Annotated in this window: 34 protein-coding genes and 1 other annotated feature; of the genes, 12 read left to right on the top strand and 22 right to left on the bottom strand. The window is 27.2% G+C overall.

Features of this window, described 5'->3' with window-relative positions; translation table 11 throughout:
* Nucleotides 1-479 precede the first annotated feature (479 nt).
* Nucleotides 480-1,280 (top strand): CAP domain-containing protein, encoded by an 801-nt coding sequence (locus ABDZ60_RS00170; protein WP_343774943.1) that lies wholly within the window; start codon nucleotides 480-482, stop codon nucleotides 1,278-1,280.
* 45 nt (nucleotides 1,281-1,325) lie between these two features.
* Here ABDZ60_RS00170 and ABDZ60_RS00165 read toward each other — a convergent pair whose 3' ends face one another.
* The 4 genes from ABDZ60_RS00165 to modA all read right to left on the bottom strand — a co-directional run bounded on the left by ABDZ60_RS00165 (nucleotide 1,326) and on the right by modA (nucleotide 5,821).
* Nucleotides 1,326-3,125, bottom strand: a complete 1,800-nt coding sequence (locus ABDZ60_RS00165) for a WG repeat-containing protein (protein ID WP_343774941.1) — start codon at nucleotides 3,123-3,125, stop codon at nucleotides 1,326-1,328.
* Nucleotides 3,126-3,272: 147 nt separating this feature from the next.
* Nucleotides 3,273-4,328 (bottom strand): sulfate/molybdate ABC transporter ATP-binding protein, encoded by a 1,056-nt coding sequence (locus tag ABDZ60_RS00160; protein ID WP_047002241.1) that lies wholly within the window; start codon nucleotides 4,326-4,328, stop codon nucleotides 3,273-3,275.
* A gap of 11 nt (nucleotides 4,329-4,339) precedes the next feature.
* Nucleotides 4,340-5,011 (bottom strand): molybdate ABC transporter permease subunit, encoded by a 672-nt coding sequence (gene modB / locus ABDZ60_RS00155; protein WP_047002242.1) that lies wholly within the window; start codon nucleotides 5,009-5,011, stop codon nucleotides 4,340-4,342.
* Between the two features lie 9 nt (nucleotides 5,012-5,020).
* Nucleotides 5,021-5,821: a molybdate ABC transporter substrate-binding protein gene (gene modA / locus ABDZ60_RS00150; RefSeq protein WP_047002243.1), complete on the bottom strand. Its 801-nt coding sequence runs from the start codon at nucleotides 5,819-5,821 to the stop codon at nucleotides 5,021-5,023.
* A 291-nt stretch (nucleotides 5,822-6,112) separates the two neighbouring features.
* Here modA and ABDZ60_RS00145 point away from each other — a divergent pair, with 291 nt between their 5' ends.
* Nucleotides 6,113-6,634 (top strand): excisionase family DNA-binding protein, encoded by a 522-nt coding sequence (locus ABDZ60_RS00145; RefSeq protein WP_047002244.1) that lies wholly within the window; start codon nucleotides 6,113-6,115, stop codon nucleotides 6,632-6,634.
* A gap of 45 nt (nucleotides 6,635-6,679) precedes the next feature.
* On the opposite strand, the gene ABDZ60_RS00140 is transcribed toward ABDZ60_RS00145, so the two are convergent.
* From ABDZ60_RS00140 to ABDZ60_RS00120, 5 genes are all read right to left on the bottom strand, one after another.
* Nucleotides 6,680-7,576, bottom strand: a complete 897-nt coding sequence (locus ABDZ60_RS00140) for a Cof-type HAD-IIB family hydrolase (RefSeq protein WP_016208952.1) — start codon at nucleotides 7,574-7,576, stop codon at nucleotides 6,680-6,682.
* Nucleotides 7,577-7,686: 110 nt separating this feature from the next.
* Nucleotides 7,687-8,349 carry a hypothetical protein gene (locus ABDZ60_RS00135; RefSeq protein ID WP_343774934.1) on the bottom strand — a complete coding sequence of 221 codons (663 nt, stop codon included), beginning with the start codon at nucleotides 8,347-8,349 and terminating at the stop codon, nucleotides 7,687-7,689.
* Between the two features lie 15 nt (nucleotides 8,350-8,364).
* Entirely contained in the window at nucleotides 8,365-8,853 is a 489-nt protein-coding gene (locus tag ABDZ60_RS00130; RefSeq protein WP_343774932.1) for a hypothetical protein, read from the bottom strand.
* Between the two features lie 15 nt (nucleotides 8,854-8,868).
* Entirely contained in the window at nucleotides 8,869-12,588 is a 3,720-nt protein-coding gene (locus ABDZ60_RS00125; protein WP_343774930.1) for an AAA family ATPase, read from the bottom strand.
* A 289-nt stretch (nucleotides 12,589-12,877) separates the two neighbouring features.
* On the bottom strand, nucleotides 12,878-13,081 hold the full coding sequence (locus ABDZ60_RS00120) for a DUF1657 domain-containing protein (RefSeq protein WP_016208953.1): 204 nt from the start codon (nucleotides 13,079-13,081) through the stop codon (nucleotides 12,878-12,880).
* A 230-nt stretch (nucleotides 13,082-13,311) separates the two neighbouring features.
* Between ABDZ60_RS00120 and ABDZ60_RS00115 the strand changes: the two genes are divergently transcribed.
* Genes ABDZ60_RS00115 through spoVAE form a run of 5 tightly spaced genes read left to right on the top strand, consistent with a single transcriptional unit; the run spans nucleotide 13,312 to nucleotide 16,259 of the window.
* Complete coding sequence (locus tag ABDZ60_RS00115; protein ID WP_016208954.1) at nucleotides 13,312-13,518, top strand: DUF1657 domain-containing protein; 207 nt, start codon at nucleotides 13,312-13,314, stop codon at nucleotides 13,516-13,518.
* An 11-nt stretch (nucleotides 13,519-13,529) separates the two neighbouring features.
* Entirely contained in the window at nucleotides 13,530-14,390 is an 861-nt protein-coding gene (locus ABDZ60_RS00110) for a DUF421 domain-containing protein (RefSeq protein ID WP_343774927.1), read from the top strand.
* 12 nt (nucleotides 14,391-14,402) lie between these two features.
* A complete protein-coding gene (spoVAC, locus tag ABDZ60_RS00105) occupies nucleotides 14,403-14,882 on the top strand; it encodes a stage V sporulation protein AC (RefSeq protein ID WP_016208956.1) in 480 nt (159 codons plus the stop codon).
* Entirely contained in the window at nucleotides 14,883-15,884 is a 1,002-nt protein-coding gene (gene spoVAD / locus ABDZ60_RS00100) for a stage V sporulation protein AD (RefSeq protein WP_016208957.1), read from the top strand.
* Nucleotides 15,885-15,905: 21 nt separating this feature from the next.
* On the top strand, nucleotides 15,906-16,259 hold the full coding sequence (gene spoVAE / locus ABDZ60_RS00095; protein WP_016208958.1) for a stage V sporulation protein AE: 354 nt from the start codon (nucleotides 15,906-15,908) through the stop codon (nucleotides 16,257-16,259).
* A 152-nt stretch (nucleotides 16,260-16,411) separates the two neighbouring features.
* On the opposite strand, the gene ABDZ60_RS00090 is transcribed toward spoVAE, so the two are convergent.
* Nucleotides 16,412-17,371, bottom strand: a complete 960-nt coding sequence (locus ABDZ60_RS00090; protein WP_343774921.1) for a tRNA dihydrouridine synthase — start codon at nucleotides 17,369-17,371, stop codon at nucleotides 16,412-16,414.
* 232 nt (nucleotides 17,372-17,603) lie between these two features.
* Between ABDZ60_RS00090 and ABDZ60_RS00085 the strand changes: the two genes are divergently transcribed.
* Entirely contained in the window at nucleotides 17,604-18,230 is a 627-nt protein-coding gene (locus ABDZ60_RS00085; protein WP_343774919.1) for a hypothetical protein, read from the top strand.
* A 340-nt stretch (nucleotides 18,231-18,570) separates the two neighbouring features.
* Nucleotides 18,571-18,829: a binding site (T-box leader), on the top strand.
* 53 nt (nucleotides 18,830-18,882) lie between these two features.
* Nucleotides 18,883-20,472: an asparagine synthase B gene (gene asnB, locus ABDZ60_RS00080; protein ID WP_343774917.1), complete on the top strand. Its 1,590-nt coding sequence runs from the start codon at nucleotides 18,883-18,885 to the stop codon at nucleotides 20,470-20,472.
* Nucleotides 20,473-20,560: 88 nt separating this feature from the next.
* Here asnB and ABDZ60_RS00075 read toward each other — a convergent pair whose 3' ends face one another.
* The 9 genes from ABDZ60_RS00075 to ABDZ60_RS00035 form a co-directional block, all read right to left on the bottom strand.
* Nucleotides 20,561-21,814, bottom strand: coding sequence for a sensor histidine kinase (locus ABDZ60_RS00075; protein WP_343774915.1), 1,254 nt, complete (start codon nucleotides 21,812-21,814; stop codon nucleotides 20,561-20,563).
* On the bottom strand, nucleotides 21,807-22,487 hold the full coding sequence (locus ABDZ60_RS00070) for a response regulator transcription factor (RefSeq protein WP_343774913.1): 681 nt from the start codon (nucleotides 22,485-22,487) through the stop codon (nucleotides 21,807-21,809). Before ABDZ60_RS00070 ends, ABDZ60_RS00075 begins: the two co-directional genes overlap by 8 nt.
* The gene (locus tag ABDZ60_RS00065; RefSeq protein ID WP_343774911.1) at nucleotides 22,480-23,019 is read right to left on the bottom strand and encodes a UBA domain-containing protein; all 540 of its coding nucleotides are present in this window, start codon (nucleotides 23,017-23,019) and stop codon (nucleotides 22,480-22,482) included. The genes ABDZ60_RS00070 and ABDZ60_RS00065 overlap by 8 nt, the downstream gene beginning before the upstream one ends.
* A gap of 645 nt (nucleotides 23,020-23,664) precedes the next feature.
* Entirely contained in the window at nucleotides 23,665-23,979 is a 315-nt protein-coding gene (locus tag ABDZ60_RS00060) for a hypothetical protein (RefSeq protein ID WP_343774909.1), read from the bottom strand.
* A gap of 412 nt (nucleotides 23,980-24,391) precedes the next feature.
* Entirely contained in the window at nucleotides 24,392-24,928 is a 537-nt protein-coding gene (locus tag ABDZ60_RS00055; protein ID WP_343774907.1) for a UBA domain-containing protein, read from the bottom strand.
* Nucleotides 24,929-25,030: 102 nt separating this feature from the next.
* Nucleotides 25,031-25,630 carry an ECF transporter S component gene (locus tag ABDZ60_RS00050; protein ID WP_343774905.1) on the bottom strand — a complete coding sequence of 200 codons (600 nt, stop codon included), beginning with the start codon at nucleotides 25,628-25,630 and terminating at the stop codon, nucleotides 25,031-25,033.
* Between the two features lie 170 nt (nucleotides 25,631-25,800).
* On the bottom strand, nucleotides 25,801-26,361 hold the full coding sequence (locus ABDZ60_RS00045) for a hypothetical protein (RefSeq protein WP_040437135.1): 561 nt from the start codon (nucleotides 26,359-26,361) through the stop codon (nucleotides 25,801-25,803).
* Nucleotides 26,362-26,455: 94 nt separating this feature from the next.
* Nucleotides 26,456-29,857: an FtsX-like permease family protein gene (locus ABDZ60_RS00040; protein WP_343774903.1), complete on the bottom strand. Its 3,402-nt coding sequence runs from the start codon at nucleotides 29,855-29,857 to the stop codon at nucleotides 26,456-26,458.
* A gap of 9 nt (nucleotides 29,858-29,866) precedes the next feature.
* Entirely contained in the window at nucleotides 29,867-30,568 is a 702-nt protein-coding gene (locus tag ABDZ60_RS00035; RefSeq protein ID WP_016208969.1) for an ABC transporter ATP-binding protein, read from the bottom strand.
* 211 nt (nucleotides 30,569-30,779) lie between these two features.
* On the opposite strand from ABDZ60_RS00035, the gene ABDZ60_RS00030 reads away from it, so the two are divergent.
* The 3 genes from ABDZ60_RS00030 to guaC all read left to right on the top strand — a co-directional run bounded on the left by ABDZ60_RS00030 (nucleotide 30,780) and on the right by guaC (nucleotide 33,205).
* Nucleotides 30,780-31,331, top strand: coding sequence for a TetR/AcrR family transcriptional regulator (locus tag ABDZ60_RS00030; protein ID WP_016208970.1), 552 nt, complete (start codon nucleotides 30,780-30,782; stop codon nucleotides 31,329-31,331).
* A gap of 66 nt (nucleotides 31,332-31,397) precedes the next feature.
* On the top strand, nucleotides 31,398-31,976 hold the full coding sequence (locus tag ABDZ60_RS00025; RefSeq protein ID WP_016208971.1) for a hypothetical protein: 579 nt from the start codon (nucleotides 31,398-31,400) through the stop codon (nucleotides 31,974-31,976).
* 245 nt (nucleotides 31,977-32,221) lie between these two features.
* Nucleotides 32,222-33,205 (top strand): GMP reductase, encoded by a 984-nt coding sequence (guaC, locus tag ABDZ60_RS00020; RefSeq protein WP_016208972.1) that lies wholly within the window; start codon nucleotides 32,222-32,224, stop codon nucleotides 33,203-33,205.
* A 407-nt stretch (nucleotides 33,206-33,612) separates the two neighbouring features.
* On the opposite strand, the gene ABDZ60_RS00015 is transcribed toward guaC, so the two are convergent.
* Genes ABDZ60_RS00015 through ABDZ60_RS00005 form a run of 3 tightly spaced genes read right to left on the bottom strand, consistent with a single transcriptional unit; the run spans nucleotide 33,613 to nucleotide 40,160 of the window.
* A complete protein-coding gene (locus tag ABDZ60_RS00015) occupies nucleotides 33,613-36,192 on the bottom strand; it encodes an SNF2-related protein (RefSeq protein ID WP_343774897.1) in 2,580 nt (859 codons plus the stop codon).
* Nucleotides 36,185-37,399, bottom strand: coding sequence for a hypothetical protein (locus tag ABDZ60_RS00010; RefSeq protein ID WP_016208233.1), 1,215 nt, complete (start codon nucleotides 37,397-37,399; stop codon nucleotides 36,185-36,187). The genes ABDZ60_RS00015 and ABDZ60_RS00010 overlap by 8 nt, the downstream gene beginning before the upstream one ends.
* Before the next feature lies 1 nt (nucleotide 37,400).
* On the bottom strand, nucleotides 37,401-40,160 hold the full coding sequence (locus ABDZ60_RS00005; protein ID WP_016208232.1) for a DNA-directed RNA polymerase subunit alpha C-terminal domain-containing protein: 2,760 nt from the start codon (nucleotides 40,158-40,160) through the stop codon (nucleotides 37,401-37,403).
* Nucleotides 40,161-40,689: the final 529 nt, after the last annotated feature.

Here is a 40,689-nt window from a genome sequence, read left to right as displayed (position 1 = left end):
AAATAACTATCAAATAATTATGCATTTTCATGTTGGAACTTTTCAACATTTTGAGGTTGACATTTACATTTTTTTTGCATTTATATATTTTTTTACTTTTTATTCTTTTAAAAATTCTCATCTTTTTTAACTTGCTTTTAAGTTTATCTTTTAACAATATTCAAATCTCCAATCATATTAATTCTCTTCTTATCCAGATCATTTTTATATTGATATCTTTAAGATTATATAATTCTGAGTTTGAAATAATATTAAATTACATTCATATAAAATATACTTTTTAATTTAAATTTATGTTATATATATTCTATAAACAACTTTATCTGGAAATATAAGTTGCTTGTTTATATATTTTCTATGTGTACTACAATATTCATAAATTACTATTCATCTCATATTGGGTTCACCCCCTACATATGTTACTATATGTTCAACAGATCAAACCAAACAAATCTTACGATCTGAGGAGGAATTTAGATATGATTAAATCAAGACTAATTGCAATATTATTATCAGGTTGTTTAACAACTGGGGTTGGTGCAGGAAGTTACTTCCTAAATTCAGAGAACCCAAAGATAATAAATATCAAAGAGGTTGTTGAAGCGAAACTAAATGAATCAAATAAAAATTCAAATGACAATAAAGAAAATTCAAATAATCAAATAGATGATAATTCAAAAGAAAATGCTTCAAATGAAAATACTTCAAATGATTCAACTACTGAAAACAGTAATACAGATACTGAAAAAGTAACTGAAACACCAAAAGAAAATGAAACTACTAAACCAGATACTATAAATAATGAAACTCCAGCTAATAATGAAGTTATCCCTTCTGAAACTACTACTGATGGAACTCAAGCTGAAGCTTCAGATAGTTATATAGCTGAAATAGAACAAGCTATATTTGCAAGAGTGAATCAAGAAAGAGCTGCTGCTGGCCTTCCAGCACTATCTTATAACAATACTATGCAACACTATGCTAGACTAAAGTCTAAAGATATGGGCGATAGAGGATACTTTGATCACACTAATCCAGAAGGTAAATTAATAACAGAACAAATGAAAGCTGATGGTGTATCTTATAAAGCATGGGGAGAAAATATAGCATATATCTCTGGTGTATCAGGAAATGCTAAATTAGCAACTCAATTTATGGACAACTGGATGAACTCATCAGGACATAGAGCAAATATACTCTCTTCAAACTTCTCAAGCATAGGAGTTGGAGTTTATAAAATAGGAAACACTTACTATGCAACACAAGAATTTTATAAATAATTAAATTTAAAAGACATTTAGCAGTTTTCTGCTAAATGTCTTTTTTCAACTTCTTAGTGCTTTATAAAAATCTCCATTTTTATTTATCATACCTTGAATTTCAGAAAAAGGTATTTTAAATGTTATAAATCCTGCTGAATATGGGCCGATTTCATATGGCTGAAAATATATATACAAATTATTATCATCAATATAAAAGCCTTGATCTGGATTTATACCTTTGAATTGCTCTTTAAAAACATAATCATATTGTTTATCATTATCTATCCTATCTTTAATAATATTATTTAGTTCTCCAACCCAGTTTACTCCCCCCATAAATAAATCACTTAAGGTGTAAAATTTACCTGTTTTTAAATCAATAATTGGAGTTTTCTTTATTGGCATTCCATGTGCTGCTTTTACAGGATAATAATATCCCTCAATTTCTAAACCTAATAAATTATTTTCAAAATATTTTATACTAAAATCTCCATAATAGTCATAATCTAATATATCATCTTCTGTAATAGGAGTATTCTTTTGGTTTCCTTTCTCATCCTCAGGAATAAAATACGAAAATCGTCTTAATCTATTATTTATTTGAGCTTCTACGTTTTCATCGTCTAATCCCTGTACCTTAGGATAGTATATTAAATAATTAATATTTGGCTTATACTTTTGAATTAATATACTATACTTATCATCAAGTTTTATAATATCACTTGCTTTATGCACTACTTTTCCTGACTTATCTAAATAATAAGGTGAATTATCTATATTAGCATATATTAATCCATTCTTTACTGATAATTCTCCACTTCCGCTAACTGATGGAAAATCCGTTACTTTATTACCTGAATTATCTATAAAAAATGTACTTGTTTCATCAGATGCATATGCTAGTCCATCTTTATATTCACCTACATATCTATATATAAAATCTGTTAACACTTTTCCACTTGTATCACCTATTGCATATATATTTCTAAGTTTTATATCCCCTTCTCCTATACCCATACCTAATGCAAGTCTATCTTCTCCTATGTTCTTAATATCATTAAATATAGGTTGATATATATATTCTCCTTTTTTATTAATAACTCCATATGGTCCTCCAAAGCTATCTGCCTCACTAACTACGGCTACCCCATCTTTAAACGCTTCAGCCTGTTTAAATTTCGGTGGAATTACCACTTGTCCACCAATATCTATATATCCTAGCGGACCATCTTGAGAGTTTCCAAATACCATAAGTCCTTCAGAATATTGTGATACATAATTATAATTATAAGTGTTTATAACTTGCTCATATAGATTAATTAATCTATATTCTCCATTCCTTACTTTTATTAAAGCTATACTATCTTTAAATTTACCCACATCTAAATATATAGGTTGTATTTCTTCAGCTCCATCAAAATAAAGATAGCCATATCTATAACCTTCATCAACAGTTTGAGATCCTATAATAGCTCTTTTTTCATTATAATCGCTTATATAATCATAATCTTTATTATTTATTATATTTCCTTTATCATTAAAAACTCCCATATTATTGTTAAGAGAAAAAATTGCTCTATTTTCTTTAAAGTCATTTATATTATCATAAATTGGTTTTACTACATACTCTCCGCTTTTATTTATTATTCCAAACTTTTCTCCATCTTGCACTACTGCTAATCCTTTATTATTAAAATCATACGCATTTGTATATATTGGTGGGATTAAAAAATTCCCCTTAAAATTCATATATCCATAAAGCCTACCTTTGGCTGTATTTTCTAAAGCAGGATATAACTTTTCATTAATCATTTCTAACTGTCTTTTTAATTCTTTTCTTTTATTCTTTTTTCTAGAACTCACCCTACTTCTCCCTATTAATACTATTAATTTTTATTATATGAAGAACATAGTCTCAATGTGGCTAAATTATTAATAATATTTATAAAAACATAGAATTATTCTAAAGTAGGCAATTAAGAATAAAAACTTAAAAATTAAAATAAATTTCTATTTTAAAAATAATATTGATGATTCTGGTATCTTCAAATATAATCCATCTTTATGTTTTCTATTATCCCATTCTTCTTTTTTAATTTTATATAAAATTGTATTTTTGTTTTCTTTATTTTTATTTTTTAAAAGTATGCTATATTCAAATACATTTTCTACTATTTTATCTATTTGACAATCTAAAATATTTTTTTCTGTTTTAAAATTAGTATTAACAATTTCAAAGCTATGAGCTCTAATGCCAATATAATTAATTTCTTTAGGTATTTCTTTTTCTATTTCTAATGTAATATCCCAATCAATTGCATAAACTTTATTTGAAGAAACTACCTTGCATCTTGAAATATTCTTACATCCTGTAAGCATTGCTGCTTCCATTAGTTTTGGATCTCTAAATACTTCTTTAGTATTTCCTAGTAAAATTGAATTTCCTTTATCTATAATAACAATATTGTTACAAAATTTATAAACTTCATCTCTACTGTGAGTTACCATTAATACCTCTCCATCATAAAGTTTTAAAAATTCCAAAACTTCACTTTGAAGCTTTTCTTTCAGATGTGAATCTAAGGCAGAAAATGGTTCATCAAGCATTAGTATATCTGGCTTGTATATTATACACCTTGCCATAGCAACTCTTTGTTGTTGTCCACCTGAAAGCTGATTAGGATATTTCTTCTCTAACCCCTGTAGATGAAATTTTTTTATAATTTCACTTACTCTTCTTTCTTTCTCAATTTTTGAAGTCAATAGCCCTATTCCTATATTTTCTTCTACTGTCATATTGGGAAATAAAGCATAGTTCTGAAATAAGTAACCAATATGTCTATCCTGAGGTTTTAAGTTAATTTTTCTATACGAATCAAATAATACTTTTCCATTAAGGACTATACGACCTTCATCTGGAGTTTCAATTCCTGCAATACATTTTAAAGTCATACTTTTTCCACTACCAGATGATCCAAGTATCCCTAAATATTCTCCATTGGTTTCAAAAGAAACATCAAGAGAAAATCCCTTTAACTTTTTCTTTATATCTACAAATAAACTCATTGTACTCTTCCTTATCTTAAATTTTCTCTTTCTCGTGAAGCAAAATAATTGGTTAGAACAACAATAATAAACGATATTAAAGTAACTATTAAAACATAAATTAATGCAGAATCCATATTTCCTGCTGCAACTTCTGCATAAATTGCTAGAGGTAAAGTTCTTGTCTTATTGGCTATGTTCCCGGCAATCATAGCTGTAGCTCCAAACTCTCCAAGCCCTCTTGCAAAAGCTAAAATCCCTCCTGAAACAACGCCCGGTAATGCCAGCGGCATCATTACACGCCAAAAAATTTTTTTTTCAGACATACCAAGTGTTCTTGCCGCCATTATTAAATTTTTATCAACTTGTTCAAAGGCACCTCTTGCTGATCTATACATAAGCGGGAAAGATATTACGACTGAAGCTATAACTGTAGCACTCCAAGAAAAAACAATTTTTACACCTAAAAATTCTAATAAAAACTTCCCGATTGGCCTATTTACCCCAAATATAATTAAAAGGAAAAATCCCATTACTGTTGGTGGTAATACTAATGGCAATGTTAATATGCCTTCTAATATCATTTTTATTTTTTCAGACCTTATTTTTATAATAAATCTTGCTGCAAAAAGTCCTAACAAAAATGTTAAGACCATTGATACCAGTGCAGTTTTTAAAGAAATTAATATTGGTGATATATCCATTTTATTCTCCTATTTATTTGATGTAAAACCGTAAGTTTCAAATACTTTAATTACTTCATCAGATTGTAAAAAATCTGTAAAAGCTTTTGCTGAATCATTATTTTTAGTAGATTTTATTATTCCTATTGGATAAATTACTTTAGCTACAGTTCCTTCCTTTGCTTCTGCTACAACTTCAACCTTATTATTTGAAGCTGCATCAGTAGAATATACAACTCCAGCATCAGCACTACCTTCAGCAACCCAGGTTAAAACTTCAGTAACATTTGTTCCTAAGCTCGCTTTTGAAGAAACTACTTCCCATAACTTAAGATTTTCAAATAACTCCTTTGCATATTGTCCTGCTGGTACACTAGCTGGATCTCCTATAGCAATTTTATCAGATTTTACTATATCTTCAAAGGTCTTTATGCCTTTATCATTTTCTTTTGGTGTAATAAGAACAACTTTATTTTCAAGAAGTTCAACTATAGAATTTTCAGAAATTAACCCTTTTTCATTTAATTCTTTCATTTGCTTTATTGCTGCTGACATAAATACGTCTATATCCGCTCCTTCTTGAATTTGAGATTGTAATTTTCCTGAACTGTCATAAGTTCCTTGTACTTTAATATTAGGATATTTTTCTTGAAACATTGGAATCAATTTATCTTCCATACAATTTTTTAAACTAGCTGCTGCTGCAACTGTAATTATTGTCTCTTTTTGGCTAGAATCATTTTGTGATTCATTAGCTTTATTTTTTGTACATCCAACTAAAGAAACTATAAAAAGCAAGATACTTAAAACTAAACTTACTCTTTTTTTCATTTTACTTCCCCCTATTATTAAATTTATAATCTAGTTAATTAATTCTAAAACATAATTAAACAGTACTAAACATAACTAAACATAATAAAACTAGATGATTGTATTATAATGTAAACATTTGCTAGTGTCAAATATTTTTCATATTTAGATTTATTTACCATTTTATAAAAAAGTTCACATATTTAATTTTTCTAGAACTAATTATCAAATTTATTAATTGTTAAATTCACATTATTATGTTAAATTATTACTTATAATAGATGAAAACTGAAGGAGGAAAAGATAAATAAAATGAATGATGATATGCTTTATACACCAGATGAAATTGCAAAGAAATTAAAAATAACTAAGAATACTGTGTACGAAATGATAAAACGTGGAGATTTAGATGCACATCGTATGGGTAAGCACCTTCGTATATCTAATTCACAATTTGAAATTTATCTTTTAAAATCTAAAGGCTACGAAAATACTTATGAAGCAACTTTAACTTATGATAATGAAGAAATCTTCGCAAATATAAGATCAGTTAAAATACAAGTCAATACAGAACTAGATGGAAATGTATTAATTTCTATTCCTTCAGAAGATATTATACTAAGTAAAGGAATTTTTATAAGTAGTGCACGAAATGTTCATAAAGGTATAGTTACTGATATTATAGTTGATGGGGCTAGTGTAAAAGTAATCTTAGATATTGGTATTCCTTTAGTCTCCTTAATAACTAAAAAATCTCTAGATGATATGTGTATTGAAAAAGGAATTGAAGTTTATGCTATTTTTAAAACAATGTCTGTAAAAGTTTATAAATAACAAAAAACCACGATAATTCATCGTGGCTTTTTATTAATTTTAATATTAAGAATTTTGCTCTGATTTAATCATTTTATGCATTTCATTATTAAGTACATTGTATATAGCTTTTGCGACACCCAATTTATCATTACTATCTGTTATGTATTTTGCTATAGCTTTAACTTCTGGTATAGCATTTTTCATTGCCACTGTTTCTTCAAATATTTCAAACATTGAATAATCATTAAAGCTATCTCCAAGTATCATAACTTCCTCTTTAGGAATTTCCATTTTATTAGCTACTTTTTCTAGTATAATTCCTTTTTGAGCATTTATATCTGTTATTTCTATGTTATCTCTAAATGATGAAGATATTGCTAAACCATCAATTTTTGATATAACCTTTTTCATTTCATCTATAAGTTCTATATCCTTATGGAAAGCTACAAACTTTCTAATTTCTAAACCTTTTTCAAACAATTCTTGTATATCCTTGACATATTGCAAAGATGTAAAAAACCCTAAATTTTCAGCTATTTCTCTAGCTTCATTTTCTGTTAAAGATGGATTAAAACTCATAGTTCTAAATACCACTTCTTTAAGAGCTTCTTCTCTTGTAGATGTAGTAAACACGCCTTCTGAAGTAAATATACGACCTGACAATTTATTTTCTTCTAAAATTTTTATTACTTTTCTAGCACTTTCTTCTTTTATATTTATTACATCCAATATATTTCCATTTTCATCTCTATATTCTGCTCCATTTGAAAGTACACACTGAGACTTTATATCATGCCTATCTAATATATCTTTAACGCTTTCATATTCTCTTCCTGTTGATATTGCAAATATTATCCCTGCCTCATTTGCTTTTTTAATTGCTTCTACTGTTTCCTTATCTATATCATGATCATTATTTAATAAGGTTCCATCCATATCCGATGCTATAAGTCTTATCATTTTGCTATCCTCCTTGCACTATTGTTACTCTACTATATTATCATATTTTTTGAATAATATGAAATAACTAAACTTTTTGTAGAATAACTAATTACTTTAACTAAAACAAATTATCTGCTTATAATTGTGTAAGTATTCATAGCATTAAGCGGAACAGTATTTAAATATGTTTCTCCTGTTTTATTAAAGTGAACGGCATAAGTTATGCCATTATTACTTCCATCCCTTACTCCTTGTACTTGTATAACTGCTTTATCAGGAACACTTATTTTTGCAGGTTTATGCCTTATAGAAAAAGGTGCTCCTTGCTCAACTCCATCAATAAAGACTTGTACATAATCATTATCCTCTTTATCTGCAAAGTTCCATATTGATATTTCTAAATTTCCATATCCACTTGAAACCTCTATAGAAGCATCCTTTGCATCTAGCTTTAATGCACCTTTACTTAATACATCACCAACATTTACATTTTCCACAACTCCAGATGTTAATTGATCTTTATAATTCTTAGTTACCTTTTTTGTAAATGGAAATGATATAAAAAGAATTAAACATACTACACCAATAATTAGTCTGAAATTTTTCATAGAAGAATTTATATATGGATCTTTCTTTTCTTCGTCTAAAGTTTTAAGAGGTTGTTCTTCCATATCTCCATTTTCTTCTATAATATTTTCTTCATTTATATCATTTTCTTTCCTCGAAAAATTAACATTGGAATTATTTATTTCATTAAAATTGTCTGAATCATTTTCTTTAAATCTTCTCATAATAACCACCTTTCACTAGACAATTTCTGTATTATAATTTTGTATTTTTTCTTCTTTTTGCATCATAACTTTTGAAAGAGGCTTTTTCTTATAATATAATGAAACAAATATTCTCCATATCACTATAAATCCTACAAATGAGCATATTCCTATTATCTTTTTAGGTGTTGTTAGTGATATATAACTCCAATTAAGTATTTCTGTTCCTATTCCAATGAATATGCTTGCTATTAGTAAATATTTAATAGTTTCAAATAAAGATGGGAAAATCATATAAATTCTTCTTAAAGCTCTAAATCTTAAAGAGAAATACATAATTGCTGTCATCCCTATAAGCAAACTAATATAATCACCAGTTACAGTATATCCTGAACTAATTATTTTAAAGGCATCTGAGATCGCCATTATTGGGAATATTATAGCCATTAATATTAATAAAGGCATACATAATATCCCATAAACAATAGTTATTAAATTACTTATCAATTTAGATATAAATTTCATATTATCACCTCTTTACTATAAATCAACTTTAGATACATCACATGCTTCAATAGTGATAAGATTATCTTTTGTCAAATTATTAATTTTTTCAAGTCTTACAGCTTGATTTCTAACAATTTTTTCAAATACATTTCTTACATATCTTCCATTTCCGAAGTCAGGTACTTTGCAAGCCTCTTCAAAAATATTACCCATCTTGTTTCTAGCTTCCTCAGTTAGTATATATCCCTTACCCTTAAATAAATTATCTGAAATAGTTAATAAGTCTTCAACTGAATAATCTTTAAACTCTATAATATTTGCAAATCTAGATTTTAATCCTGGATTTGTTTCTAGGAAATTCTCCATATCATTACTATATCCAGCTAATATTACTAATAGATTATCTCTATTATCATCCATAACTTTTACAAGTGTATCTATTGCCTCCTTGCCAAAGTTACTTCCGCTACCACCATCTTGAGATAAGGAATAAGCTTCATCTATAAAAATTATCCCTCCAAGAGCAGATTCTAACTTTTCTTTAGTTTTTATTGCTGTTTGTCCTACATATCCAGCAACTAAACCACTTCTATCTGTTTCAACAAATGTTTTACTATTTAATACTCCAATATTATATAGAACTTCACCAACTATTCTTGCCATGGTAGTTTTACCCGTACCTGGGTTACCCTTGAATATCATATGAAGAGTTTGTGATTCATCTACAGGCAGCCCTAAGAACTTTCTTTGTTCTTGTATTTTTAACTGTGCTTGAAGGCTTCTTATAAAGTCTTTTACTTCAGTCAGTCCTACAACTTTATTTAACTCTTCATCTAGATTAAAGTCATTTGTTGATTTTACATAAACTCCAAAATCTTCTTCAGTTAATAATATCGCTGAATCCTTATCAACTATATCCATACCAGCTATTCTTGAAGATTGTTCTCTTATAGCTTTTTCTATTATATTTCTTACCATTCTGCCATTTCCAGATTGTAAACCACTTTTTTGTTTTTCTTTTCTTATAGCATCCTCAAGTTCATCTTCAGAATTTCCTGCTAGTACAAACCCCTTACTCTTTATCATTAACTTCCCTATTTGAAGTAATTCACTTACTTCATAATCTTTAAAGTTTACATTTAAAGGGAATCTTGATCTTAACCCTGAATTTGTATTTAGAAACTCTTTCATTTCTTTATCATAACCTACTAGTATAACTATTATATCTTCTCTAAAGTCCTCTATAAGCTTAACTAAAGTATCTACCGCTTCTTTACCTAAAGGATCATTTTCGGAAGACATAAGCGAATAAGCTTCATCTATAAATAATACTCCACCTAAAGCAGACTTAAACACTTCTGTCGTCTTTTTAGTTGTTTCTCCTGCATATTGACCAACAAGAGTACTTCTATCAACTTCAACAACTTGACCTGATTTCAATATTCCCATTCTACTCATAAGATTACCTATTAGTCTTGCCACAGTTGTTTTACCAGTACCAGGATTTCCAGTAAATATCATATTAAGAGATTGAGATGATTCGACCTTTATACCAAGTTGTTTTCTTTTTTCCTTTGCTACTAGTTGTTTTTCTAAATTTCTTACAAATTCTTTTACATCATCTAATCCAATTATTTTATCTAACTCTTCATCTAAATCAAATTCTTCCTTCTTATCAAGACAAAAATCTGTTTCTATAAGTTTATTTATATTATCTTGATTTATACTATCTTCATCTAAAGTTGCTAACCTTTTTGATTGATTTGTAATTGCTTGTTCAATAATATTTCTTGCTAATCTTCCATTTCCGCTATCATTTTTACCCTTTATTTGTTTAGTCTCAAACAACTCTACTAATCTATCATCTAAGACCTCATCTATTACATATCCATTTGATTTAGCTATTATTTTAGAAATTCCAAGCAATTCTATAGGTGTATAATCTTCAAAATCAACAGTATAATTAAACCTAGATTTAAGTCCACTATTTATCTTCAAGAAATCTTCCATTTCTTTAGTATATCCTGCTAAAATTACTACTAGGTTATCTCTATTATCTTCTATAGCTTTAACTATAGTATCTACTGCTTCTATTCCAAAAGTATCATTTTCATCTCTAGCTATGGAATAGGCTTCATCTATAAATAATATTCCACCCATAGCTGAATTTACTTTCTTAATAGTTTTTTGTGCTGTTTCACCTACATATTGACCTATTAAATCATTCCTAGATACTTCTACTAAATGTCCACTTGTTAAATATCCTAACGCCTTTAAATATTTAGCCATTATTCTAGCCATTGTAGTTTTACCTGTACCAGGATTTCCAGTAAATATCATATGAAGTGAAATCTTAGCTTCTTTTGAGCCTTTACTTTTCCTTATATTTTGTACTCTTATATTGTCTTCAAGTTTCTTAATAAAATCTTTTACATTTTTTAATCCAATAATATTATCTAGCTCTTTATTTAAAGCATCTAATTTATCTAATTCATTAGGTTTTACTAAAGATTCTAGTACTATAGAATTTAGTTCATTAAAAATAACTAAAGATTCTTCTTCCTCTTTTAATTTATATGCTTGTCCACTATTAATTTCGCCATTCAGCTTTAAATCAACTAGAGGTTCGTATATATTATTTTCAATATACTCAGACAACCCATGCGCTCCAATATTTCTATCAAAATTTTTAATTACATTGTTTAATACCGAACCTTCAAATTCTAGTAACATATTTAAATTATTGTTTATCTTAGTACTACAATCATTTAGTATAAATTTACATATTGTAGAAAGATCTTTATCTATAAGTTCTCCCGTAGTTAAAATATCCCTAATTTTTTTCATAAAATTGCCTGAAAAAGTATTCCTAATATAATCCTCATTTTTTTCAGTTATAAAAATTAAGTACTTCCCATTTGCTTGTATTTCATCTGTTGTATTTAATGTAAGATTTCCTTTTCCTGTGACATCCACCATTTGACCTAATTGTTCTATATATCTTCTGTTAAGTTCAAGCTTCTCATTTATTACGAGATTATTAATTAAATCAAGAACACTTTGATGGCACTTGTCAAAATTATCAAATACAATAATTCTATTGCTTCCATAAAGTCCATTATAAAGATCTGTTAAAAATAAATTATCAGCATCTTTTTCAATTTTATATTCTGAAAGATCTATTGAAAATATTTCATTACTTTTTAATATTTTATATTCTTTTAAAAACCTTGATATTACTTTTATAGATAGATGTCTTCCTGATCCTTTAGGGCCTGTTACAAATATTGTATTACTTATACCATCTTCTTTTCCATATACAAAGGGTCTTCTAAAAGCATTTGTTAATTTAGATAGATAAGTTTTTTGTCCAAGTACATAGTCAGAAAGATTACTTTCTACTAGATTAAATAAATTATCTTGATTTAATTTATTCGCCTTAGAATTTTTTTCTATACTAATATACTTATTGTCATTTGTTAATTTACCTGAGTAATCATTATCAGACATTTTTATAACTTGCTGTTCATTTTGCCTGATTGCATTAGGAGTACTAGACATATTAATATTAGCTTTTTGACTTAATGCATTCTTAGCATTTATAACTGTATTATCTACTACATTCCTCTGTTTTTTAATAAATTTCTTATCTATTATTCCCTTTTCCTTTATATGATCTAATATTTGAATTTCTGGAAATAAAATTCTAACTAGTTTAAATCCAGGTAATGATCCATCTTTTAACTTAGACATTTATTTTCCTCCTTAACAACTTTATTAAACATCATAAATATATTCTATCATACTATAAATACTTCTTCACTTTTTTTCCTTATCTTTCAATATTTTTCCACCCTTACTAATAATAGAAATATTATATTATAAATTCAAACTATAATATTTTTACTAATAACATTATTATATATATTCTTCAATTATTTTAATAAAAAATACTCCTCCTTGGGGTAGATATTTTATTATTTTGTGTGTCTACCCTAAGAGGAGCATATCAACAATAACTGTTATTTTATTCTATTATTTACTATTTATTATATTGTGGCTCTTGCTGTTTTACAAAATCAAGTCTTGATTGAAGTGATTGTTCAACACTTTCCATTGTACTTGCAAGTTGATTAAACATCTGTTTTGCTTCCTGATTATCTGTATCTAGCGAAAATGTCTTCATATCAGCGGCTAGTCCTTTAGCACTAGCTAATGCTGTTTCTAGTTTAGTTCCTGTTGGCATAATATTCCCTCCTTATATTTTTTATTGCAACTATATTTTGTTCATTACTAATCTAAATATTCTATTTCTATATTTCTTTTGTTATGAAATATATTCCTTTTGAACCTAATTTATATTTAATAATACCTTTTTATATTTTAAACAAATATTTGTATTAAGAAATGAATGAAAAGCAATTTTACTGGTTAAAGTAAATTAGTAGGAATCTTATATATAAAGGAGGCTTTTATATGACTGCTATTTCCAAAGTAAAACAAACATTAGCTACACTAAAAGGGGCTGAATCTACTTTAGAAATGTATTCATTACAAGAATGTGATGAAGAATCTAGAAATATTTATACCGAAGCATCTAAAGAAATAAATAATATAAAAAAAGATTTAGAAAAAAGAATAGGATTCATGGAGTTTGAAGAACCACAATATAAAGGTAACTAAGGAGGTAGCATATGAATTCTTGGCTAATAGTATTATTTAATTCAATATTTCTATTTTTTTTGACATTACTTATAACAAGATATATGAAAAAAAAGACTTTATCTAGAGCCACTCCATTTGATTTTATTTCTTACGGTGTTATAGCTATTATAATTTCTTTAATTTCTCTAAATTTAATTGATAATAATTATTTTGGTCTAATTGCATTAGCCATATGGGCCATATTACCAATTATATTGGACTATGCTTCAATGAAGAGTAAGTCTATTTATAATATAGTACATGGCAAAGAAAGAGTTTTAATAAAAAACGGAAAAATAATGGAAGATAATTTATCAAAAGAAAAAATTACAGGACAAGAATTTCTTCAACAATTGCGTTCAAAAAAAGCTTTTAACTTAGCTGATGTTGAATTTGCCATTATGGAAACAAACGGTGATATAAATGTTAGCTTAAAGGCTGATAAAAAACCTATTACTTCACATGATTTAGGGAAAAAAGTTGGTTCTAAAGCTGAACCTCAAACAGTTATTCTAGATGGAAATATATTAAATGAAGGACTTACTAATGCTGGATTAAACCATGGGTGGCTTACAACACAATTAGAAATTAAAGGCGTATGTCTTGAAAATGTTTTTCTAGGCCAAGTTGATTCTTCAGGAGATTTGTATGTAGATCTTTTCGATGATATGATTCAGGTTCCTAAAACTGAAATTAAGGAAATGCTATATGCAAGTCTACAAAAGACCCAAGCTGACCTTATGTCATTTTCTTTAGACACCGACAATAAAGACGCAAAAGATATGTACTTAAATGATGCAAAAAAGCTAGAACAAATTCTAATAAAATTAGAACCACATTTACTACGTTAGAAGGTGAAAGATATGTCAAATATGAAAAAGAAAAAAATGACTCCAGCTCAACAACAATATGATGCCTTAGTAAATACCATAGAACCTAAAAGACCTATTTTTAAAAATTGTTTTAATGCATTTTGGGTTGGAGGTACAATATGCTTAATTGCTCAGATATTCCAGTGGATTTTTATCAATTATTTCAATTTTGATGAAAAGACTTCAACTTCTCCTACTTATATACTTTTAATCTTTTTGTCAGCCTTATTCACGGGGTTAGGAATTTATGATCACCTTAGTCAATGGGCTGGAGCTGGCTCTGCTGTACCTATTACTGGATTTGCTAATTCCATAGCTTCTTCTTCAATTGAACATAAAAGTGAAGGATTTGTTCTTGGGGTAGCTGGAAATATGTTTAGGTTAGCTGGTGCAATTATTGTTTATGGAGTTTTTTCGGCTTTTATAGTGGCTACAATAAAAATGATAATATTATGGTTGGGGGCGATGTAAATGCTTAAAGGACATCAATCTTGGATTTTTAATTCTAAACCTACAATATTAGCTTCTGCTGCTGTTGGTGGACCTTTTGAAGGAAATGGTGCTTTAGCTGATGATTTTGATATAATCACTGAAGATTTATGGGTTGGTCAAGATAGTTATGAAAAAGCAGAAAAAGCTCTACTTGAACATGCTTGTGAAAGAGCAATACAAAAAGCAAATTTACAAAAAGAAGATATTAATTTCTTTTTTAGTGGAGATCTAATGAATCAAATCATCTCTAGCAGCTTTGCTGCTAGAACCTTAGGAATTCCATTCTTAGGAGTGTTTGGTGCATGCTCTAGTTCAATGGAAGGCTTAGCTTTAGCAGCTCGTTTAATAGATAGCAAAGCTGCTAATTATGTCTTAGCTGCTGCAAGTAGTCATAACGCTGCTGCTGAAAAACAATTTAGATACCCTACAGAGTATGGTGTGCAAAGACCGCCTAGTGCTCAATGGACAGTAACTGGAGCTGGAGCTGCAGTAATTGCACAAAATGGAAATGGTCCTAAAATAACTTCTGCTACTATAGGCAGAGTTATAGATATGGGTATTTCAGATCCATATAATGTTGGTGCTGCTATGGCCCCAGCCGCTGTAGATACTATAGAATCTCATTTTAGAGATTTAAACATTGATGCTTCACATTATGACCTTATTGCAACTGGTGATTTAGGAAAAGTTGGTCACGAACTTGCAAATGCTTTATTTGAAAAACATGGTATAAATATGCCCCAACATATATTTACAGACTGTGGACTTTTAATATATAAAAAAGAACAACCAAGCTTTTCTGGTGGAAGTGGTTGCGGCTGTTCTGCTACTGTAACTTATGGTCATTTGCTTAATCGAATGCGCAAAGGAGAATTAAAAAAGATACTAATTGTTGCAACTGGTGCCCTAATGTCCCCTATATCCTTTCAACAAAAAGAAAGTATACCTTGTGTTGCTCATGCTGTATCTATAGAAATGTAAAAAGAAGGTGTGATTTATAATATGGAGAAATTTATATTTGCCTTTATAGTGGGTGGGATAATTTGTGTTATTGGTCAGCTTATAACAGATATTTTAAAAGTTACCCCTGCACATACAACTTGTACACTAGTTGTAGTTGGCGCAATTTTAGGAGGATTTGGTTTGTATGATCCTTTAGTAAAATTAGCTGGTGCTGGTGCATTTGTGCCTATAAGTAGTTTTGGAAATGCTCTTGTAACTGCAGCGATAACCGAAGCTGAACAAACAGGCTTTGTAGGAATATTTACTGGACTTTTAAAAACAGTAAGTGGTGGGGTTTCCGCAGCAATAGTATTTGGATTCTTTGGTGCAATTATATTTAAACCTAAAGGATAGGGGGAGAAATTAAAGATTGAAGAGTGAAAAAGTGAAAGAGTTATTGAAAAAATTAATAACCATTTACTAAATAGTTTCATTAAAAATCCAACTGGGATTTTTCACTTAACTTTTTCCCTTTTCCCTTTCCACTATTTTGCAAGCAAAATATTTTAATTGCTAAACATCCCTGCGCCTTTTACAATTTCTTGTTCATTAAATAAACTTAAAACAGCCTCACTGTAATCATCTACTCTTTGTGCTTTTTTTATCTTCTTAGCATATTTTTTATTGTCTGAAAATATGTAAATCATATATCCCCATAACTCTTTCATTCTATAAAGTGCAATATTATCATCATTAAATATTTCTCTATAATTATTAAAAATTTCCTCATGAAATTCTTTTAACACTTTTTTATTTATAAAAATATTATTTTTTATTTCATCAATTAATCCTGGATTAGCTAATATTCCTCTTCCTATCATTATTGTATTTAATTCTGAAAATTCCTTTGACAACCTATTATGATCTTCTAATGTAAAGACATCACCGTTATAGCATACTGGATTGCTACTTAATAATAATCCATCTTTAAATACTTCTAAATTAGGTTTATTTCCATAAAAATCTTCTCTAGTTCTAGGATGAATTATTAATTCTTCTAATGGATATTTATTGTAAATTTTTATTAACTCATAAAATTCCTCAGGACTATCTTTTCCTATTCTAGTTTTTATAGAAATTTTCATATCATATATTTTATATATTTCATCTAAAAACTTATCAAGTTCTTCTCTTTTAGCTAAAAATCCTGAGCCTCTATTTTTAGAAACAACAGTTCCTGAAGGACATCCTAAATTTAAATTAATCTCACTATAACCTAATTGCTGCAATTTTCTAGCTGTTGTAATAAATCCTTCTGAATCATTAGTAAGTATTTGAGGAACAATATTTATTCCTTTATTATTTTCAGGTAAGATATCTCTCAATTCTTTAGTCTTAAAACTTTTACTACTAGTTGGAACAATAAATGGTGTAAAATATTTATCTATGTTATCAAAAAATTTTTTATATGAATTTCTATATATAAATCCAGTAATTCCTTCCATTGGTGCTAAATAATACTTCATAAAATAACTCCTTATATAAACATTCTAAAAAACATTATATCAGCCTTCTATTTTCTTATCCACTTAAATTTATACAATTTGAATTTACCTAATAATTGTTATTGTTGATGAACCCCATAACATAATTTCAAAATTACTAAAATTTAATTAACATTTTATCTATATATTTTATATATTGTATTATAATCAAAAGATAAAATAATAATAATTATTATGGAGATGAAATTACTATATGTTAACTGAATTAAACGATGAAAATAATCTTTCTTCATCATGCAATAATATAATCCAAGAATGTTCAAGCCTTTTATATAGAATTCCAGTTTTTCTTAGCCATCCAAGTAGATTAAATTCAATTCAACAAAAATTTGTCAGTATTATTATTCTAGAAATAAAAAAAGCTTTATTATTTCCTAGAACTTTACCAGTTTCTGAACAATATCCTGAACCGCCTCTAACTAATATAAGAAGAATGATATTATCAAGTTACGGATTTATAGCCCTCAATCTTGCTCAAAGAGAAGTTCGGGTTCTACAAAACAATTTAGGGGAAGAACAAAATTTTAGAACTTGGGAGGGTAGTCCTTTCGCACAAATCGAGCCTGCTATGGCTTTTCAGTATGGCCTTCCTATGCTTTTAATTAGAGAGTCAACTGTTGAACAAAGTGGAATTTGGGCCTTTGGAATAGGACCTTTTCTATTATTAGAGTGGAATCCAAATTTACCTTTAGAAAACTTTTTTAATAGCACCGCTTGGTTAGAAATTTTTCAAAATTGGATTTCCCAAGTTAGAAATGGATTTTATCTTCAAACCCAACCGTCATTCCAATATAACTGTACTAGAGATGGTGTAAATTAATATTGTTATATAGATTTTAAAATATAAAGAACTAAATAAATACTAAAACTAAATAAACTATATATTACTAGTTTGCTTTAATTTACATTTATTTTTAAGTGAATAACTAGAACATTTTAAGCAAATAATAAAAATTAAAGTAAGGTGGTGATATATAATGGGAAGTTCTCAATATAACAAAAATAAAAATAATAAGAGTAACTTTGGGAAAAATAGGGACAACGATAATAAGGATAAAGGAAATAATCAAGTAAGATAAATATTATAAAAAAACTATTGACGGATTATAAAATAAAAAGTAAAATTAAATAAATTTTAAGTTTAGTTTTAAATGATTAATATAAAAGCCTTGATGGGAAGAGTAGTTATTAAGATGTAGTTAAAGCGAATCAGTGACGGTGAGAGACTGATACGAAGCTGATAATGAAGAACATCCCGGAGCTTCCAAACGAAATTTGTTAAGAGTAGTCTTGGACGGAGCCAAACCGTTATAGCTTGGACAGTATCGAATTTATTCAAGAAAATTCCGTACTGATTAAAGAGAGCTTTATAAGCTAATTTAGGTGGTACCGCGGAAGTATAAGTCTTTCGTCCTAGTTGATAGGATGAAAGGCTTTTTTATTTTATATTTTTATTGGGGAGGAATATTAAGATGTGTACAATTATGTGTTATACAGGAACTGATATGAAACATGAAAAATTTGCTGAGGCATTACAAAGAACTGAGTCTAGGGGGCCAGATATGACTGAAATTCTAACTTTACCTTCTGGTATTTTGGGTTTTCAAAGACTTTCTATTATGGATTTAAGTTTTAGTGGAATGCAGCCATTTACAAGAAAAAGAGATGCCTCTATATGTAATGGTGAAATTTACGGATTCCGTAAAATTAAAGAAGATTTAATAGCTAAAGGTCATAAATTTATTTCTAATAGTGATTGTGAAATACTTCTTCCAATGTACTATGAATATGGACTAGATATGTTTTCTAAATTAGATGCAGAATATGCAACTGTTATTTATGATGGAGAAAAAGATAGTTTTATTGCTGCAAGAGATCCTATTGGAATTCGCCCCTTATTTTACGGATATTCTGAGACAGGTAAAATCATGTTTGCTAGCGAAGCAAAAAATTTAGTTGGTCTTACAAATAAGATTATGGCATTTCCACCAGGATATTATTATGCTGATGATAAATTTACCTGCTATTGTGATATTACAGAAGTAAAAGATGATTACTACACAGATGACTTAGACACTATTTGCAGTAATATTCATGATAAATTAGTAACTGCCATAGAAAAGCGTATGGATGCTGATGCCCCTGTAGGATTTTTATTAAGCGGTGGATTAGATAGCTCCTTAGTATGTTCAATTGCTCAAAAGATGTATCCTGAAAAACAAATAAAAACCTTTGCTATAGGTATGACTGAAGATGCTATTGATTTAAAGTATGCTAAGGAAGTTGCTGATTATATTAATAGTGATCATACGGTTGTTTATATGACAAAAGAAGAAGTTATAAATTCACTTGATGAAGTTATAAAACTTCTTGGAACCTATGATATTACTACTATAAGAGCTAGTATTGGAATGTATTTAATTTGCAAGAAAATCCATGAAATTTCTGATGTAAGAGTTCTTTTAACAGGTGAAATTTCTGATGAATTATTTGGCTATAAATACACTGATTTTGCTCCAAATGCAGAAGAATTCCAAAAAGAGTCCCAAAAAAGGATTAAAGAATTATTTATGTATGATGTGCTTCGTGCAGACCGTTGTATAAGCTCAAATTCTTTGGAGGCAAGAGTACCTTTTGGTGATTTAGATTTTGTAAAGTATGTTATGGCTATTGATCCTGAAAAAAAGTTAAATAAATATAACATGGGAAAATATCTTTTAAGACATTCTTTTGAAGGGGATTATCTTCCTAATAGTATTTTATATCGTGAAAAGGCAGCCTTTAGTGATGCTGTAGGTCATTCTATGGTTGATTATTTAAAAGAGTTTGCAGAAAAGTCTTATAGTAATGAAGAATTTGAAAAACTATGTGATCAATATAAATATCATGCTAAACCATTCACAAAAGAATCTTTATTATATAGAGAAATATTTGAAAAATATTATCCAAATCAAGCAGAAATGATAGTTGACTTTTGGATGCCAAATAAGGACTGGGAAGGCTGTGCAGTAAATGATCCTAGTGCTAGAGTACTATCAAATTATGGCGCTAGCGGACTATAATAATACTTCATACAGTTTTGTGTAATTAAGATTTTTATTTATTAAATATTACTGGAAACAAAATTTCCAGTAATATTTTTAATATAATTTATTGTTCTTTGGGTAAAAAAACTGTTATTCTTGTACCTATTTCTTTTCTACTTAAAACACTCAAATAACCTCTATGACTATCTATAATCCATTTTGCAATAGAAAGCCCAAGACCTGTACCACCATCTTTTCTAACCCTTGCAGTATCAGCTCTAAAAAACCGTTCGAATATATGTGATACATCTTTTTCATCTATTCCTATTCCATTGTCTTGAATATAAAAGTAAGGTTCATTTTCATTATTTTTTCCTACCTTTAACATTATTTCTTCCCCATTATCTGTGTACTTCACTGCATTTTCTATTAATATTCTAGCTGTTTGTTTAAGTAAAGCTATATCCCCATATACATTTATGTTTTCCGATTCTATATATCTATATATATGATTTTTATCTATCATTTTAGATTCTTCTAATACTTCCTTCATCATATCATTAAGTGAAAAATCTATAATCTTAAGCTCTGTTTTACCATTAATTCCTCTAGCTAAAAATAATAACTGCTCAACTAAATTTTTCATATTCTCTGATTCACTTTTTATTGCTAATATAGATTCCTCTAGCACTTCTTCGTCGTCTTTTCCCCAACGATCTAGCATATTAGCATAACCTTGAATCACAGAAATAGGAGTCCTAAGCTCATGTGAAGCATCTGAAACAAATCTTGCTTGTTGTCTATAAGATTCTCTCATCCTGTCTAATAAGTTATTAATTGCTTCCTCAAGTCCCTGAAGATCACTATCTCCAATATGAATTCTTTCATCAGATGAATAAGGACTTATTTTAGATATCGCATCCTCAAGGCTTTGGAATTTTTGTTCATCAAAAGCTATATCACTAAGTCTGCTTGCAGCTTCTGCTATATCATTAAGTGGTTTTAAAATTCTTCTATTTTTTGCGGTACCAAATATCATTTGATCTAATAGTATTATTCCTTCTATGATTCCAATAGCTTCAATTACTTTTATTAAAAGATTTAAAAAAGTGCTAGCCTCTTTTATCAAAACTTTTCCATTATCCCAAATAACTTTATAATTTGCTGTTTCTATAGGATAAAAGTTAAAAGACCTTTTAGCGCTTTTTACAAGTTCTCCATAAAAGCTTATTTCACTTTCAATACACCAGACTCCAATAAATCCAGCAATTATAAATATATCAATAATAATAAACTTAAAAAATAAGTTTCTTACAAAACTAGAATTTAGTTTTATTGCAATGGATGTAACATTTTTTGTCTTAATTTTCTTATTCATCTTTAATTACGTACCCCACACCACGAACTGTAGTTATTATTTTTACATTAAAAACATCATCTATCTTTGTTCTTAAATACCTTATATAAACATCTATGACATTTGTTTCTCCAATATAGTCATATCCACATACCTTTTCCATAAGAGTATTTCTCGTTAGTACTATATTCTTGTTTTCCATTAATATTTGTAATAAATTAAACTCTCTATTTGTAAGTTCTATTTCTCTATCATCATACATTACTTTATGCTTCATTTTATCTAATGATAATAAACCACATTTTATTATATCTTCATCTTTTTTTATTGTAACTATCCTCTTTTTTAAAGCTGTTCTTATTCTTGCAAGTAACTCTTCTATTGCAAATGGCTTAGTTATATAATCATCTGCACCTGCATCAAGACCTGATACCTTATCCATAACTGCATCCCTTGCCGTAAGCATTATAATTGGAATATCAGAAGTTTTTCTGATTCTTCTTAATACTTCAAGACCATTTATTTCTGGAAGCATTATATCTAAAAGAATTAAATCCACCTCGCCTTTTTCTGTAATTTCGAGACCTGCTCTACCATTATTTGCTTTTAATATTTCATAGCCTTCATGCTTTAGCTCAAGTTCAATAAATCTTGCTAATTTTTCTTCATCCTCTACTATTAAAATCTTAACCATTTTTAATCACCCTTTTAATTTTTTCTTTTATATCCCTTGAATATCTTGAAATTTCATTTAATACTTTATTAATCTTATCTGCATTAACATTATTTGCATATACATAAAATTCTATATCAAATATTAATCCAATAATTATTAAAGGTATAATTATCCAAAACATAAAAAACGAAAGTAAAATTACTACTGTAATTGGGATTCTTAAAAACACACGCTCTCTCTTTTTTATTTCTAAAAAAATATTATTACATGTATCTATAAATTTGCATATAGCTTCAAAAATTCCTTGAAATCCATTTGATGCTTTATAATTATATTCTTTATTATTTTTAACTTCTTGTATTGCTCCACTATATCTTAATTCATTGGTATAAAAAATACTAACAAAAGGTTTCTCTATACTTCCATTCTCTTCTAAGTATAATAGCGCTTCTAATATGTCCCAATTATTACTTTCTAAAGCAATTTTCGCTTCTTCATAACTTATATTTGCTTTTTTACGCAGTTTATCTATTAATTTAAGTTCATCCATAAATAAACCTCCATATTTATAATTTATAGTTCATATCTGATCAGGGAAGAAGGAACAGGTAAAAGGTAAAAAGTAACAGGTGTCAGGTTATAAGTTTAAAATGAAACTTTTATGTGCTTGCTACATCTTTTTAGATTCTTCCCAATATATATAAATTTTACTATTTTACTTGTCATAAGTATATCATTTTTAATAAATTACGATGCAATTTTATGGTTTTTACATGATAAGAAGTAGGTTATTGATTATATATAATTTAATTTTGAAGAGAAAATTTGAATTATTGAGATACTTAAAATGAAAATAACTGTGAATTAATAAATTGCTTGTAATTTGAAATTATTGAGAAATAAAGAAACACTGTATATTCATTTCTGATATAATACAGTATTTAAATAATTTTACAGTATAAGTTAACTAATTTTATCAAATGATAGTGCTACTTCTCCGTCACCAATTATTGTTATTATTTTTTTGCGCAATGTTACGGAGATAAAATTTAGTGTTATATAGTATTAAGCTAATAGATTGAATATTCATATACTCATGAAGAATCATGATTTTAATAGGGATATTGGTAATTAGATGTTGTACTTGCATTAACACTATTAGTGAATGATATAAGTATTATTGTTGACAAAATATTTAAGATATATAAACATTACCTTTACCAACAATTACAATTCTATAGTCTGGTAACAAAGTAGTTAAATTGAATTTATCAGATTTAGGAGGAAGGCGAATGGATTGAAGAATTATTTGATTTTCATCAAAGACTTGTAAATAAATACTTTGATTTTCAGAAATATTTTGCACTATATATTTATTTTCTGGTGATAAATTAAAATCAGAAACTTGGTAAACTCCTTCATTAAATATATTTATAGCGTATACTGATTGAGTAAATATAAAGAATGATAAACATAGAGAAATTAGAAATGTAGAAATAAATTTTTTCATTATAACAACCACCTTTCAAGATTATTTTGTCTACAGAAATTTAAAATATACAAAATATTAAATCAATAAATTTAATAAAGAAAAGTAATAGGATTAAAGCTTTTCTATTATCAATTGTTATTGTTGTTGGATTTCTTATTTTATTTCAAATACTAAAGTTTCAAGAGGATCAAATTAGTATTGTAGTAACTACAATAATTGTTTTCTCAATGGTACTTTGTACATATACTATTATCTATGAAATAAAAAGAGTAAAGACTCAAAAGAATAATCTTAATACGCAAAAACTACTATGCCTTAGGGTTGTTGGTTCGTCTCCGCACAGTAAGTTTCCCCAAAACTCTTAGCATAGTAGCTCTCTTTAATTTTAAAATACCTTAAGGATTTTTCACCTTAATTTTTCATTATTTCATTATTTCTCATAGCCTTCTTTAAAATCTCTCTTTATATTATCTGCTGATTCTGATGCTTTTTCAAATACATCATTTACTCCGTCATACTTCATGTAAGATCCACTTAATGAATATCTATATCCACAGAATAATCCAAGCACTAATAATATTATAGTTGGTACAGATAAAAAGATTAATAAAAGTATTGCTATTATTAATGATATTCTCATTGGCTTTTCATTATCTTTTCTAATTTCAAAGAAGTTCTCATTTGCTTTTTTTAAAATTTTTCCTATTCCTTTAAATATTTTGCCAATGATTGTTCCAATTCCTCCATAGCTTTCTTCTCTCTTTTTATTATTTTCTTGTTTTTCTTGATTTTCTTCCCTAACTTCGATTATTGTAGTGATTTCATTATTTTCTACTTTTCCTTCTCTTTCTAAATATATAATAGAATCTACAACATCCCAGTTAAACTTTTCTAATACCTCTATTGCTTCTTCGCGAGTTACATTAGCCTTTGCAATTATAATTTCAATCATTTCATTTCTTTCCATTTGATTTACCTCCATGTATTTTTTAATCATTTATCATGGTTATATAATACTTTTAGAAGATTAATCTAAAATATAAGAAAGATTAAAATTAGATTAAATTTTTTATTTTTTATAATAAATAGGCAATAACAACCCTGCTTTTTCTAAAATTGGTCTTACTGCATTATAAATAAGTACTACTAGTATTACAGAAACTACTGCATTTATAAATGTTGCAACTGAACTTAATTTTGCTAAAGTTGCTGCTACTTCTTGTGGTTGCCCTAATATATATTGTTTATAAAAGAATCCTACAATAGGATCAAAAATCACATTAAAAGCTAAACCCCCAATTGATGCAATGATACTCCATTTTAAAATATATTTTTTATCATTGCTTGCACTTATTTTGGCATATCTATGAGCTATTAATCCTGTTATTAATCCAATACATAGTTTTAAAATAAAAGTTTTAGGTGCTACTAATATATATACGGGATCAAGTAAATCTGCAATTGTTAAACCTACCGCACCTGCTAATCCCCCATACCATCCTCCAAGCAATAAAGCTGCTAAGACACAAAATGCATTCCCAATATGAAGTGAAGTTGATCCTCCACCTGGAGTTGGTATCCTAATTTGCAGATAAGTAAATGATACAAAGCATAATGCTGATAATAGTGCTGCTTGTACTAATTTTCTAAATTTAATTTCTCTGTTCACAATAATTGCCCCCTTGAATTATAAATCTTTACATATATTGTATTAATCAAAGCTAATTTTTGTCAATTGTATGCATACATTGTAAAATTATAAAAATCCACTAAAATCAAAATTGCTTTAGTGGATTTTTATATAGTAATAATAAATAATTATTAAAATTTCAAGTTTTCTTAGGATAATGTAAAATAAGTGTCAATATAGGCTACCATCTGATCTCCTAAAGTAAGATAGTAATATACTGGTATTAGATAACTTGAATAAAATAACTTTCTTGCTTCCGCCTTATTAGTTTCTAATGACCTTATTAAATTTTGCTGCTGCCTTAGGCTTATAATATAACTATCAACTATAAGTAAAATTTGTTCTGAAAAAAATAAATCTGGAAAAGAATCTTTATATGAAAGCTTATGATTATCTAAATTTTTTTTAATAGTTTCAAGTTGTTGTATATAAAAATCTATATCCTTATCAATTTCTTTTAACTCTTCGGTTGTTGAATTTTCATTTATATTAATAACAATTAAGTTTCCTCTTATTCTTTTAATATCTTGTAAATTTTTAAGAATATCTTCTTTATTTTGTAAGTCTTCTATTTGAGGTCCATATGGTGAAATTGGATCAGTTGATGGAATATATAATATATTAGTAGTTGTCTGAGCATATGATATATTGGCACTAGTTAGCATTATAATTATTATTAATGCTATCAATTTACTCATTCTTTTTCCCATCATTAAGTCAACTCCTTTTATAAATCATTTTGCTAAATCTTTAATAAGAAATAACTAAGAACATATATAAATATTCTTAGTTATTTTAAATATTTTATTCAATAGATTTTAATGCATCTACCATATTTACCTTTTTTAGTTTTATATGCATCATTATCATAACTAATAGCGCAAAAAACATTGTAATTAAACTAGAAATTATATAACCACTCATATCTACAGTTGGAATCATCATCATATTATCCATTTCTGCTGTACTTACTAAAAATACATATAATATCTTTCCAAGGAATGTACCTAAAAGTATTCCTAATATAGTAAGTATTATATTTTCTCTAAATATATACATTGCTACTTCACTATCATAGAAACCTAATACCTTTATTGTGGATATTTCTCTTATACGCTCAGATACATTTATATTTATTAAATTATATAATACAACAAATGCCAAACTTCCTGACGCAACTATTATTACTATCATAACCAATCCTAAATCAGCAGATTCACTTAATTTCTTCATCTTTGAAGCAAGAGTAACATTTATAACCTTATCATTATCCATGAGAGTAGTAGATACTTTGTCATCATCTTCCCTATCTGAATTTAATTTTAGTAATTGTGCATTATATATTGGGGAATTATTAAATATATCTTTATAATATTCGGGTGATAAATATATATAATGTCCAGCATAATTTTCTACTATATTATCTACTTTAACTTCATGATTATTATTATCTGAATCTGTTACAACTATATTATCGCCTACAGATGCATCTAAAAGTTTTGCAAGTTTTTCATTTATAATTACACCATTATTTGATAGTTTAAACTCATTATCACTTTCCCTATCATTTAATAATATATACTTATTTAATTCATTTATATTTTCTGGTACATACATAGTGGCAGTTTGCTTGCTCACACCTTTTTTGCTAAAAGTAACTGAATCTTGATAAATATTTAAGCTGCTTTCATATCCCTTTAAATTATTTAGAGATTCATTGTAATCTTCATCTTCTTTTTCAATATTCTTATCATTAAATATTATCATAGCATCATATTTTATTAATTTGCCAAATTGAATATCCATAATTGAAGAATTAGATTTTTCAAGGGCTAATCCTGCAACAAGCATAGCCATACATCCTGATATGCCAAGTATTGTCATTAACATTCTTTGTTTATATCTAAATAGATTTCTAAATGTAACTTTTTGATTAAAGTTTAATCTTTCCCATAAAGGTGTAATTCTTTCTAATAATATCTTCTTACCAACCTTTGGAGCCTTTATTCTCATTAAATTAGAAGGACTATCCATTAATTCTCCTTTTAATACAATTAAAGCTGCCCCTACTGTACAAACTATTGAAGCTACTAAAGATTGAATTATATATGATGGATAAAAATATATATTTATATTCGGTAAAGTAAATGAAGATGAATATGCTTTACTAACTATATATGGAAGTACACTACTTCCAATTACTATACCAAGGATACTTCCTAAAATACTAGCCAATGCTGCATAAACTACAAATTTCCTTGATATTTCTAAATCTGTATAGCCTAAAGCTTTTAATGTTCCTATTTCTACTCTATTTTCTTCTACCATTCTAGTCATTGTAGTTAAGCATATAAGTGCTGCAACTAAGAAGAAAAATACAGGAAATACTAAAGCTATTTTATCTAAGCTATCAATTGAACCTTTATAAGTTGTATAGCCGGGATTATCTTCCCTGTTAAAGAAATAATATTTACTATCATCTAAATCATTTAACTTTTCTTTTTCTTTATCTAATTCTTTTCGCCCATCAATTAACTTTTCTCTATTTTCTGCAATTTCTTTTTCGCCATCAAGTAATTTTTTCTCTGAATCTAAAAGATCATTCTTAGCCTTATCAAGTTCTAACTTCCCTTGTTTTTTGCCTTCTTCAAGATCTGTTTTTCCTTTTATTATATCTTCTTGTCCTTTATTTAATTGCTTTTGGGCTTCTTCAAGTTTTATCTTACCTTCATTAAAAACTTTAACTTGCTCTTCATAAGCGGTTATCCCTTGCTGATACTTAGTTATTCCAGATACTAAAGTTTCTAATTTGAATTTATTTTCACCTACTATTTTACTGGCGCCATCTATTGCATTTGAAATACTAAATGCTATAGAAATATCATTTGGATTTTTTTCTAGATTACTTACTAAGCTACTTAGATTATCTAATCCTAAACCAGGATTAGATATGACACCTTTCCAATATTGAATTTTTTCATTTCGAATTTTGTCACCATCTTTTATATTGCTTGCTGTTTCTTTTATATCATTAGAAAGTGTATTATATGTTGTAATTAACATCTTTAAACTATCTATTTGCTTTTCATACTCTTTTGTATCTTGAGTAGGGTCTATGCCTTGATTTAAAAATTCTTGTTTCGCATTATCAAGTTCGTCTTTAGCATTCTTTAGTTGGTTTTCTCCATTTAAAAATTGTTCTTTTTGCTTATCTAACTCATTTTGTCCATTAATTAATTGTTTTTCGCCTTCAATTAGTTTTAATTTGCCATCTTTAATTTCTTGATTATACTTTTCTACAGCTTCTTCATACTGATTTTTACCGTCACTAATCTGAAGTTTCCCATCATCTATTTCTTTTTGAGCATCTTGAAGCTTTCTTTCTCCATCTTCTATTTCCTTATAAGCTTTATCAAGCTCTTTTTGTGCTTCTAATTTTATTTCTTCAATTCTTTCTATAGCTCTATTTGAGTATAAATCTTCAAGATACTTATTATTTTCTTCCATCTTTTCTTTATACTCATCACTATATGATCCAATGTCCTTTACATTTTTAAATTGTACATATATTTCAGTATATACATCCATTGATATATCACTACTATTCATAATTGCAAAGTAATCAATGCTTCCTTTTCCAACAGTCGTTGTACCTCTAGATATATTTTCTATATACATAGGACTTTGTACAAATCCAACTATCTTAAAAGTTTTCTTACTGAAATACTCATCTAAGTCTACATCAGATTCTATTGTGTACTCATCTCCTATTTTAAAGTTTTCATTTTCCTTTAAAGCATTTTTATCTAAAGCTATTTCTCCACTATTTTCAGGTAATCTACCTTCTGTAACAATAGTTTTATTCATAACTTCATTAGGATCATACTCCATAAACCTAACCACATTGTTAGTATTAGTTAAGTTTACATCTATACTATGAGTTGCATAATAATCTAAAATTTTATCATTATTTTGTAATAACTTCAAATCATTATCATTTAGCCCTATACTAGACACTATCTTGCTATCCATTAAGTTTTGCTTTCTAAAAAATTCATTTATAGAATCTTTTAAATCTGGGCCAGCTGATTTTATTCCAGAATAAACAGTAACTCCTAAAAATATTATTGCTAATATAGAAATAAATCTTGCTTTTGAAGATAATATTTCTCTTATTATTGATTTTTTATATGCTATATTCCTCATTTTTATCCTCTACCACTCTATAGAATCAACTGAAACAGGATTTTCATTTACTTCAATACTTCTAACCTTCGCATCTTTAATTTGTATAACTCTATCTGCAATTGGTGCAAGAGCTGAATTATGAGTTATTACAATTACTGTTGTCCCTGTATTTTTACATGTATCTTGCAGTGTTTTTAATATCTGTTTTCCCGTCTTATAATCAAGGGCACCAGTTGGTTCATCACATAATAGTAATTTAGGATTTTTAGCTATTGCTCTTGCTATAGCTACTCTTTGTTGTTCTCCTCCAGATAGTTGGGATGGAAAATTACCTTTTCTATGACCAAGTCCAACTAACTCAAGAGTTTCATCAACATCTAAAGCATTTTTTGAAATTTGTGTTGCAAGCTCTACATTTTCTTTTGCCGTTAAATTTTGAACTAAATTATAAAATTGAAATACAAATCCTACATCATACCTTCTGTAATTGGTAAGTTGTTTATTATTAAACTTTGATATATCAACATTATCAATAATTACCTTACCTTCATCACAAGTATCCATTCCTCCAAGTATATTTAGTACAGTTGTTTTTCCAGCACCACTTGGTCCTAAAATAATAACAAACTCTCCTTTTTCTATTGAAAAGTTAATTCCGTTGTTTGCTGCAATAATGTTATCTCCAATTTTATATCTTTTATATTCATCTTTTATTTCTATATATGACATTTCGCTCTCCTTTGTTTGTATCTACCTCAATGTTATTAAATAGACAGCTTGTTTAGTTAATGCTATAATTCTAAGTATAAATAATATATAAATAAGTTACAATAATCACATATTTTCATAGTGTTATTAAATATACATTTTGTCCATTTTTGTTTATTTAATAACATTTACTTTTGAAAATGATTAATAAATAGTAAAAAGGATGAGTTAATTGTCAGGAATTAAAGGAAATAGAAGAATTTTATATACTAAAAAAATAATAAAAGAAAGCTTAATTGACTTACTTAAACATAAAAAAATTCATGAAATTACCGTTACTGATATTTGTAAAAAATCAAATATTAATAGAGGAACTTTTTATACTCATTATAAAGATGCCTACCATCTACTTAAATCAATAGAGGATGAATTATTTAATCAAATATTAATATATATTGAAGAAACTCCAGTTGAAGCCTATAAAGATATTTTACTTCTTAAAGTTATTGAATTAATTGGTGAAAATAAAGAGTTATGCAAGATATTATTTAGTAAACAAATGGAAAGCAACATTATAGACCGTATTCTCTATGTGGCTAATAAAGCTCAGATTGATAAATTACTTAGCCGTTCAAAAATTGATAATGTGTTTTTAGACTATTTTATAAGATATTCTGTTGGTGGTATTATTTCAGTTATTCAAACATGGTTAGAACATGATTTAAATGAATCTCCTAAAGAAATAGTTCAAATCATAAATGATATTAATTCATTTAGACCTTAATATAAAGTAACGATTTTAAAGAAAAAATAATATAATAAATAAAATCAATTATATTATGAGGAAAATTTGAACTTTAATGGATGGAATAATTTTGAAGACTTAGCTAAAGCTTGTGGATATACAATTTCTAATAAAGATAATGATTCTACGAAAAATAACTTTAATAGTAATAGTAGTTCTAACAATACAAATAGCTCTTCTAATATAGGATGTAATGATATACCTAATGGATTTCAGTCTTTGAATCCTGAGTTATTTATAATAATAGGAGAAATACTTGGAAATATAATAGCTGGAAGTACTCCTTTTAATGTTCAAAATGCATTAGGTAACTGGCTTCAACTAGTTGGTCAAGCAATTTTAACATATAATGCTCAACAACAATACTTTCAAATAGGGCCTGGAAGATATTTTAGCCCTGAAAATTATAATATAAATAATCCATTCTGTACTACAACCTCAACAAATACTTCACAAAATAGTACTTCTAGTAATGATAATAAAAATTCAAGCAAAAAAAAAGAAAGCTCAAATTCTAGTTCAAAGTCTAATTATGATGATACTGATAAAATAAAGATATTAGAATCACGTATAAATGAATTAACTAAAGAAATTGATGAAATTAGAAATTTACTAGAAAAATAATTTAAAATAAATAGCCCTAAATATCAGATAAGTTTTACAATATCCTATAGCCTGATATTTGGGGCTTTAAGCATTTTGAAGTCTATAGTTTTACATAAAGAAAATTGTGCTGGCTATAATAAGCTTGTGTATTTAAAAATACTTTATTTGGTTTTGACATATCTATAGAGTACATGTATAATATACTTAATAAACGAACTTTAAATTGACATATGTAAAAATTATTCGTATATAGAGGTGTAAAAATGGATAATGTATTTGATTATGAAGATATACAATTAATACCAACAAAATGTATAGTAGACAGTCGTTCTGAATGTGATACGTCTATAACTTTTGGAGAAAGAACTTTCAAATTACCTGTAGTTCCTGCAAATATGCAGACTATTATGGATGAAAAAATTGCAGCTTATCTGGCAGAAAATGGATATTTTTATATTATGCACCGTTTCAACCCAGAGGGTAGAATACAATTTATTAAAGATATGAAACTAAAAGGATTATTTGCTTCTATAAGTGTTGGAGTTAAAAGTGAAGAATATAACTTTATTGAACAATTGAAAGCAGAAAACCTTTCACCAGAATACATAACAATTGATATTGCTCATGGCCATTCTAATGCAGTTATAAATATGATTCATCACATAAAAAAGCATTTACCTAAAAGTTTTGTTATTGCAGGAAATGTAGGAACACCAGAAGCAGTAAGAGAGTTGGAAAATGCTGGCGCAGATGCAACAAAGGTAGGCATTGGTCCTGGAAAGGTATGTATCACTAAAATTAAAACAGGCTTTGGAACAGGAGGTTGGCAATTAGCTGCACTTCGCTGGTGTGCAAAGGCTGCAAGTAAGCCAATTATTGCAGATGGAGGTATCCGTACTCATGGAGATATAGCTAAGTCAATTAGATTTGGTGCTTCTATGGTTATGATAGGCTCACTGTTTGCAGGGCATGAAGAATCTCCAGGTGAAACTATTGAAAGAGATGGAAAGCTTTATAAGGAATACTTTGGTTCTGCTTCTGAATTCCAAAAGGGTGAAAGAAAAAATGTTGAAGGAAAGAAAATGTTTGTGGACTATAAAGGCTCCCTAAAAGATACTTTAATAGAAATGCAACAAGACCTTCAATCATCTATTTCCTATGCTGGAGGCAAAAAACTAGATGCAATCAGAACTGTTGATTATGTAGTTGTTAAAAATTCAATTTTTAATGGTGATAGAGTGTATTAGAAATATTTTAAAATAAATCTACTACTAATATTTAACTAGTAGTAGATTTATTTTTTTATTCTTAGCTCTTAAAAGGTATTCTACCCATAGATTCTAAAACCTCTGCTAACTTTTTATTAGATTCCTCCCTGAGCCACATCTCAAATCAATTATTATGGTTTCTTTACTTTTCCCTAAGATATATTTATATCTAGGTCGTAGGTTGGCTTATTATTAGTCATGGTTTTGTATATATTGTTCCAATACTCTTTCATTTAGTTCACATTCATCAATATTCATGAATAATTTATAGCTTATATTTCCATGTATTAAAGTAAAAATAGTCATTAATAAATTTTAATAACTATCTTTTTTCTTTTCCTAAATTCATAGCATAATTATAATAAAATTCTTATATTTAATTTAGTTCAGTACATTAATTTATCAAAAATCAATTCTAAATCTTCTTCAGAGCTTGTTACTTCTTCTAGTTCATTATTCTCAATGGCATCTAACATTATCTGTTCCTTTTCCATAAGTCTTTCATATATTTGTTTATCAATAGAAAATTCATTTCCATCAAAACTGTAATTACTTTGCAAATAATAGTATTGTGTGTACTGACCATCAGGTAGTCCTAATCTATGAATTCTATCTTTTGATTGTAATAAATGGACTAAATTGTAGCTATATTCAAAGTATACAGCATCATGACATACTGAATGTAATGATACTGATTCTGCAAGTGTATGTGGATTAGTGACTAATACATCAAATTCTTTATTTTTAAATGATTGAATAATCTCTAATCTTTCACTTAATTCAATTTCACCATAAATACATTTTACTCTAATGCCTTTATCAATCAATAATTGCTCAATTTGTTTAATAGAATCAATAAAGATACACCATGCTATTATGATTTTACCTTCTTGAACTAAAGTCTCTATTAAGTTAATACATGATTTCATTTTGGTAGTTATTTTAATATTTTTTACTAGATTCTTAACATCATCTGAATAATCTACAAAATCTACATTATCTATATCATCAGTCTCTTCTAATATATCTTTAAAGGCTGTTAAATCAACCGATTTCAAAAGCATGTTAGGATTAGATTCTAATTGTAATAATCTTATAAATAATGCTAGTTTATTACTTCTGTATTTTGATTTAATAATTTTAAATAATTCTACTTCTTCTGCTGTTGTTTCAACTTTTATTAACTCATCTTCGTTAACTGAAGGTACTAACAATTGTTGCTTAGTTGTTCTACAAAAAAATGGCTGAATTTTATTATTAACCAATTTCCGTTCACTTTCTGATAAGTTTTTTAACATTCTAGTTGTAAATCCAAAAAATTCTTTATACTCATCGTTATATAGAATATGCAGCATATTATGTAAATCTACATATGAGTTTGGTATAGGAGTACCCGTCATAACAATTGTAAAAACTGATTTTTCCGCTATTTCTAATGCATTTCCAGCGTAAGTTCCTGGAATATCCCCCTCAACCCTTTTAACTTTATGGACTTCATCATAAACAAGCAAAGTATTTTCATCAACTATATTTTTTATATCCTCTTTTAACGTGCTAAGCGATTCATAATTAAATAAAAATAAATTACAATTTCCAGTATCAAATTGCAAGGCCTGCTTCTTTTCTTTCGTACTCTTGTATTTGGAATCGTGGCTATTAAATACTTTTAACTTCTCTTTTCCTTTAAAACAAATATTAAATTCATCCATCCAAGAACCAAAAGCATTTTTAGGTCCAATCATTACAATTCTTTTAACTAAATTTTTAGCCTTTAGGTATGCGTAAACGCCTAGTACAGATGAAGTTTTTCCTGAACCAGGAACTGAGAAATTTCCTGACTTAGTCATAGCAAACATAAAAAAAGAATCCCACATTTGCTTTTCTCTTAATTTTCTAGATATATGGTCATTAACTATTCGTGAATATTCTTCAAATCTATCCCTTAAGGATTCATCTTGCTGTTTAATTTGAATTCCTAATTTAGCCCTTTTATCAATATAAATATTTCTTGCTTCGATATAATCTAATAATCTGTTAGTACATACAAATCTTTTTCCTAATGAGTTTGCCTTATTCTTAATTAAGTCTCTAATCTTTTCAAAATCAAGATAACTAAGGGATTCTTTAAAATAAATGATATTATCATCTATTTTATCAACATATCTTTTTAATTTTATCTTATAAAATGCACTATTTAGAATCCAATTAGTATCAGCCATATAAATTCTTAAAGAAAGGATACCCTTATAATCTAAAATAACACAGTTATCTTCTAACAAAGCTTTTTCTGTTATAATTTCATTTTTATTAAACTTCAAAATTTCATTCATAATTACATCACCTGCCTTTAATACAACAATATCTTTATGTTTATTATTCCATAATATTTCAAACTCATTTTTGCTTTTAGTGAGTATTTTCTCATAGAAGCCTTTTGAATCTAACAACCAACTACACGTTACTGTAAATCCCTCATAATTACTATTAATTGCTGCTTCAGTTTCATTATTAGAACCTCTAAAACAGATAATATTTTCATATGCGTCATAAATCAATCCACATTTATCATGAAAAATACCATTTCTAACAAATGCAATTTTAATATCGACTATACCTATTGATATAAGATAAGCTAGATTTGATATATTCTTTTCTTCATCTAAAGTTAACTTAGAATGAAAATTGGATATTAATCTCTCTCTAATACTAGACTTTAGCTCATAACCTTCTTTTATTAGTAAGTAATCTGCTTCACTTATTTCTTCTGAGACTATTAATCTATACTTATAACCATTACGAACAAAATTTTCTAATCCCTTTGCATAATAAGCTAAGGACTTAGCTGAAAAATATGCACTTATTCTATCGAATCTTACTGCATTTTTTAGAACTGGAATATAAAACTCCTCAGCTATATTATCATCGTAAGAGGAATAAATAGGCTTTATATTAATTGTTTTAAACATTTGTAGCATCCTTAATAATTTTTAAAGATTCTTCAATTTTATCAACTTGAGATAATATTGAGGATATTTGTTCTTCATTTAATTTAGAAAAAATATTTATATCAATAGTTTCTAAGTAATTTTCAATTTTCTCCAGAATTTGAGTAGGCCTGTTTCTAGTTTCACTTGATTTTGCTTTTAATTCAGCTTTCTCTAAAGACTTTTTTAATTCTTCCTTAGTATCTTCATCAGTTCTAAATACTTCTTTTATTACAGCTTTAGTAACTTGTCCAACTTCAGGTAACTTGTCCAGTACCTTTTCAGCAATATCCATTTGTTCATCGAGAAATTCAGTTAAATACTTTGATGATACTACAGTTTTAATCTTTCTTATAAATCTTGTCATATCACCATGTGGTTGCACTAGAAAATTTGTAAAAACTGAATTTTTAATATTCTCTGCTTCATCATCATTATTAATCTTACGCAGTACTCCATATAATTCACGTAATGGCCCATCTATCCCCATGTCTCTAGCAATATAAAATTGTTTAGGTGCATTAATTGTTTCTAAAAATTCTACTAATAATTTTGCTACTTCGATTTCCTTATTTACTTCTGATTCAGTCATATTTGTACTCATCGCATATTCTTTTACTGTAAGAAGTTTACTTTCAATAACATCATTATAAATACCAACTAATCTATCAATTGGGTTATAATCAACCTTACTTTCTTCCCCATGCTGAATCATAAGTTCAAGCATTTTAATTTGTTTTGAATTATTCTCTAAATTTTTTTCTAAAATTACTGTTTCAAAGTAATTAAAACGTGGACTATTCTTAGATAAATTACGTAAACATGTAAATCTCCTATTACCATCAATAATTCTTCCATCAGCTAATACAACACCTGGTTCACGTTGATCTACTAATTCAATATTAGCTTGTGTTATCTTTATTGCTTCAGGATTACTCTTAACTATAAACTCTTGAATTATATCATTGTATGTTGAAATATCACTCATATCGATTTTATTAATATTATTATCAGCTTTGTATTGACTTATCCAAGTTGCAATTCTATCATTCTGATCGTTATAAAACAAATAATCTAATTTCACCTTATATACTGGATAAGCCTCTGTATGCCCATCAATAGTTATCTTTCTTGATAAATTTGTTTTTAATACTCCTCCATTTTCAATACCATCTTTTAATAAATTCATGTTATACCTCCTCAAAATACTCATCATAGTCAATATATATTTTTTCCATTATAGCATCGTAGTACAACTCTTTTTCACTAGCTATATAGGAAATTTTCCCTCTATTAATCCTAATACCATACTCTTCATACACATAATCTATTAAATCATACATATCTATCTTTCTAAATTTTGTTACTATATGTTCAACTAAATCATTTAATGTTACTGCATCATTAGATTTTTTTAATATAACATTACCTTCAACTCTTCTTGATTTATATTTTTCATTGCATTTTAATATAGAGCTATAAAACCATTCGTCAAAACCTAAATCGTCTAAATAGTGTTTAAATCCCCTTTTTCTCAAGTATTTTATTGTAAAAATCTCTTCATCAATAAACTCATCTACAGATTTTACAAAATCAAGCAAATCATTTTTAGTTATTCTATTTCTCTCTAATCGCTCTATAGTAATAAATATATTCGGTTCAAATTCTATAATTTCATATTCAAATTTCTTAGATCTGATAACATTATAAAAGGATTGGTAGTTTCCAAATCGCTTCATTAAATTAGTTGCGTCAAAAATTTCATTATTTAAAATTTTATTTTTTATACAATCTTCTAACGAATTAAACTTATCCGAATAAATAAAGAGTGATGTAACCTTAAAGCCAAGACATCTTAAACTGTAAGGATTTATTGTTGTAATATCACCTTGTGGAAAATTCTTTTCATATATACCTTTTAACTCACTTAATAAATAAATATCATCATTTAATATTTTCTTCATTTCTCCTAATTCATATTGATTTAAACATTTATAATCTATTGAATATATACCTTCATTATAATACTCTTCTATAGCCTTGAAATAATTGGCTAAAGCCGTTTCTACTTTTACTCCATACTCCATTTCGTAAAGTTTGGCTAATTCATAATTTGGGATTGGTGAAGACTGAATTAATAATTCTAAAACTTGCATATCTCTATCTGCATTACCAAATTCAATATTTGGCATACGCAAAAACTTAATACCTAAATTATTTTTATCTCCAATAACTTTTTTCATTAAATTATGGAGTTCATATTCATCTCTAATTCCCCATTCTTTCATTACTTCATTATAATCATTAAAAATCTTTAAAGTTGATATCTCTACATTTTTATAATTTTCTAGACTTAATGAGGAAATTATTTTTTGTTCATCAAAGTCACTAAAATCAAAATATCTAAGTCGTTTTTTAAATTTCCATAATACTCTATTACTATTAGCTAAAGTAGATTCAAAATATCTAACAGGATACTTAAATTCCTCTGCATCTAAATTAAAATCTTCTAAAAACATTATATAGATATCATTTAAATCCTCAACTGAAATATCATCTTTACAGAATGATTTTAAAACATAATCTAAAATATGTTGTTTTTCTTTTTTTATTCTTACATTACCTATTAGCAAGTAATCCTTATAAATAAGGCCTTCAAGCCTTTGTCTAACCTTAACTGGAATAGTATTATCTTCTAATGCTTTATTTAATTCTACTGTTCCTTTTTTATATTTATAATTTAGATAATTATAAACTTTAATACTAACTTCAAATGCATGCAAAAATGTTTCTGTGGTCCAATTATAACTTTGAAAAATATTTATAAATCTATCTTCTTTAACTCTTGGTATTTTCCTCATAATTTTTATTTCTTTTTGTCGTACTCCTTCTCTCGTAATATTCAGCATGCTTCCAACTTGTTCCAAGGTTTTTCCTAAAAGTCTATTTTCTATGATAAACTTATCTCTCTTATCTGAAATATTATCAATAATTTCAGATAAAGCTGGATAATAAACACTATATTTTCCTTCAAATTTTTCAATAATATTTTCTTTAATCATATCGTTAATCAAATTTAATATATAATTAGTTTTTTTAATATGATTAGGAAAAAAGCTTACAATATCTTCAATGGTAGATTTACCACCAATATTATTAATATTTCTAGTTATTTCCCCTTTAAAGAATGATATAAAAAATTGACTTTTATAAATAATATTAATATTATCTTCAATTAAGAAATTTTCCACATCATTTCCTTCTAAAGAATTTTCATTAGCAACTCTTTTTAAATTTGGAATGATGTTAGCTCTAAAGTTTGTTAGATTAAAGTTAATTTTACTATCACAAAAATCATCAATAAGCCAGTCTAAATATTTTTCTAAATTTATAGCAGAGTTTCTTGATTTATCTCTTTCTTTATATGTAATATAAATGCATTCGTTAATTAATTTCAAAATCTCATTTCTACTTTTCTTACCTAAATTCTTTATTGCATTAAATTCTAAATATGTAAGTTCTAATAATTCTGAAATATAATTGAACCCTGAGTTTCTTAATGCATTTTTAGACCTAACTGAAAGATTTAAATCTTTAATTGTTAAATCCTCTACATACCCCCAATATGAATTATAAAAAAATATATTTTCTCTTTCTTTTCTTTCATCACTTATTGCATCTATTAACTTTATCTCATTAAAATCCAAATTATTTGAATTATCATTTATAATGTCCTTCAAAGGTATTATTCCATCCTCTACACTTCTTTTTAAATTTTTTATTTCTTCCAAGGATTTGTTACCTAAATTTCTTATTTTGGTTAAATCATCATCATTTAAAATCATTAATTCATTTAATTTATTTATATTTGAGTTTTTTAAACAATTGTAAGCCCTTACTGATAATTTTATTTTTTCTATTTCAATATTTTCTTTAAGTACTAAACACATATCCCCTCCAAATAAATGATTTTTCCTTTACTATTATTAACCTTTAGTTTACTATATTATAAAATATTTACATAGACAATATCAAGAAATGTATAGGTAAATTTGGAATATTTGTAACATAAGTAATAGATATCTTATATTGCTTTATAATAATTCCAATTACTATTTCATCATATGAATACCTAATCTAGTATTTAATTATATATATCTGTAAAATTATATTTTCGCTAAGTACAAACATAGAAATATGATTCTTCGTGCTCTTATAAAACTATGTTTTAAAATGATTATATAAAAATATAACAAAACAGCTACTGCTAAAATATGAATACTAAGCAATAGCTGTTTATTTTATTTATCTAAAATTTATTTTTTATTCTAAATTCTTGATAAGAATCCTCATAGTTATCAGAAAGCTTATAGCAAAATATATTATCAAATGTATTCTCAATTAAATATTCTGTAAATGTCAACCTCAAAATGTTGAAAAGTTCCAACATGAAAATGCATAATTATTTGATAGTTATTT

This window comes from Clostridium sartagoforme (assembly GCF_039521405.1).
Lineage (GTDB): Bacteria > Bacillota > Clostridia > Clostridiales > Clostridiaceae > Clostridium > Clostridium sartagoforme.
Note: the sequence above shows the minus strand (reverse complement) of the source record. Positions and strands in the feature narration are given on the sequence as shown.

What these genes read in the sequence shown, in the direction of transcription:
- ABDZ60_RS00170 (WP_343774943.1), top strand. Translation starts at nt 480, where the DNA reads ATGATTAAATCAAGACTAATTGCAATATTATTATCAGGTTGTTTAACA.
- ABDZ60_RS00160 (WP_047002241.1), bottom strand. Translation starts at nt 4,328, where the DNA reads ATGAGTTTATTTGTAGATATAAAGAAAAAGTTAAAGGGATTTTCTCTT.
- modB (WP_047002242.1), bottom strand. Translation starts at nt 5,011, where the DNA reads ATGGATATATCACCAATATTAATTTCTTTAAAAACTGCACTGGTATCA.
- modA (WP_047002243.1), bottom strand. Translation starts at nt 5,821, where the DNA reads ATGAAAAAAAGAGTAAGTTTAGTTTTAAGTATCTTGCTTTTTATAGTT.
- ABDZ60_RS00145 (WP_047002244.1), top strand. Translation starts at nt 6,113, where the DNA reads ATGAATGATGATATGCTTTATACACCAGATGAAATTGCAAAGAAATTA.
- ABDZ60_RS00140 (WP_016208952.1), bottom strand. Translation starts at nt 7,576, where the DNA reads ATGATAAGACTTATAGCATCGGATATGGATGGAACCTTATTAAATAAT.
- ABDZ60_RS00135 (WP_343774934.1), bottom strand. Translation starts at nt 8,349, where the DNA reads ATGAGAAGATTTAAAGAAAATGATTCAGACAATTTTAATGAAATAAAT.
- ABDZ60_RS00130 (WP_343774932.1), bottom strand. Translation starts at nt 8,853, where the DNA reads ATGAAATTTATATCTAAATTGATAAGTAATTTAATAACTATTGTTTAT.
- ABDZ60_RS00125 (WP_343774930.1), bottom strand. Translation starts at nt 12,588, where the DNA reads ATGTCTAAGTTAAAAGATGGATCATTACCTGGATTTAAACTAGTTAGA.
- ABDZ60_RS00120 (WP_016208953.1), bottom strand. Translation starts at nt 13,081, where the DNA reads ATGCCAACAGGAACTAAACTAGAAACAGCATTAGCTAGTGCTAAAGGA.
- ABDZ60_RS00115 (WP_016208954.1), top strand. Translation starts at nt 13,312, where the DNA reads ATGACTGCTATTTCCAAAGTAAAACAAACATTAGCTACACTAAAAGGG.
- ABDZ60_RS00110 (WP_343774927.1), top strand. Translation starts at nt 13,530, where the DNA reads ATGAATTCTTGGCTAATAGTATTATTTAATTCAATATTTCTATTTTTT.
- spoVAC (WP_016208956.1), top strand. Translation starts at nt 14,403, where the DNA reads ATGTCAAATATGAAAAAGAAAAAAATGACTCCAGCTCAACAACAATAT.
- spoVAD (WP_016208957.1), top strand. Translation starts at nt 14,883, where the DNA reads ATGCTTAAAGGACATCAATCTTGGATTTTTAATTCTAAACCTACAATA.
- spoVAE (WP_016208958.1), top strand. Translation starts at nt 15,906, where the DNA reads ATGGAGAAATTTATATTTGCCTTTATAGTGGGTGGGATAATTTGTGTT.
- ABDZ60_RS00090 (WP_343774921.1), bottom strand. Translation starts at nt 17,371, where the DNA reads ATGAAGTATTATTTAGCACCAATGGAAGGAATTACTGGATTTATATAT.
- ABDZ60_RS00085 (WP_343774919.1), top strand. Translation starts at nt 17,604, where the DNA reads ATGTTAACTGAATTAAACGATGAAAATAATCTTTCTTCATCATGCAAT.
- asnB (WP_343774917.1), top strand. Translation starts at nt 18,883, where the DNA reads ATGTGTACAATTATGTGTTATACAGGAACTGATATGAAACATGAAAAA.
- ABDZ60_RS00075 (WP_343774915.1), bottom strand. Translation starts at nt 21,814, where the DNA reads ATGAATAAGAAAATTAAGACAAAAAATGTTACATCCATTGCAATAAAA.
- ABDZ60_RS00070 (WP_343774913.1), bottom strand. Translation starts at nt 22,487, where the DNA reads ATGGTTAAGATTTTAATAGTAGAGGATGAAGAAAAATTAGCAAGATTT.
- ABDZ60_RS00065 (WP_343774911.1), bottom strand. Translation starts at nt 23,019, where the DNA reads ATGGATGAACTTAAATTAATAGATAAACTGCGTAAAAAAGCAAATATA.
- ABDZ60_RS00060 (WP_343774909.1), bottom strand. Translation starts at nt 23,979, where the DNA reads ATGAAAAAATTTATTTCTACATTTCTAATTTCTCTATGTTTATCATTC.
- ABDZ60_RS00055 (WP_343774907.1), bottom strand. Translation starts at nt 24,928, where the DNA reads ATGGAAAGAAATGAAATGATTGAAATTATAATTGCAAAGGCTAATGTA.
- ABDZ60_RS00045 (WP_040437135.1), bottom strand. Translation starts at nt 26,361, where the DNA reads ATGGGAAAAAGAATGAGTAAATTGATAGCATTAATAATAATTATAATG.
- ABDZ60_RS00040 (WP_343774903.1), bottom strand. Translation starts at nt 29,857, where the DNA reads ATGAGGAATATAGCATATAAAAAATCAATAATAAGAGAAATATTATCT.
- ABDZ60_RS00035 (WP_016208969.1), bottom strand. Translation starts at nt 30,568, where the DNA reads ATGTCATATATAGAAATAAAAGATGAATATAAAAGATATAAAATTGGA.
- guaC (WP_016208972.1), top strand. Translation starts at nt 32,222, where the DNA reads ATGGATAATGTATTTGATTATGAAGATATACAATTAATACCAACAAAA.
- ABDZ60_RS00015 (WP_343774897.1), bottom strand. Translation starts at nt 36,192, where the DNA reads ATGTTTAAAACAATTAATATAAAGCCTATTTATTCCTCTTACGATGAT.
- ABDZ60_RS00010 (WP_016208233.1), bottom strand. Translation starts at nt 37,399, where the DNA reads ATGAATTTATTAAAAGATGGTATTGAAAATGGAGGAGTATTAAAAACA.
- ABDZ60_RS00005 (WP_016208232.1), bottom strand. Translation starts at nt 40,160, where the DNA reads ATGTGTTTAGTACTTAAAGAAAATATTGAAATAGAAAAAATAAAATTA.